The organism is Aliiruegeria haliotis, assembly GCF_003003255.1.
Classification (GTDB): domain Bacteria; phylum Pseudomonadota; class Alphaproteobacteria; order Rhodobacterales; family Rhodobacteraceae; genus Tropicimonas; species Tropicimonas haliotis.
The window spans coordinates 281936-339606 of the sequence record NZ_PVTD01000003.1 but is presented as its reverse complement, the minus strand read 5'-3'; the positions used below and the strand labels follow the sequence as shown (position 1 = coordinate 339606).

At 63.4% G+C, this 57671-nt stretch carries 51 protein-coding genes (1 of these 51 cut by a window edge); 27 read left to right on the top strand and 24 right to left on the bottom strand.

The features are described 5' to 3' along the window. The 10 genes from CLV78_RS10850 to CLV78_RS10805 form a co-directional block, all read right to left on the bottom strand. Positions 1 to 329: the beginning of an amidohydrolase family protein gene (locus tag CLV78_RS10850; protein WP_106204819.1), read on the bottom strand. The gene continues 943 nt to the left of window position 1, outside the view; only the first 329 of its 1272 coding nucleotides appear in the window; its start codon is at positions 327 to 329; the stop codon falls past the left edge of the window. A gap of 71 nt (positions 330 to 400) precedes the next feature. Next, positions 401 to 1342, bottom strand: coding sequence for an ABC transporter permease (locus CLV78_RS10845; RefSeq protein WP_106204912.1), 942 nt, complete (start codon positions 1340 to 1342; stop codon positions 401 to 403). Further along, positions 1342 to 2409, bottom strand: coding sequence for an ABC transporter permease (locus CLV78_RS10840; protein WP_425427942.1), 1068 nt, complete (start codon positions 2407 to 2409; stop codon positions 1342 to 1344). The genes CLV78_RS10845 and CLV78_RS10840 overlap by 1 nt, the downstream gene beginning before the upstream one ends. Beyond that, the gene (locus tag CLV78_RS10835) at positions 2409 to 3929 is read right to left on the bottom strand and encodes an ABC transporter ATP-binding protein (protein WP_106204817.1); all 1521 of its coding nucleotides are present in this window, start codon (positions 3927 to 3929) and stop codon (positions 2409 to 2411) included. Before CLV78_RS10835 ends, CLV78_RS10840 begins: the two co-directional genes overlap by 1 nt. Before the next feature lie 211 nt (positions 3930 to 4140). Next, positions 4141 to 5139: a BMP family protein gene (locus CLV78_RS10830; RefSeq protein WP_106204816.1), complete on the bottom strand. Its 999-nt coding sequence runs from the start codon at positions 5137 to 5139 to the stop codon at positions 4141 to 4143. 223 nt (positions 5140 to 5362) lie between these two features. Continuing rightward, positions 5363 to 6121, bottom strand: a complete 759-nt coding sequence (locus CLV78_RS10825; protein WP_106204815.1) for a LamB/YcsF family protein — start codon at positions 6119 to 6121, stop codon at positions 5363 to 5365. Next, on the bottom strand, positions 6118 to 7152 hold the full coding sequence (locus CLV78_RS10820) for a 5-oxoprolinase subunit C family protein (protein ID WP_106204814.1): 1035 nt from the start codon (positions 7150 to 7152) through the stop codon (positions 6118 to 6120). The genes CLV78_RS10825 and CLV78_RS10820 overlap by 4 nt, the downstream gene beginning before the upstream one ends. After that, positions 7149 to 7898, bottom strand: coding sequence for a 5-oxoprolinase subunit B family protein (locus CLV78_RS10815; RefSeq protein WP_245924958.1), 750 nt, complete (start codon positions 7896 to 7898; stop codon positions 7149 to 7151). The genes CLV78_RS10820 and CLV78_RS10815 overlap by 4 nt, the downstream gene beginning before the upstream one ends. 114 nt (positions 7899 to 8012) lie before the next feature. After that, positions 8013 to 8852 carry a type II toxin-antitoxin system RelE family toxin gene (locus tag CLV78_RS10810; protein WP_106204812.1) on the bottom strand — a complete coding sequence of 280 codons (840 nt, stop codon included), beginning with the start codon at positions 8850 to 8852 and terminating at the stop codon, positions 8013 to 8015. An 87-nt stretch (positions 8853 to 8939) separates the two neighbouring features. After that, complete coding sequence (locus CLV78_RS10805) at positions 8940 to 9659, bottom strand: GntR family transcriptional regulator (protein ID WP_106204811.1); 720 nt, start codon at positions 9657 to 9659, stop codon at positions 8940 to 8942. A gap of 109 nt (positions 9660 to 9768) precedes the next feature. Here CLV78_RS10805 and uxaC point away from each other — a divergent pair, with 109 nt between their 5' ends. The 4 genes from uxaC (at position 9769) to uxuA (ending at position 14863) form a co-directional block, all read left to right on the top strand. Further along, positions 9769 to 11175, top strand: coding sequence for a glucuronate isomerase (gene uxaC, locus CLV78_RS10800; protein ID WP_106204911.1), 1407 nt, complete (start codon positions 9769 to 9771; stop codon positions 11173 to 11175). A gap of 234 nt (positions 11176 to 11409) precedes the next feature. Further along, positions 11410 to 12234, top strand: a complete 825-nt coding sequence (gene kduI / locus CLV78_RS10795; RefSeq protein ID WP_106204810.1) for a 5-dehydro-4-deoxy-D-glucuronate isomerase — start codon at positions 11410 to 11412, stop codon at positions 12232 to 12234. A gap of 41 nt (positions 12235 to 12275) precedes the next feature. Beyond that, the gene (locus CLV78_RS10790) at positions 12276 to 13697 is read left to right on the top strand and encodes a mannitol dehydrogenase family protein (protein WP_245924955.1); all 1422 of its coding nucleotides are present in this window, start codon (positions 12276 to 12278) and stop codon (positions 13695 to 13697) included. Next, positions 13697 to 14863, top strand: a complete 1167-nt coding sequence (uxuA, locus tag CLV78_RS10785) for a mannonate dehydratase (RefSeq protein WP_106204808.1) — start codon at positions 13697 to 13699, stop codon at positions 14861 to 14863. The genes CLV78_RS10790 and uxuA overlap by 1 nt, the downstream gene beginning before the upstream one ends. On the opposite strand, the gene CLV78_RS10780 is transcribed toward uxuA, so the two are convergent. The 4 genes from CLV78_RS10780 to rfbC form a co-directional block, all read right to left on the bottom strand. Then, the gene (locus CLV78_RS10780; RefSeq protein WP_106204807.1) at positions 14864 to 15979 is read right to left on the bottom strand and encodes an NAD(P)/FAD-dependent oxidoreductase; all 1116 of its coding nucleotides are present in this window, start codon (positions 15977 to 15979) and stop codon (positions 14864 to 14866) included. It abuts the gene before it with no gap. Between the two features lie 18 nt (positions 15980 to 15997). Further along, positions 15998 to 16873: a dTDP-4-dehydrorhamnose reductase gene (rfbD, locus tag CLV78_RS10775; protein WP_106204806.1), complete on the bottom strand. Its 876-nt coding sequence runs from the start codon at positions 16871 to 16873 to the stop codon at positions 15998 to 16000. Then, on the bottom strand, positions 16870 to 17913 hold the full coding sequence (locus CLV78_RS10770) for an NAD-dependent epimerase/dehydratase family protein (protein WP_245924953.1): 1044 nt from the start codon (positions 17911 to 17913) through the stop codon (positions 16870 to 16872). Before CLV78_RS10770 ends, rfbD begins: the two co-directional genes overlap by 4 nt. A 302-nt stretch (positions 17914 to 18215) precedes the next feature. Beyond that, positions 18216 to 18782: a dTDP-4-dehydrorhamnose 3,5-epimerase gene (gene rfbC, locus CLV78_RS10765; RefSeq protein WP_106204909.1), complete on the bottom strand. Its 567-nt coding sequence runs from the start codon at positions 18780 to 18782 to the stop codon at positions 18216 to 18218. 222 nt (positions 18783 to 19004) lie between these two features. Here rfbC and CLV78_RS10760 point away from each other — a divergent pair, with 222 nt between their 5' ends. After that, positions 19005 to 20216 carry a glycosyltransferase gene (locus CLV78_RS10760; protein WP_106204908.1) on the top strand — a complete coding sequence of 404 codons (1212 nt, stop codon included), beginning with the start codon at positions 19005 to 19007 and terminating at the stop codon, positions 20214 to 20216. Here CLV78_RS10760 and CLV78_RS10755 read toward each other — a convergent pair. From CLV78_RS10755 to CLV78_RS10745, 3 genes are all read right to left on the bottom strand, one after another. After that, positions 20213 to 21046 carry a glycosyltransferase family 2 protein gene (locus tag CLV78_RS10755; protein WP_106204805.1) on the bottom strand — a complete coding sequence of 278 codons (834 nt, stop codon included), beginning with the start codon at positions 21044 to 21046 and terminating at the stop codon, positions 20213 to 20215. The two genes, CLV78_RS10760 and CLV78_RS10755, sit on opposite strands and share 4 nt — an antisense overlap. A 135-nt stretch (positions 21047 to 21181) precedes the next feature. Continuing rightward, positions 21182 to 22891, bottom strand: coding sequence for a sulfatase-like hydrolase/transferase (locus tag CLV78_RS10750; protein ID WP_106204804.1), 1710 nt, complete (start codon positions 22889 to 22891; stop codon positions 21182 to 21184). A 73-nt stretch (positions 22892 to 22964) separates the two neighbouring features. Beyond that, positions 22965 to 24221 (bottom strand): DUF3179 domain-containing (seleno)protein, encoded by a 1257-nt coding sequence (locus CLV78_RS10745; protein ID WP_106204803.1) that lies wholly within the window; start codon positions 24219 to 24221, stop codon positions 22965 to 22967. Positions 24222 to 24653: 432 nt separating this feature from the next. Here CLV78_RS10745 and CLV78_RS10740 point away from each other — a divergent pair, with 432 nt between their 5' ends. The 7 genes from CLV78_RS10740 (at position 24654) to CLV78_RS10710 (ending at position 30907) form a co-directional block, all read left to right on the top strand. Further along, positions 24654 to 26042 carry a tetratricopeptide repeat protein gene (locus CLV78_RS10740; RefSeq protein WP_146136676.1) on the top strand — a complete coding sequence of 463 codons (1389 nt, stop codon included), beginning with the start codon at positions 24654 to 24656 and terminating at the stop codon, positions 26040 to 26042. Positions 26043 to 26270: 228 nt separating this feature from the next. Further along, positions 26271 to 26561 (top strand): ribbon-helix-helix domain-containing protein, encoded by a 291-nt coding sequence (locus CLV78_RS10735; protein ID WP_106204801.1) that lies wholly within the window; start codon positions 26271 to 26273, stop codon positions 26559 to 26561. A gap of 89 nt (positions 26562 to 26650) precedes the next feature. Further along, entirely contained in the window at positions 26651 to 27046 is a 396-nt protein-coding gene (locus CLV78_RS10730) for a VOC family protein (RefSeq protein WP_106204800.1), read from the top strand. Between the two features lie 28 nt (positions 27047 to 27074). Next, the gene (locus tag CLV78_RS10725) at positions 27075 to 27593 is read left to right on the top strand and encodes a twin-arginine translocation signal domain-containing protein (RefSeq protein ID WP_106204799.1); all 519 of its coding nucleotides are present in this window, start codon (positions 27075 to 27077) and stop codon (positions 27591 to 27593) included. Between the two features lie 14 nt (positions 27594 to 27607). Then, entirely contained in the window at positions 27608 to 29179 is a 1572-nt protein-coding gene (locus tag CLV78_RS10720; RefSeq protein ID WP_106204798.1) for a GMC family oxidoreductase, read from the top strand. Between the two features lie 83 nt (positions 29180 to 29262). Then, on the top strand, positions 29263 to 30504 hold the full coding sequence (locus CLV78_RS10715) for a PQQ-dependent sugar dehydrogenase (RefSeq protein ID WP_106204797.1): 1242 nt from the start codon (positions 29263 to 29265) through the stop codon (positions 30502 to 30504). 73 nt (positions 30505 to 30577) lie between these two features. Next, positions 30578 to 30907: a c-type cytochrome gene (locus CLV78_RS10710; protein ID WP_158263505.1), complete on the top strand. Its 330-nt coding sequence runs from the start codon at positions 30578 to 30580 to the stop codon at positions 30905 to 30907. Between the two features lie 12 nt (positions 30908 to 30919). On the opposite strand, the gene CLV78_RS10705 is transcribed toward CLV78_RS10710, so the two are convergent. From CLV78_RS10705 to betI, 3 genes are all read right to left on the bottom strand, one after another. Next, positions 30920 to 31336 (bottom strand): universal stress protein, encoded by a 417-nt coding sequence (locus CLV78_RS10705; RefSeq protein WP_106204795.1) that lies wholly within the window; start codon positions 31334 to 31336, stop codon positions 30920 to 30922. A 427-nt stretch (positions 31337 to 31763) separates the two neighbouring features. After that, positions 31764 to 33422, bottom strand: a complete 1659-nt coding sequence (gene betA, locus CLV78_RS10700; RefSeq protein ID WP_106204794.1) for a choline dehydrogenase — start codon at positions 33420 to 33422, stop codon at positions 31764 to 31766. Continuing rightward, positions 33419 to 34036, bottom strand: coding sequence for a choline-binding transcriptional repressor BetI (betI, locus tag CLV78_RS10695; RefSeq protein WP_425427939.1), 618 nt, complete (start codon positions 34034 to 34036; stop codon positions 33419 to 33421). The genes betA and betI overlap by 4 nt, the downstream gene beginning before the upstream one ends. A 122-nt stretch (positions 34037 to 34158) precedes the next feature. On the opposite strand from betI, the gene CLV78_RS10690 reads away from it, so the two are divergent. The 7 genes from CLV78_RS10690 to CLV78_RS10660 all read left to right on the top strand — a co-directional run bounded on the left by CLV78_RS10690 (position 34159) and on the right by CLV78_RS10660 (position 41105). Then, the gene (locus CLV78_RS10690) at positions 34159 to 35082 is read left to right on the top strand and encodes a choline ABC transporter substrate-binding protein (RefSeq protein ID WP_106204792.1); all 924 of its coding nucleotides are present in this window, start codon (positions 34159 to 34161) and stop codon (positions 35080 to 35082) included. 137 nt (positions 35083 to 35219) lie between these two features. Next, complete coding sequence (gene choW, locus CLV78_RS10685; RefSeq protein ID WP_106204791.1) at positions 35220 to 36056, top strand: choline ABC transporter permease subunit; 837 nt, start codon at positions 35220 to 35222, stop codon at positions 36054 to 36056. Then, on the top strand, positions 36053 to 37087 hold the full coding sequence (gene choV, locus CLV78_RS10680) for a choline ABC transporter ATP-binding protein (RefSeq protein WP_106204790.1): 1035 nt from the start codon (positions 36053 to 36055) through the stop codon (positions 37085 to 37087). The genes choW and choV overlap by 4 nt, the downstream gene beginning before the upstream one ends. Before the next feature lie 197 nt (positions 37088 to 37284). Continuing rightward, positions 37285 to 38148: an FAD binding domain-containing protein gene (locus CLV78_RS10675; RefSeq protein ID WP_106204789.1), complete on the top strand. Its 864-nt coding sequence runs from the start codon at positions 37285 to 37287 to the stop codon at positions 38146 to 38148. Next, positions 38145 to 38627 carry a (2Fe-2S)-binding protein gene (locus CLV78_RS10670; protein ID WP_106204788.1) on the top strand — a complete coding sequence of 161 codons (483 nt, stop codon included), beginning with the start codon at positions 38145 to 38147 and terminating at the stop codon, positions 38625 to 38627. Before CLV78_RS10675 ends, CLV78_RS10670 begins: the two co-directional genes overlap by 4 nt. Continuing rightward, positions 38627 to 40867, top strand: coding sequence for a xanthine dehydrogenase family protein molybdopterin-binding subunit (locus tag CLV78_RS10665; protein WP_106204907.1), 2241 nt, complete (start codon positions 38627 to 38629; stop codon positions 40865 to 40867). The genes CLV78_RS10670 and CLV78_RS10665 overlap by 1 nt, the downstream gene beginning before the upstream one ends. Continuing rightward, positions 40860 to 41105 carry a MoaD/ThiS family protein gene (locus CLV78_RS10660; RefSeq protein ID WP_106204787.1) on the top strand — a complete coding sequence of 82 codons (246 nt, stop codon included), beginning with the start codon at positions 40860 to 40862 and terminating at the stop codon, positions 41103 to 41105. The genes CLV78_RS10665 and CLV78_RS10660 overlap by 8 nt, the downstream gene beginning before the upstream one ends. A 203-nt stretch (positions 41106 to 41308) precedes the next feature. On the opposite strand, the gene CLV78_RS23875 is transcribed toward CLV78_RS10660, so the two are convergent. After that, complete coding sequence (locus tag CLV78_RS23875) at positions 41309 to 45709, bottom strand: cadherin domain-containing protein (protein WP_211300978.1); 4401 nt, start codon at positions 45707 to 45709, stop codon at positions 41309 to 41311. 339 nt (positions 45710 to 46048) lie between these two features. Beyond that, complete coding sequence (locus CLV78_RS10650; protein WP_106204786.1) at positions 46049 to 46249, bottom strand: hypothetical protein; 201 nt, start codon at positions 46247 to 46249, stop codon at positions 46049 to 46051. Between the two features lie 616 nt (positions 46250 to 46865). On the opposite strand from CLV78_RS10650, the gene CLV78_RS10645 reads away from it, so the two are divergent. The 5 genes from CLV78_RS10645 (at position 46866) to fliP (ending at position 52378) form a co-directional block, all read left to right on the top strand. Beyond that, on the top strand, positions 46866 to 48836 hold the full coding sequence (locus CLV78_RS10645) for a DEAD/DEAH box helicase (protein ID WP_106204785.1): 1971 nt from the start codon (positions 46866 to 46868) through the stop codon (positions 48834 to 48836). Between the two features lie 355 nt (positions 48837 to 49191). Beyond that, entirely contained in the window at positions 49192 to 50748 is a 1557-nt protein-coding gene (gene fliF / locus CLV78_RS10640; RefSeq protein ID WP_245924979.1) for a flagellar basal-body MS-ring/collar protein FliF, read from the top strand. 1 nt (position 50749) lies between these two features. Further along, a complete protein-coding gene (locus tag CLV78_RS10635) occupies positions 50750 to 51358 on the top strand; it encodes a FliH/SctL family protein (protein ID WP_106204783.1) in 609 nt (202 codons plus the stop codon). Then, a complete protein-coding gene (locus CLV78_RS10630) occupies positions 51351 to 51626 on the top strand; it encodes a FliM/FliN family flagellar motor switch protein (protein WP_106204782.1) in 276 nt (91 codons plus the stop codon). Before CLV78_RS10635 ends, CLV78_RS10630 begins: the two co-directional genes overlap by 8 nt. Further along, positions 51626 to 52378: a flagellar type III secretion system pore protein FliP gene (gene fliP / locus CLV78_RS10625; RefSeq protein ID WP_106204781.1), complete on the top strand. Its 753-nt coding sequence runs from the start codon at positions 51626 to 51628 to the stop codon at positions 52376 to 52378. The genes CLV78_RS10630 and fliP overlap by 1 nt, the downstream gene beginning before the upstream one ends. 30 nt (positions 52379 to 52408) lie before the next feature. On the opposite strand, the gene CLV78_RS10620 is transcribed toward fliP, so the two are convergent. Together CLV78_RS10620 and CLV78_RS10615 are read right to left on the bottom strand one after the other, a co-directional pair. Further along, positions 52409 to 53269, bottom strand: a complete 861-nt coding sequence (locus CLV78_RS10620) for an SDR family oxidoreductase (RefSeq protein ID WP_106204780.1) — start codon at positions 53267 to 53269, stop codon at positions 52409 to 52411. Next, positions 53266 to 53748, bottom strand: a complete 483-nt coding sequence (locus CLV78_RS10615) for a DUF1810 domain-containing protein (protein WP_106204779.1) — start codon at positions 53746 to 53748, stop codon at positions 53266 to 53268. Before CLV78_RS10615 ends, CLV78_RS10620 begins: the two co-directional genes overlap by 4 nt. A gap of 218 nt (positions 53749 to 53966) precedes the next feature. Here CLV78_RS10615 and ade point away from each other — a divergent pair, with 218 nt between their 5' ends. From ade to CLV78_RS10600, 3 genes are all read left to right on the top strand, one after another. Further along, entirely contained in the window at positions 53967 to 55772 is a 1806-nt protein-coding gene (ade, locus tag CLV78_RS10610) for an adenine deaminase (protein ID WP_106204778.1), read from the top strand. A gap of 5 nt (positions 55773 to 55777) precedes the next feature. Then, positions 55778 to 57244 carry an AMP nucleosidase gene (locus CLV78_RS10605; protein WP_106204906.1) on the top strand — a complete coding sequence of 489 codons (1467 nt, stop codon included), beginning with the start codon at positions 55778 to 55780 and terminating at the stop codon, positions 57242 to 57244. 129 nt (positions 57245 to 57373) lie between these two features. Further along, positions 57374 to 57664, top strand: a complete 291-nt coding sequence (locus CLV78_RS10600; RefSeq protein WP_106204777.1) for an HU family DNA-binding protein — start codon at positions 57374 to 57376, stop codon at positions 57662 to 57664. Positions 57665 to 57671: the final 7 nt, after the last annotated feature.

Sequence of the window (57671 nt, the reverse complement as noted above, 5' to 3'; positions counted from 1 at the left end):
ATGGAGACCGCGATATCGCAGTAGCGCAGGGCGCGGTCGACGATCTCTTCGATGGTCTGGATGTTCTTGAGCTCTCCCCAGAGCGCAATACCCTCGAGCAAGGTGCCGGAGACATTCATCCGGGGACGCCCGAGGGAGAGTGTCGCATCCATATGGAAGTGCGGATCGACGAAGGGAGGCGCCACGAGCCGCCCTGACGCGTCGATTTCCTGCGTCGCCGCGGCGGTGATGCCGGTCTCGATCGCCGTTATCCGACCGCCGGAGCAGGCGATATCCACGCCGGTGGTGCCGTCGGAAAGCGTTGCGTTCTTGACGAGGAGGTCGAGCATCGGGGGCTCCTTCAGTTGAGCGGTGGGGCCAGCGGCTGTGCCGAACGGTGGCTGATCGAACCCGGCCCCATCTAGCGTTGTCCCTTGAACCAGGGTTGCAGCAGCGCCCGCGGGTAGTCTGCCTTCCGGGCGGCAATGATCAACGCCACAATGGAGAGCACATAGGGCACCATCAGGAAGACCTGCCCGGGGATCAGCGCCCCTGCCTCGGTCTGTAGCCGCACCTGGAGCGCGTCGAACATGCCGAAGAGCAGCGCACCCAGCAGCGCCTTGCCCGGCTGCCAACTGGCAAAGATCACCAGCGCGATGCAAATCCAGCCACGTCCGTTCACCATCCCGAAGAAGAACGCGTCGAATGCCGACATGGTCAGAAACGCGCCGCCAAGGGCCATCAGCGCCGAGCCGGCAACCACCGCGCCCATGCGCAACCGGATCACGGACAAGCCCTGCGCGTTGACAGCGTCCGGGTTGTCGCCCACGGCCTTGATGGCCACGCCAAGCGCGGTTCGGTCCATGATCCACCAAAGGAGGGCGACCAGAAGCAAGGCCAGCCACGTCATCGCCGTTTGCTGGAACAGCACCGGGCCGAGGAAGGGCAGATCGGACAGGAGGGGCACATCGAGAGCGCGAAAGGGTTCGATCCGCGGCGGGGTGGAGACCTGTGGGAAGATCGTCCGGTAGGAGAACGACATAAGCGCTGTCGCGAACATCGTGATCCCGAGCCCGGAGACGTGTTGCGAGAGGCCAAGCGGCACCGTCAGCACCGCGTGAAAGAGGCCAAATAGCCCTCCCGACAGTGCAGCGAAGATCACTCCAAGCCAGAGGCTGCCGGTCAGGTAGGCGGTCAGCCAGCCCATCATGGCGCCGACGACGAAGATCCCCTCGATTCCGAGGTTCAGCACGCCCGAACGTTCGCAAAGCAGCGCCCCGAGGACACCGAAGATCAGCGGGGTCGCGATCCTCAGGGATGCGGCCCAGAAACTGTCACTCAGGAAGATCTGCAGGATGTCCATCATGCTGCCTCTCCCGCTTTCAGGCGTCGTATGCGGAACCGGGCGAAGAACCCGCCAAGCAGCACACAGATCAGCGACATGGAGACCGTCAGGTCCGCCAGGAAGGAGGAGACCCCGATGGCGCGGCTCATGGAATCTGTCCCCACGAAGACTGATGCAATGAAGATCGCCGAGGCCACCACGCCGAGTGGCGACAACCCGGCGAGCATCGCGACGACGATGCCGGTGTAGCCGAAACCGGGGGAGAGGTCGGCGGTCAGGTAGCCCTTCAGCCCCGCCACCTCCGAAACCCCCGCCAGCCCGGCCAGCGCGCCGGAGGCGAAGGCCACGGCAAGAAACACCCGTGTCACCGGAATGCCCGCGTGTTTCGCGGCGGCCGGGTTCTCGCCAACCGCGCGGATCTTCAGCCCCCAGACGGTCATCGCCATGATCACGTGGGCGATCACCGCCGTGCCAATGGCGAGGAGGAACCCGGCGTGCAGGCGCATCTTCTCCATCAATTGCGGCAGTACCGCCGCGTCCACGATCGGCTCAGACTGCGGCCAGCCAAGGCTCATCGGGTCTTTCAGCGGACCTTCGAGCATCATCTGCACGAAGATCAGGATGATGAAGTTCAGCAGCAACGAGGTGACAACCTCGTCGGCGCCGAACCGGGTCTTGAGCACCGCCGGGCCGAGCATGCCAAGCCCGCCCGCGATGGCACCCGCCAGCAGCACCAGCGGCACCATCAGGATTGGCGGTCCGTCGATCATGCCTGTGCCGACCCAGACGGCGGCCATGGCGCCAAGATAGAGCTGCCCTTCGCCGCCGATGTTCCACAGCCGCGCCTTGAAGGCGACGGCGGCGGCGAGGCCGGTGAAGATCAGGGGCGTGGCCCGGGTCAGCATTTCGGTGAAGGCGAAGGCGGAACCGAAGACGCCGGTGACCATCTGGCCATAGGCGTCGAGGATCGGCGCCCCCGCAAACGCAAGGGGAATGGCCGCGAGGACCAGCGACAGAACGGCGGCCAGTACAGGCACGCCGGCTGTCAGCAGGCGGGACGGGTTCTCTCTCGGAGTGATCTCGATCATGCGGCGTGCCCTGCCATCAATTGGCCGATGGCCGAACGGTCCCGGCTGGCTGTTTCGGTGAGTTCGCCCGCATGCATCACCAGAATGCGGTCGGCAAGCGACAAGACCTCGTCGAGGTCCTCGGAAATGAGGATGACGCCTGCCCCCCGGTCGCGCGCGGCGATCAGGCGGCGGCTGACTTCGGCCGCAGCGCGGAAATCGAGCCCGCGCGTCGGCTGGTTGGCAAGGATCACGCCGGGGTGGGTCTCCAGCACCCGGGCGAGGATCAGTTTCTGGATATTACCACCGGACAGAAGGGCCGCGCGGGCATGGATGCCGGGTCCGCGCACATCGTAGGCGGCGCTGAGGTCCTCGGCATGCTTCGCCATGGCGCTGCGTTTCAAAAAGCCGGCCCGGCTCACCTCGGGGTCGTCCAGGCGCTCGATCACGAGGTTTTCCGCCACCGATAGTGCGGCGACGATGCCGTCGTGGTGCCGGTCTTCCGGAATGCGGCCGATGCCCTGCGCGAGTGCGGTGCGAGGGGTCAGGGCGGTTTGCGATGCGGTTGCGGTTTCGATACTCCCCGAAGACGGCGCAACCAGGCCGGAAATCACCCTTGCCAGCGCGCTCTGTCCATTGCCGGAGACGCCCGCGATGCCGACGATTTCTCCGGCTTTCAGGTCGAGCGAGACGTCCAGCAATCCACCCGTGTCGCGTCCCGGCGCAACGTTGATCCCGGATAGGCGGAGCGCGGTTTCGCCCGTCTTTCCCGGCGAACGCTCGGGGGCGTCGTGTTCCTCGCCGATCATCATGCGGATGATCGAATGGGTGTCGGCTTCAGCGGTGGCCATTTCGCCGACCTTCGCGCCATGGCGCAGCACGGCAATCCGGTCCGAGAAACTCAGAACCTCCCGCAGCTTGTGGGAGATGAAGATCACGGACAACCCCTGTGCCACCATCGACCGCATCGAGACAAAAAGGCCGTCGGCCTCCTGCGGGGTCAGCACGGCGGTGGGCTCGTCGAGCACAAGGATGCGGACATCGCGGTAGAGCGCCTTGAGGATCTCCACCCGCTGCCGTTCGCCGACCGAGAGGTCGCGGATGCGGGCATCGAGGGGCGCGTGCAACCCGGAATGGGTCATCAACGCCTCCAGCTTTGCCCGGGCGGCGCGGCGATTGCGATTGAGGTGGAACAGCCGTTCGGTGCCGAGCAGGATGTTGTCGACGACGGAGAGGTTCTCGGCCAGCGTGAAATGCTGGTGCACCATGCCGATCCGCGCCTCGATGGCGGCATGCGGTTGGCCAGGGGGAAGGAGGCGTTCGGTGCCGCTCTCGTCCCAGACGTGAACGCTGCCGCTGTCGGGCGTGTATTGCCCGAACAGCATGTTCATCAGGGTGGTCTTGCCGGCGCCGTTCTCTCCCAGGAGGGCAAGAACCTCTCCCCGGGACAGATCGAGGTCGATGGCATCAGCGGCAGTTACGGTGCCGAAGCGCTTGGTCATTCCGCGAAGGGAAAGGACGGGCTGGGATGTGGTCATGCGATGTCGGGTGTCCTGAGTGCAGCGGGACGCGCCCACCTCAGGGAGGGCTTGCGGAACATGTGGCCCGGTCGTGGTATTGCCGGGGTCTCGAACGCGGTATCGGGTCTGGCGGTTTGAAGGTGCCCTCCCCGCGGAGGGGGCGGGCGTGGTCCGGCCTGACGGCCGGACCAATGGTCAGAGCGGAACGCCAGGCGCCCCGCTCATCTGCCTACTTGTCGGACACCGGCGCTTCGTCGTTGACCTCGACCTTGAAGGCGCCCGAGAGGATGTCGGCTTCCTTGGCCTTCACCTTCTCCAGAACGTCGGCCGGGACCAGTCCCTCGTCGACGGTGATGGAGCCGCCACCGTATTCCATGTAGGAATAGACACCGTAGTCCGCGGCCTCGAACGTGCCCGCGGCCACCGCTTCGACCGCCTTGTCGATGGTTGCTTCCATGTGCCAGATCGCCGAGGCCAGGATCGTGTCCGGGTAATCCGCGGAGGTGTCGATCACATTGCCGATGGCTTTCACGCCACGTTCGACGGCGGCATCGGACACGCCGAAGCGCTCCGCATACATGACGTCGGCGCCCGCATCCATCATCGCGAAGGCGCTTTCCTTGGCCTTGGGCGGATCGTACCAGCTGTCGATGAAGTTCACGAGGAACCGCACTTCCGGGTTCACTTCGCGCGCGCCTTCCATGAAGGCATGCATGAGCCGGTTCACCTCCGGAATGGCGTATCCGCCGACCATGCCGATCACGTTGCTCTCGGTTGCCTCCCCGGCGATCATGCCGGTCAGGTAGCTGGGCTCGTGGATGTAGTTGTCAAAGACGGAGAAATTCGGCTTCTGCGGCTGGAAGGACGAGCCCATCAGGAATCCGGTCTCCGGATAGTCGGCGGCCACCTTGCGGGCGGCACGCTCAAGCCCGAAGACCTCGCCCACCACCAGTTGATGCCCCGCCTCGGCGTATTCGCGCATCACCCGTTCATAGTCGGTGTTGGAGACGTTCTCGGAAAAGACATACTCGATGTCGCCGCGTTCGGCGGCGGTGTTCAGGGCCTTGTGGATGCGGCTGATCCACTGCTGCTCCACCGGAAGCGTGAAGATGGCGGCGACCTTGACCTTGTCTGCGGCAAGCGCGGCACCGGAACTGGCGATCAGGGTCAGCGCGGTGGCGGATGCCAGCAGGGCGCGCCTCCCGATCCTTGACGAGATTGCGGGCATGAGATCCTCCTGTTGGACTTGGGACGTAGGGTTTTTCTGCGGGGATCTGATCCCCTGCGGCCGCCCTTGGCAATCGGGATCGGTCGCGTGTGGATCACTGCCCCCCGGCAGAGTCCCCACTTGGTGTCGATGCCTTGTCTATCGGCAACTCTGCCGAATTTCTAGGCATTTTCGAAGGCGTGGCATTCTGAGGCAGGCAAAGAGCGCCCGGAATCCGTGGATATCAGAGTGGCGAAACCCGGTGGCCGTCAGCCTCCAGCCGCGCCCTGACCGCCTTCGCGATCGCGATGCTCTGCGGTGTGTCGCCATGCACGCAGATCGTGTCGACGCGGCACGGGAGCCGTTTGCCGGATGCGCAGATGATTGCCTGTTCCCGAACCATCCCGGCCATGTTCGCCGCGGCGTCGTCCGGGTCCTGAATCATTGCGCCGGGCAAGGCGCGATCCACCAGTGTCGCGTCCTCGTTGTAGGCCCGGTCGGCAAAGACCTCGCCCGCCCAGGTGCATCCCAGGTCCAGCACCACTTCCTCCATCGCTGTCTGCGGAAGGACAAGGATCACGAGATTTGGATTCACGTCGAGCGCCGTCTCATAGCAAATCCGCGCCAGTGCGGCGTCTTCGCTGGCCATGTTGGACAACGCGCCGTGCAGCTTGAAATGCCGCAAGAGGCCCCCCGCGCCGCGCGCCATCGCCTCTGCTGCGCCTGTCTGGTACCGGATCATGTTGCGCAGCGACGTCTCCGGCAGGGACATGCGTCGGCGCCCGAACCCTTGCAGGTCGGGAAAGCCGGGGTGCGCCCCGAGGCCGACGCCGCGTTCAAGCGCCCGCGCCATTGTTGTGGCCATCACGTCCGGGTCCCCCGCGTGAAGCCCGCATGCGATGTTGGCTGAGGTGATCACCTCCAGCAGCGCATCGTCGTTTCCGATGGTCCAGCGGCCAAAACCTTCGCCCATGTCGGCGTTGAGATCGATGTGGCGGCTCATGCTCGGGGTTCCTCCTCGTCGAGATCGCGGCCGGCGGTCACGCCGCTGATGAAGTTGTAGGACAGCAGGTCGACAATGTCGTGGGGATTGCGCACGAGTGGCGTGATGCGGCGGCGAAATCCCGGCACGAGGTTTTTCGGCGTGCTGTAGTCGGACAGGGCCTCTTCCAACGTGACGAGGTCGAAGCGCAATGGCGCGCCCGACGTGGCCTGCATGACGCGCGGCAGATCCTGCGGCAGGACCGTGCCGATGCGGGGGTAGCCGCCGATGGTCTGGCATTCCGGGCCGAGCACATAGGGTGTGCCGTCGCCGGTGATCTGGATGTCGCCGGGGCTGATGACTTCAGACAGAAGGTTGAGCCCGTCCTGCGGGCGGAATCCGTCGCCGTCCTGTCCCAGCTTCACGCCTTGCCGATTGCCCCAGGCGGTTCGGGTAAACTCCGTCGCGAGGAAGCGTGCGAGTACGTCGTCGGGGAAGAGCCGTGTCTGCGGCCCCTCAAGAAACCGAATCCGGCCACCGTCGAAACGTGGATCATCCGGCAGGCGGGACGGGTTTCGGTCGGGCAAGGGATCCTTGCCGACCGGAAGGGTCGCGCCATCCTCAAGCGCCGCTCCGATCCCGGAGGCAAGATGGGTGCCGCGCCCGCCGACAACCATCGGCACATCGATCCCGCCCGCGACATGCAGATAGGCGTAATGCCCGGACTCCATCGGCCCAAGCCGGAGCCGCTCGCCCGGGGGCAAGCAGTGGGACGCGTTCCAGATCAGCCGTTTGTCGGCCAGATGCGCACGCATCGGCGCTCCGGTGAGCGCGATCCAGGTGGCTCGCGTGGCGGAAACCTCCATGCCCGCGCCTGCGATTTCGAGCGCCGCGAGGCTCGGCGCCTGATTCAGCAGAGCCGCCCCCTGCGCAAGGGCAGACGGGTCGGCGGCGCCCCCACGCGACAACCCATGCGCCAGGCAACCTTCGCGGCCGAGATCCTGAACCGTGATCCCCGGGCCCGCACGATGAACGATGAGGTCGCCGGTCATTCCAGAACCTCGGATGTCGCACCACCATCGGGGTTCTCTTCGTGCTCCGCGAGTTGGGACTCGTCGACGGCCGGGAACACCATCTCGTCGCCCGGTTGCAGTGCAAAGGCCGGGCTGCCATTGGGGCGATAACAGCGGAAGGCCGTTTGGGCGATGTGATACCAACCGGTCTGTGTCTCTGGCACGAAAAGGACAAACTGGCGGACAGCAAGCCCGATCGCGCCGGGCGGCACACGGGTCTGCAGGTCGGTCTGACGGGGCAGGTCCCACTGCTCTGGCAATTGCCCGAGATAGGGTTGCCCCGGCGCGAAGCCGAGCGCGATCACCCGGAGGCGAGCCGTGGAAAGCTGCGCCACGGCCTCGGCCTTGTCCATCTTCACAAGCGAGAGGACGCGATCCAGCTGCGGAGCCCTTGCGCCGCCGTAGACCGCCGGCACGTGCCAGAGGCGCCGGGGGGAGGGCAGGGGGGCGGCGTACCAGTCGCGATCAGCAAGCAGGCGCGACAGTTCGGCTTCAAGTGTGTCATGGGGCAGGGCAAGAGGATCGAACAGGACAAGCGCGCCGGCCAGCGAACTGGTGGTCTCTCGGATCCCGGCGTGATCCAGCCCGGCCATCGCACCGCGAAATGCCAGCGCCGCCCTGTTCGCGGGTTCGGAGAGAGTATCGGCGAAACGAACCAGCAGGCCGTCCAGCCCGACCCGTTCGATACGGGGAAACCCCTCTGTCCGCATTGTTCCTTTCGTCACGACAATCCTTGTCCTTCGGTTGCCCGCTTCATTCTGGTCGCGTCACACTTGAGGTATCCGGGAAGGGCAATCCGCTCCCCTGCTCGAAGTGCAGAACCGGCCGCCGCGTCCCGGCTATTGTGGCGAGCCATCGGGGCCTTTCTTCCAGCGACGAAAGGCGAGATCCGGCCGCTCCGCCAGATCGCGATCGCGCATCTGGCGGGTGTTTTCCGCGTCGCTGTGCGGGTGCCGAAAGTAGCTGGAGAAGAGGTCGCGTTGCGACTTGTCGACAGAGACCTTCAGCTTCGCTTGCCGCGCTCGCATCGCGCGGCGCAGTTCTTCGCCCTGTTGCAGGGTCCAGAACCGGCGCTGGGCATCCGGATGGGCGAAGGGATCGCTGGTGTCCGGTTTCTCCGGAGGTGCCGGGCGTATGCCAACGGCGAGGTTCAGTACCGCTTCCGAAGCTTCCTCAGGCAGGAACCGGCAGATGTCGAGCAGCGTATCCTCTGTCGCCGTGCGGACGTCCCCGATCCAGTCCTCAGGAACTCCGCAATCGAGCAGCGTGTCGTCACTCTCGCCGGCAAAGAGCGGCGGTTTGGGGGGCGCTGTCTCTTCCACGACCCGGCGAACGACAACCTCCTCAACCCGTTCGCGAAGCTCCACGATCTGGGCCGCGCCAGTGCGTGGATGGACCTCCAACCGCCGCTTTTCAGCCCATTTGTAGGCGTCGTCATGATGATCGACATAGGCCAGTAGCACGGATTCGCCACGCTTGTGCACGATGATGCGGATGTCGCGGTTCACCCGGACCGACCAGAAATACTTGTCCTTCGACTTGTCGATCCGATGGAAGGAAAGGCCGGGGTTCTCCGGGTTGACCTGCATGTCGAAAGCGGTCTGTTTCACGGCGGCCTGTTCCTTGCCGGTGAGCTTGTCGAGGCTGTCGGAGAAGGAGTCCGCGATGATCAGTGGCACGGGGTCGGCCGCCCTTTCTTGTTCCTGTGACGGCTTTTGACCACAGGTCGGGAAAGCCTGTCCAGTGCGGTCGGCCGGGTCGGACGCTCAGGCGGGGTCGGATCGCGCGCCGGAAACGGGCGCGAAGTAGTCCGGGTTTTCCGCGCGCAGGCGGTCGATCTCGACGATCAGGCGCGACAGATGGAGCCGCATCCGCTCCACGGCGGCATCTGAGTCCCGCGCGGCCAGTGCCCCCAGGATCTCCCTGTGTTCAACCAGTGTTCGGGGCTGGTTGAACGCCAGCGACAACAGGCGCACGCGATCGAGGTGCGACTTGTTCTCCCGGATGATGGTCCATGCGAACGGATGGCCGGAAATATCACAGATTTCCCGATGGAAATCGTCGTCGAGCCGGTGAAAAGACACGCGATCATCGGCCGCCACAGCGGCGTCCTGCGCGGCCACGTTTGCCCGCAATCGTGCGATCCCGGCATCATCCATCCGGGCGCAGGCGGCGCGGACAACCTCGGTCTCCAGAGCCGTGCGCACGAAACGCGCCTCCATCACCTTCTCTTCCGAGATGAGGCTGACGGTTGTTGCCCGTTGTGGACGGATCACGAGAAAACCAAGCCGCGACAGGCGGAAGAAGGCGTCGCGGACGGGCTGCCGCGACACACCGAGCGCACGGGCAACCTCGAGTTCCGACATCCGGGTCCCGGGCGGCAGGTCCAGAGACACGATGCGGTCGTGCAGGGAATCGAACACCTGGTCGGTCACCGACGGGCGGGTGATCGGGTCGAGCGGCAGCTTGTTGACGGTGTCGGACACTGGCGATCCCGGGACGGTTCACGGATTGACTACCCTTCTCGGCTAGCATATCAGTTGACCGGATTGCAATGGTGCTTGATCCGCAACCCCTCTTGGAGGCGATCGAATGATGGCTGGTCTGGACGACTCCCGGCTTTTTCCTATGGAACCCTCGGCGCGGGAGTTGGCTGCCGCGCTATATCAGACGGTGAAGGACCTCCCCATCGTCAGCCCGCACGGCCATACCGATCCGCGTTGGTACGCGGAGAACGAGGCTTTTCCCGATCCCGCGCAGTTGATCGTGACCCCGGACCACTACGTCTTCCGCATGCTGTATTCGCAGGGAATCCCGCTGGAGAAACTGGGTGTGCCCTCCGTTGACGGGCGCGCGGTCGAAACGGATGGCCGTACGATCTGGCGGCTCTTCGCCAGCAATTACCACCTGTTTCGGGCCACACCGTCGCGGATGTGGCTGGACCATTCCTTCCAGCATGTGTTCGGCCTGACCAAACGCCTCTCTGCGGAGACGGCGGACAAGTTCTATGACCACATTGCGGATTGTCTGCAGAAACCGGAGTTCCGGCCACGCGCCCTGTTCGAGCGCTTCGGGATCGAAGTGATTGCCACAACCGAAAGCCCCCTCGACGATCTGCGACACCACCGAGCAGTGCGCGACGGCGAATGGAGCGGTCGTGTCGTTACCGCCTACCGGCCCGACAACGTGGTGGACCCCGAGTTCGAAGGTTTCGTGGAGAATGTCGCGAAGCTGGGAGAACTGGCCGGAACGGATACGTCCACCTGGGACGGCTATCTGGAAGCCCACCGCGTTCGCCGTGCCTACTTCAAGGAATTTGGCTGCACATCCTCGGACCATGGACATCCGACGGCACGGACCGAGAACCTCGATCAGTCGGAGGCGGCCGCCCTTTTCGACAAGGCGCTGCGCGGTGCCTGCTCCCCGGAGGAAGCGGATGCGTTCCGTGGTCACATGCTGACCGAGATGGCGCGGATGTCGATCGAGGACGGTCTGGTCATGCAGATCCACCCGGGGTCGTTCCGCAACCATTCGGGCGGGATCATGGCCGGGTTTGGCCGCGACAAGGGGTTCGATATCCCGTCCCGCACCGACTACGTTCGCGCGTTGAAGCCGCTGCTGGATGCCGTCGGGCTGGAGCCGGGCCTCTCCATCATCCTCTTCACCCTCGACGAGACCGCCTATGGCCGCGAACTTGCGCCGCTGGCCGGTGTCTACCCCTCGCTGAAGCTGGGCCCGGCATGGTGGTTCTTCGACAGTGCCGAGGGTATGCGCCGCTATCGTGAACTGACGACGGAGACGGCGGGCTTCTACAATACCGTGGGGTTCAACGACGACACCCGCGCCTTCTGTTCGATTCCCGCGCGTCACGACGTGGCACGGCGTGTGGATTGCGCCTTCCTTGCCACGCAGGTGCGGACCGGAAGGCTCGATGAGGACGAGGCTTTCGAAGTCGCCCACGACCTGACCTACGGGTTGGTCAAGAAGGCTTACAATCTCTGACCGTAGCTGCGGCAGAGGCACGACATCGTGGCGGCGCCGCTGACTGGCCGCGCCCCACCCGGAGAGGGCCGCACCGGGCGGTGCCTTTCCCCAAGGGCAGGTCCGTTCGCCGGCCCCAGACACAAAAGGAGACGAAGGTGACACCCAAACCTGCCCAAGTTGCGCCAGGCCGGTTTGCGGAGCGCCGCCCGTCTCGAAGTACCGAAATCCCAAACGATCCCGAAAGGCCCTGACATGCTGACCGTGACATCCCGATATGCCATCGATCCGGAAACCGCAAAGGCGATGGACACCGACGCCCTGCGCGAGAACTTCCATGTCGGCGGGCTCTTTGCCGATGGCGAAATCCGCCTGGTCTACACCCACTACGATCGCATGATCGTCGGCGGTGCTGTACCGGCAGGCGGCTCGCTGGTTCTCGACAAGGTGGCCGAGGCCGGTACGCCATCCATCCTCGATCGCCGGGAAATGGGTATCCTGAACATCGGCGGCGACGGCACAGTTTCGGCCGCCGGTCAGGATTTTGCCATCAAGAAGGGCGAAATCCTCTACCTGCCGATGGGCGCAGGGGCCGTGACCTTCTCCGGCGACGGCCGGTTCTACATCACGTCAAGCCCGGCGCACCGGGCGACCGAGGCGAAGCTGGTGACGGCGGACATGGCCAATCGGCTGGAGCTTGGGGCTCAGGAAACCATCAACAGCCGCACCCTGATGCAGTTCATTCACCCCGACGTGGTTGACAGCTGCCAACTGGTTATGGGCTACACGGTCGTACACGAGGGCTCCGCCTGGAACACCATGCCCGCACACACCCATGACCGCAGGATGGAAGCCTACCTCTACTTCGACATCGCCGAGGGACAGAAGGTTTTCCACTTCATGGGCCAGCCTCAGCAAACCCGCCATATCGTGATGGGCGAGCAGGAGGCGGTGATTTCCCCGCCGTGGTCGATCCACTGCGGGGCAGGCACCGGTCAATACACGTTCTGCTGGGTCATGGCCGGGGACAACGTGGACTTCACCGACATGGACATGATCGCAATGGACGATCTGCGCTAAGCTGCCCCCGTGGCGCCGATGCATAGCAAACGGAGACAGATGTGAGTGTTGAACTGTTGAAACCACAAGGCACTCCGAGACCGGGAGTGGGGATCGTCCACCTTGGGCTGGGGGCCTTTTTCCGGGCCTTCGGCATCCCATGGATCGCTGAGGCGATGGAGACCTCGGGCGGTGACTGGGGTGTCGTGGGCGTTTCGCTTCGCTCTCCTACCGTGCGCAACGCGTTGGCGCCACAGGGCTTCGCCTACACGGCGGCGGAACTGGCGCCCTCCGGCGGTACGCTGCGGGTAATCGAGACGGTGCAGGACGTGCTGGTCGCGCCGGAGGATCCGCTCGCGCTCCTCGACCGCATGTCCGATCCGATGGTCAAGCTGGTGACGCTGACGATCACCGAAAAGGGCTACTGCCACAACCCGGCCACCGGCACGCTGAACCCGGACCACCCGGACATCCGCGCCGATCTTGCGGGGGAGCTGCCGAAATCAGCCGTGGGATTCATCGTGCGTGCCCTTCAAAGGCGCAAGGCCGCAGGGCGTGCACCCTTCACTGTCCTGTCCTGCGACAACCTCCCGGAAAATGGCCGGGTGACACGCGGCGTGGTGCTTGAACTCGCCGAGAAGATCGACCCCGAACTTGCCGCCTGGATCGCCGAAGAAGGGCGGTTCCCCTGTTCCATGGTCGACCGGATCGTCCCGGCCACGACCGATGACGACATCGCCCGGCTGGAAGCCGAGACCGGGCGCCATGATGCGGGTCCGGTTATGCACGAACCCTTCCGGCAGTGGGTGATCGAGGACGATTTCGTGAACGGCGAGCGGCCCGATTTCGGCGCCGTCGGCGTACAGATGGTCTCTGACGTGGTGCCGTTCGAACACATGAAGCTTCGGATGCTGAACGCGGCGCATTCCTCCATGGCCTACCTAGGGTATCTGGCCGGGCACGAGACCATTTCCGCCGTGGCCTGCGACCCGGTCTTTTCGCGCTTTGTCGAAGGGCTTTGGAAGCGTGAGATCATTCCGGCGCTGGCGGCTCCGGAGGGGGTCGATCTGGAGGAATATGCCGCGCAATTGCTGGAACGCTTCCGCAATCCGGCCATCCGCCACCGCACCTGGCAGATCGCCATGGACGGCAGCCAGAAACTGCCACAGCGGATCCTGGCGACGCTTGAAGAAAACCACGCCAATGGTCGGCCGTCTCCAGGGCTCGAACTCGCTGTCGCGGGCTGGATGCGCTACGTCGGCGGTGTCGACGAGAAGGGGGAGGCGATCGATGTCCAGGACCCGCTCGCCGAACGACTGCGGGCGTTGTCCGATGGCGCGAGTGACGAGAACAGGGTGCAGGCGCTTCTCAGCGTGCGGGAGGTCTTCTCCTCCGCGCAGGCTGTCGCGCTGGAGCCGGGTGTGGCGGCGGCCTATGACCGTCTGCTCGAAGTCGGGGCACGCAACGCAGTGGGAGAAATCTGATGCTTGAAAGCTGGCGCTGGTACGGCCCGTACGACAATATCGCGCTCTCGGAGGTTAGGCATACCGGTGCGTCCGGGATCGTCACCGCCTTGCACGAGGTCCCCTACGGCGATGTCTGGACACGCGACGCGATTGCCGACCGACGGCAGGAAATCGAACGCGCCGGGCTGAAATGGGTGATGGTGGAGAGCCTGCCCATACACGAGCGCATCAAGCGCGATGATGGCGACCTGTCGCAGCTTTTCGCGAATTACCGGCAGTCGATGGCGAACCTGGCGGAGCAGGGTGTCAATGCGATCTGCTACAACTTCATGCCGCTGCTGGACTGGACACGTACCGATCTGACGGCGCCGACGCGATATGGTGGCACCTGCCTGCGGTTCGAGGCCACCCGCATGGCAGCCTTCGAGATCCACATGCTGGAGCGGGAAGAGGCGGCCGAGGACTACCCCGCCGATGTTCTGGAAGGGGCCAAGGCCTGGTTCGAGGCCTCGGGTGAGGAGGAGCGCAACACGCTTCTGGCCTCCATCATGTCCGGCCTTCCGGGCGCCTTCGACCGCTACGACATTGCGGGGCTGCGCAAGGCACTCGCGCTCTATGACGGCATTGGCCGGGAGCAACTGCGCGTTCACTACAAGCGGTTCCTCGAAGAAGTGGTGCCTGCGGCGGAGGACCTCGGTGTGCGTCTTTGTGTGCATCCCGACGACCCGCCCCGCGATATTCTCGGCCTGCCACGCATCGTTTCGAACGCCGATGACATCGCCTGGATCATGGGCGCTGTCGACAGCCGGGCCAATGGCCTGACATTGTGTTCCGGCTCGCTCGGGGCGAACCCGGCAAACGACGTACCTGCCATCGCGCGGCAGTTCGGCGACCGTATCCACTTTGCCCACCTGCGCAATGTGGCGAAGGACGCGGACGGCTCCTTCGAGGAAGCAGAGCATCTCGATGGCGACACCGACATGGTGGACCTCGTCCGCGCCCTTCTGGAAGAGGAAGCGCGGCGCAAGCAAGAGGGGCGCGCCGACAGCAATATTGTCTTCCGCCCCGACCATGGGCACGAGATGCTGATGGATGCGGAACGCCAGAACCCGCCCGGCTATCCTTTGATCGGCCGGATGAAAGGCCTGGCAGAGTTGCGCGGGGTGATCCGGGCGCTTGCCTGATCAGTGCAGTATCCGGGCCACCTCGTCGCCGATGGCAAGCGAGGAGGTCAGCCCGGGGCTCTCTATTCCAAAGAGATTGACCAGGCCGGGGAGGCCATGCACCTCTGGCCCGTCGATGCGAAAGTCGGCGGTGCCGCCCGGCCCGGTCAGCTTTGGCCGAATGCCGGAGTAATCTGGGCTGAGCGCACCCTCGGGCAGACCAGGCCAATAGCGGCGAATGGCGGCATAGAAGCTGTCGCCGCGTGCGGGTGCGACCGCGTAGTCGAGGTCCTCCGGCCTGATGCCCTCGGGGATCCATTCCACGTCCGGGCCGAAACGCAGGTTGCCGGCAAGGTCGATCGTGGCATGCACGCCCAGCCCGCCATCGACCGGCGCCGGATAGACCAGCCGGCGGAATGGCGCCCTGCCGGACAGGCGGAAGTAATTGCCCTTGGCAAATCGATGCTCCGGGACCCACTCCATCGCCACGCCTTCGATCTTCCGCGCGACATCCGGTGCCGACAACCCGGCGCTGTTGACCAGCCGCGTTGCGCTGAGCTGCATTGGCTCCGCACCACCGGTAGCGAGCGTAAAGGCGCCCCTGCCCGGCGTCGCGCCTGCCAAAGGCGTGCGCAGGGCGACATGCCCGCCGGCGCCCTCGATGATCGCGATCAGGGCGAACATGTATTGATGGCTGTCGAAAATGCCGGTTTCGGGTGACGACAGGCCGGCGGTTGCCTGAACCTCCGGTTCAAGACCGGCAACCTCGGATGCGGAAAGAAGGCGAAGCCCCTCGACACCGTTGGTCTGCCCCTGCACCAGCAGGGCCTCGATTTTCTCCTGCTCGGCTTCGGAGGTGGCGACGACAACCTTCCCGCACTTCGCGCAGGCAATCCCTCGCGCTTCCAGAAAGCCGTAGAGCTGCCGACGCCCGGAAACACACATTCGGTGTTTCAGGGAACCCGTGGGATAGTAGAGGCCGGCGTGGATCACCTCGCTGTTGCGGGCAGAGATGCCTTCGCCGGGGTGGGCGGCGGCTTCCAGCACAAGGACGGATTGCCCGCGTTGGGAAAGCTTCGCCGCACAGGCAAGCCCGACAGCGCCGGCGCCGATCACCGCCGCGTCGAAATCAGCCATGGCAGTTGCTCGGGTCGGTCACAGGTGCCCCTTCGCCGCGAGGTAGCGGCCAAGCGCATCCCGCCAATCCGGCATCGGCGCGATCAGTTTCGCGGCCCTTGAATTGTCCAGCACCGAGTATCGCGGCCGCGCGGCACGGGTCGGGAACTCTGCCGACGAACAGGGGGTCACCGTGGCCTCGATCCCCGTCATGCGGATGATCTCCGACGCGAACTCGTGCCAGCTTGCCTGTCCGCTGCCTGCCACGTGGTAGATGCCCGGCGGGCTCTCGCGCGCGATCAGAGCGAGGATCGCGTTGGCGACATCGGCGGTGGCGGTGGGCGACATGACCTGATCTGCGACCACCTTCAACGCACCACGCTCAATGCCGAAACGGATCATCGTTTCCACGAAGTTCCCGCCCTTGCCGGAGGCGCCTGCCACGCCAAAGAGCGATGCGACCCGCAGGATGACCGTGTCTTCATGCGCCAGCCGGGCCAGCGTTTCACCCAACGCCTTGGAGGCACCATAGACATTCACCGGCGCGGGGGCATCGTCCTCGACAAGCGGCACCTGCCGGGTGTGATCGCCACCAAAGACATAATCCGTGCTGATATGCACAAAGCGCGCGCCCTTGTCCGCGCAGGCGCGCGCCATTGCCTCCACCGCATGGGTGTTCACGGCAAAGGCCAGTGCGGCATTGTCCTCGACCTCGTCGGTCCTGTGATAGCTCGTACAGTTGATCAGCAGGTCGAAATCGCTGGCGGCAAGGGCCGGGCCGATGCTGTCGACCTGCGACACATCCAGTCGGTCACGTCCCAGCGGAACGAGATCGAACGGTTCCCCCGCAGCCCTGTGTGCGGCGCGGATGTCGGTGCCGAGCTGGCCGTTCGGCCCAAGCAGCAGGACCTTCACGACCCAAGGTCCACCAGGCCACCGTGCATTTCCATGCCCCGGAGGAGCGAATGCCACTTCATCAACTCCTGATACCAGGCGAGTGTGATGGTGCGGGTGGTCTTCGCCGTGGTTCCGGCCTCCAGCGCGGCACAGATCTCCGCAGTGCCATCGGCGGCTGTCTTCGTTGCCGTCCAGCCAAGCGCCTCGATCTTGTCGAACGCAACGCGGTAGGACCGGTGATCGGGGTCGCCATACCATTCGATTTCCACGTCACGAGGGACCGCGTGCGCCACGATCTCGGCCAGCGGACCGAGCTGGTAGTTGTTCTGGTCTGACCCAACGTTAAAGATCTGTCCGCTGACCTTGTCGCGTGGGGCGGTCAGCATGAAGATCTGGGCGCGGGCCGTGTCGGTGACATGCACCATCGGTCGCCATTGCGAACCATCGCGCATCAGCGGCAGCTTGCCCGTCTTCCAGGCACCTTCCGACATGCCGTTGATCGCCAGGTCGAACCGCATCCTGGGGCTGAGCCCGTAGACCGTCGCCTGCCGCAACACGATCACGCAAAAGTCGTCATCCGCCAGCGGAAGAACGCCCAGCTCGGCCATCTCGTTGGCCTTGGCATATGTGGTGAGCGGGTTGGTCGGCGCGGTTTCGGGAACGACCACGCCGGGGTCCTGGAAGCCGTAGATAGAACAGGAGGACGGCAGGATATACCGTTTCGCGCCAGCGGCCTTGGCAAGCCTGGCGCAGCGGATGCGGCTGTCGCGGTTGATCTGGTAGGTGGCGTCCTGAAAAAGCTCCCCGGAGGGATCGTTCGACAGTGCCACGAGGTCGATCACCGCATCGACATTGTCGAGATGCGCGGGCGTCAGGTGCCGGCTGTCCTCCACGATCACATCGAGGTTGGCGTGATCCGCCAGCAACTCCCGCCCGAAGAAGAACCGGTCCAGCGCCCGCACCTTGTACCCCTGCTCCAGCAACATCGGCACCAGCGTGGTCCCGATGTATCCACCGGCGCCGGTGACCAGGATCGTTTCGATCTCACTGCTCGTCATTCTTCGGTCCTATCGTCTGCCCCGTGCAAGCTCGTTGCGCCCTGTGCGCTGTCCTGTCTGCTGCCGGGAGTTCGGTGCGCGCACCGTATCCCCGCGTGCCCGTAGGGTCGAGGGGATGGCCCGGCAAATCCGGACAGGGACCAAAACGTCGCGCGTGCGGATCGCAGGCAGGTACGCCGACCATCCCGGGCCCGGCGAGGGCCCGCCGATTGGCGATTGCACCAAGGGATAGGGAGTGGGCCAAATTGCCGGCAGATCCCGACGGGATGTGGCACGGGACGCCTGCACATGGCTCGGGTGGATCAGGACAGAGAGTCCCTGAAGGGGCTGTCCAGTTCGTTCAGGCGCGGCTGCACCTTGTCCTTGTCCGATAGCACCGCCTCCGCCAGCGGCCAGTCGATCCCCAGCGCGGGATCGTTCCAGAGCAGTCCCTTGTCATTCTCGGGCGCGTAGTAATTTGTCACCTTGTAGATAACTTCGGTGTCCGGGCGCGTTGTCATGAATCCATGGGCAAAACCGATGGGAACAAGGATCTGCGACCAGCTTTCCGCCGTGATCTCGGCGCTGATGTGTTGTCCGTAGGTGGGCGACCCAACGCGCAGGTCGACCGCAACGTCGAAGATCGCCCCCCGGATCACGCGCACCAATTTGTCCTGCGCGAACGGTGGCGTCTGGAAGTGCAAACCACGGAGGGTCCCGGCATCGGCCGAGAGCGAGTGATTGTCCTGCACGAATTCGAGGTCCATGCCTGCGTCGGCAAATGCCCTGCGGTTGTAGGTCTCGGAGAAGAAGCCGCGATGATCACCAAACTTGCGCGGCGTGATGATCTTCACGTCAGGAATGGCGAGGGATACAACGTCAAGGGTCATGAAATTCACGTTCCGGATGTGGCTGTCGGGCGGCCGGGCAGCATCGGCGACGGCTGCAAGTGGCAAGAGATCGCACGGGGTGTCAACCGGTTTCCCACGCCCACTTGGCGCGTCCATGAGCAGGCTTGATATCAGGGACAGGCTGCCGTCTAAAGACGACATGTGCCACCTGTGCCGAACCCTTTTCGCCCCGCAAAGGACACCGCCGTGACCACCCGGGCGATCGAGACACCCCGAATTGCCTACCTGACCGGTGCATATCCGACGGTATCGCACACGTTCATCCTTCGAGAGGTTGCCGCGCTACGGGCGCTCGGGTTCGACGTTCGGACCTGCTCCATCCGGCGCACGGATCCTGACGTGCACCATCGCGGCCCAGAAGAGAGGGAGGCAGCGGCGAGCACATTTTATGTACTGGCCGAAGCGCGTCGGCCGATGGCCTTCCTGGCGGCGCAACTGGCGGCAATGGGGCAACCCCGCCGTTGGCTGCGCGCAGTGAAGCTCGCCTGGCGGACGCGACCTGCAGGCGCTCGGGCATTGCTCTATCAGGGGTTTTACCTCGCCGAGGCAGCGGTGCTTTGCCGGCACTTGCTGCGGGAAGGCGCTACACACCTGCACAATCACTTCGCGGATTCCAGCTGCTCGGTGGCGATGCTGGCCAGCGAGATGTCGGGTATTCCCTTCAGCTTCACCATGCACGGCCCGCTGGAGCTTTACGACGCTCCGCGCTGGCGCTTCGACGTGAAGGTTGCGCGGGCCCGCTTCGTGGCGTGCATCAGCAACTACTGCCGCAGCCAGATGATGCTGTTTTCGGATCCCGAACACTGGGGCAAGCTTTCCATCGTGCACTGCGGGGTGGATCCCGCCCGATATGATCGTCCGCGTGGCGAACCGGGACAGCATGTGGTGTTCGTCGGTCGACTTGCAGCGATGAAAGGGGTGCCGTTGCTGATCGACGCCTTCGCACAGGTTCTGGTGTGTCATCCGGGGGCGCGGTTGACACTCGTCGGAGACGGGCCCGAGCGACCGTTGATCGAGGCCCGCGCGGAGGCGTTGGGGATCGGTGCAAACCTCACGTTTGCCGGGTTTCGCAATCAGGAAGAGGTTGCCGAACTGCTTGCGGAGGCGGATGTATTCGCGTTGCCGTCCTTTGCGGAGGGAGTCCCGGTTGTGCTGATGGAGGCCATGGCCAGCCGGCGACCGGTTGTGGCGACCCGCGTGGCCGGGGTTGGCGAGCTTGTGGAGGACGGCGTGTCGGGCACGACAGTGCCGCCCGGCGACGCGTGCCCGCTGGCGGAGGCCATTGCCGCCCTGCTGGACAATCCGGAGCGGGCGAGGGCAATGGGCGATGCCGGGCGGCAAAGGGTGTGCTCGGAGTACGATTCCGCACGTGAGGCGGCGCGCCTCGGCGCCCTGCTGCAACCGGCCGGTTAGCCGCGTCCTCTGGCCCAGTGGTCCGGATCGTATCGCCTTGCATGTGCTGCAATCGAAACGGCCACATAGACAAGGTACCCGGCCGGTCCTGCAAGAAAGAGCTGCAGGTGGTCCTTCATGCGGACCGGCGGCGTGTCCTCGTTTCGGAACAGCTCCGGATAGCGAACCGCCAGTTGCCGGTTGCCGGCATCCCAACGGCGACGGACCCTGACGAGGGGGCCAAACCCCTCTGCCAGAATCCAGGAATAGGGCGCGGGCACAGCGACGCGTTCGCGTGGCGCGAACTGCAGCCGGACAAAGATGTCGTCAGCAATAATGTCGGGAAAGATGCCCCATCGCGCCCGCCCGGCGGCATTAACCGCAAAAAGCCCCGCGCTCGGTGTTCCCGCCGACATGAAGGGCACGCGCATCCAGGTGCGGGCGTAGGCACGACTGACCGCACTCTCCGGAGGCTTGATCTGGAACCTTCCCGTGGCATGGAGCGGCTGCGCAGGCGCGAGGGCCTGCATGAGTTGTCCCAACAAGGCGGGATTGCAGACCACGTCCGCATCCAGAAAAATCCGCGGTCCCGGTTGCGCGATCGCCTCTGCCGCGTTGATCGCCGCGGTCTTTCGCCCTTCCGGGATCTCCACCACCGAAAGGTGCCAGCCCCGTTCGGTGAACACCTCGATCCGGCTCCGGGCGATCTCGGCCGTCTTGTCCCGACAACCGTTCGCCGCGACGATGACATGAACCGCGCCTGGTGCGTTTGTGTCCTGCGCGCGGAGAGCGTCCAGCGTCCGACCGATATAGGCGGCCTCGTCATGTGCCGGGATGATGACTGTGAACACTGGCGCGGAGATCTCCGAGTTTGGGCCGTGCGCCAAGTCCTAGCCTCTGCCTCCCCGCGTGGCCAGAGGCCTTCGAGCGACAGCGCCCTCCCCACACCGCGCGCGGTGCGGGGGGGGCGATTTTGTCCGGCCCGCCTACTCCTGCCTGTCCGTGCCGCCGGCATCTGGTCCGTCCGGGGTCGCGGCAACGACAGCTTCCTGCTTGACGAGGAAGGCATCGACAGCGGCCTGGCTTTCCGGGCGCAGGTTCTCGATCCCTTCATAGGGGACTCCGAAGGCCGGAGGCGTGTCGGGGAAGGCTTCCTTGCGCTTCATGTGCCTGCCAAGGATGCGGACGAATTCCTGGCCGCCCCACGCACCGACCTCCGTCGAGATGGCATACTCCTCGCGGGTGTCGCGGAGCAGATCGAAGAACTCTGCCACGATCGGGTTTTCGCCGGGGCCGGGCATTTTCAGCTTCAGCTTGTCCTTGACGATCGCTTCGGGCTTGTTGATCGAATAGAGGATCACGTGGTCCCGACGTGCCTTGGATTCGTCGGAGAACAGGAACGCGGCGGATTGGTCGACACCGTCAACCAGCCGGTCGCGTGGAATGTACCCTTCTGCCCCGGCGAAGCGCGACAACGTCGTATACAGATCCGAGACGTGGACAATACTGTTGAGCAGCCCGTCCGCCTCGATCATCCCGGGCCAGCGGATGAAGGCATCGACCCGCACGCCACCTTCGGTCGTGTCGCCCTTGCCGCCCTTGTAGATCATGGGTGTAAAGCCCGATTGCGGCGCGTATTTCGTGAAATGCCCGTTGTCCCCCATCACGACCACTATGGTGTTGTCCGCCACGCCAAGCGTGTCCATCTGCTCGAAGAGCTCGCCGAGCCAACGGTCGAGCATCTGCATCTTGTCGACATAAAGCCCGCCGTTGACGCTTTCGGGCCCATCGCGACCTGCGCGCGTGTTGTCGAGTGGGACCATCGGCCAGTATTGCAGGAAGAATGGATCGCCGCCGCCCACCAGTCGTTCCAGCTCCTCCAGCGTCTTGTCCTGGAAGGCCTGGTTCATCTCGTCGTACTTGGCAGCGGTCCAACGTTCACCCGTTTCCATTCGGATCTCGCGGATCGGGCCGCCAGCCTCGCCCTCGATGACGGTCATCATCGCCGAGGAGTCCGGGCGGAACCAATTGTCGACCGTGTAGCTGCCGTCGAAATCCATGATTGCGACTGACACCTGTTCCCGGATCGCGTCATCGTTGAAGATCGTCAGCTGACCCTGCTGGTGGATGGCGTGCTGGGCATAGTCGAACCCCTGGTTCATTGCCCAGCTTTCTGCGATGTCGCCCATGTGCCACTTGCCGACATGGGACGTGGCATAGCCTGCCTCCTTCAGCACTTCCGCGAGTGTCACTTCTCCGCCCGGAAGGCCAAATCCGGAAATGTCCACGCTCGTGTCGCCCATCCCCATCCGCACCGGCAGGCGGCCCGTCATCTGGGCAACGCGTGTCGGGGTGCAGGACGGCTCGGTATACATGCGCACCATTCGCAACGCCTCGTCCGAGAAGGCGTTGATGTTGGGCGTCTCGTAGCCTCGGACCGCATTCAGCTCCGGAATCCCGAGATCGCCAAAGCCGATATCGTCGATCAGGACGCTTACGATGTTGGGAGGCTTGCCACCATTGGATTCGCGGAACCTATCGAGCCGTTGATTGACTTGCAGATCATCCTCGGCCCATGCCTCCGCATGCTGCGCCTGAAGAATATAGTACTCCGCGTCGTGGATGATCGGGGCGTCCTCGGCTTGCGCTGCCGCGGCGGATACCAGGACAGTTGCAATCACTGTTATTGGTTTCATTGGGTTCTCCTGTCTGTAAGCCATTCGGCAAGTGGGCTGACGGTTTCGCACGTGGTGTTTCGGACGACTGCCTTCATGCGGCGGCCATAGCCGCAGGCTTGCCCTCCGGAGCACCAAGCCGGTTGATGTCCGTTTCCGGGAAGAACTCTGCCCAGACATGCCAGAATACACCGGCGCGAAGTGTCTCGACGCGCTCCAACCTGCCGCGGTCGCTCTCGCCCCAGAAATCGCATCGCGTCACCGGCTGTCCGCTGTCATTGTACCAGACGCCGAGGCTTTCGAACTTCGGGTCATAGCTGACGACAAGGTCGCGCCCGCCGACAGTGGCGTTGACCAGGAAATCGTGCTCCACGACGAAATCATCGGTCCAGCAAACAGCATCCTGGCCGATGGTAACGCCCCAGACATAGGCCTTGTTTGGAAGCCGGTCGTCGAAACGGCTCATGTTGTCCATGACCGGCGCCGCCTCCTGATGTTGGCGGCCGATGCCCCAGCCAAAGGTGATTTCCGTCAGCATGTCGAAAAGCCGGAGGAAGGGGTTCGACGAAGGCTTGTTCAGGAACACCTCACCCTCCGGGTAGGCTTTCTGGAAGGCGCGGAATGTCATGCGAAAGGTGGGCCATGGGCGCATCGCGAGGCTGGGCTTCAACGGGCAGACCATCCCCTCCGCATCAGGATCGATGTCCGCTTCGCGGATTCCGTAGATGTGCTGGATTGGCTCGCCTGTCGTGTTGTCGCGCAGGATCAGGTTGTTGCCGTGTTGGGCCAGGACCTCCAAGTCCAACCGCTTGCCCTCGACACTTGGCGCGTAGCCGATGCCGAGATTGGCCATCGCGCAATACGTCATGACGATGTCCTTGCCACCGAGTCCGTTGTCATTGCCGGCGAGGTGGGGTCGCATGATCTGTGAATCCGGATGGGCGCGGGCATGTCCATTGTTCTCGATCACGACCACCGGTGCGCTCGGGCCTACCCATTCCTTCGCCTCCTCGATGGAGTAGTAGCGCGCCGTGTCCTGCTGGTTGCGAAGCCCGACGTGGACCCAGACCCAGGGAAAGACATAGAGGAAGATGATCAGCAATGTTACCGCCGGTACGCCCAGAACATAAAGCCAGCCGGGCCCACCGCCCATCCAGTGGCCGACCAGCATCATCGCCAGAGCGATCATACCCGCAGTGATGTACTTCTTCTCATTCTTGATGAAGCGGACCATGTTCTTCCGTTCCACTTTGAGAACCATCTGCGAGACGTCCCCGAGGTCGCGGAAATACATGAACCCGATGGTCAGAGAGACCGCCAAGCCGAGGTAGAAGAGGGTGTTTCCAAGCATTGTCGAACGCTCTCCGTTGGATGCTTTATCGAGGTCCAGTGCGATTGCACGAGGCCGGTGGTTGCAGGTAGGACCAGAGCTCAAGTTCCAATCCGGCGAGGCTGTCTTGCACATCCGCCAGACACGGATCGTCAGCATCGAGAGGCAATAAAGCCATCAGTGTCTCGTAGTCCCGGCAAATCTCCGCAAACACCGCATCGCGTCTGCGAAGGTCCCGGATCAGCTCCGAGTGATCGGAGAATGCGCTTCCAAGTCGTTCCACTGTGCCTGAGCGCTCCCTGATGTGCTTGGCCAGACCCGGCGGGCGCAAGCTCTTGTTCAAGTCAAAAGTCGCACAGCTATCGGTTGATCTGTAGGTTTCTTGGGGTATCGTGTTACGTAACGGATCATGGATTTCAGGGGGTTACCCGCGGAAATCAGTTGGAGCACGCTGTGGGAATACCCGGTGAATCAGGGACTTCGAAGGCGGAAGGCGACGCGTCTGTCCCGGGTTCCTCCGGGATCATTTCTGCGCTCGAAGCGATTCTGGACAGTCCGGAGTTCGAGGGGGCGGAACGCGTACAGGCATTTCTCGGCTATGTCGTCAACGAGACCCTGCAGGGGCGCGGGGAGAGTATTCGTGGCAAGACAATCGTCGAGGATGTTTATGGACGCTCTCCCGTCGAAGGGCGCGATCCAATGGCCGTCGTCAGGGTCGATGCCGGGCGCCTTCGCCGTCGGCTGGAGACCTACTACGCCGGTTCGGGCGCGAATGACGAGGTCCGGATACGGCTTACTCCCGGAAGCTACGAACCTTCCTTTGAGCGGAAGCCGTTGGATGGTCCGGCGCCCGAAACTCGGGAGGTGGATCTAACGCCGGTTCCGGCACCAAGACGCCCATGGCTTCTGCCGGCCGCGCTAGGCGGGCTGCTCCTGTCCGGAGGCATTCTCCTTCTGGGTGTAGTGGGCTCCGGATTCTGGGGCGACACGGAACGCAGGACCGCAAAGGCAACATCCGACCGCACCGAGGAGACCGCCAGAGCCGTCCGCGAGGCGCTTTTTTCGGCCTCACCCGCACGGCTTCAGGCCGCCAACCTGTCGGCTGAAGCAAGGAGGCTGATATTTCCGGCCCTTGAGCCCCGCTGGCTGGCGATCGTGCTTCAGATGTTCCGGCTGACGATTGAAATGGATCCGGGCTTCCATGGTGGATATGCCGGTGCGGCTCAGGTCGAGGCGCTCTTGGCGGTCTCCCTGCCGCCCGGGCCGGAAAGAGACGGACGCATTGCCAGCGCGTCGGCGTCCGCGCAGCGGGCGATGTCGCTCGCGATCGGCGAAAGCTGGAGCCACTCCTCCGCGGCGCTCGTCGCCTTTGCCCAGCGGGATTACGCCGCTGCATTGCGCAGTTCCTCCCGCGCTCTCCAACTAGGGCCCGATGACGTTCATGCGTTGACCGTGGACGCGCTCGTCGCCTTGTTCGCCGGCGAATTCGAACACGCAATCGCGGCTGCGGACCGGGTCGAGGAGATGCGCGGGCCAACGGACAGGTTTCCGCTCCTTGGCATCCGTGGCACGGCCAACTTCCATCTCGGCAAGTACGAAGCTGCGCTGGAACTGTTCAGCGAAAGCGCCCTCAAGGGTGATCCGATCAGTCCGATTTCGTTGGGATATCTCATCGCCACGAATGCGCGGCTCGGAAACATGGACCAAGCCCGAGAGATGAACGACCTCCTGCAATCCGCATGGCAGGGGTATCCCCTTGATGCGCTATACAGGACGCTGTTCCGGGATGGGGCGCATGCCCAGGACGTTATCGACGGCTTGATCGACGCAGGTTGGCATTGATCCTCACTCGCCGTTGATCCGGGCGAGGAAAGGTGCGCGCCGCCCGGAAAGCGTTCGCAATCATATCATCTTTCGGCAGGTCCCCGTCGCATCGACTGGCGGCCCGGTTCGTTGCAAATGGAACGTTGACACAGGAGCCGCCATTTTCGACTGTGGTCGGACGAAGTCCCGTTTTCCGGTTCTACAGCGTTCACAACAACCAAGAAGCCAACCAGCGGAGCGCCAGCCATGTGCCAGATCTTTGCCGGCCAGGAACCCGACGATTATCAGCCTGAAACGCGCCGGATGCGGCTCAACGGGCATGGAACCAGCATTCGACTGGAACGTTCTTTCTGGGAAATCGTCGATGAAATCGCGGCATCCGAAGGGCTGTCCACGCCTGCTTTCGTGTCTCGCCTTCATCTGGAAGTCCTTGAACTCAGGGGGGAAGTTGTCAACTTCACCTCGCTGCTGAGATGCGCCTGCCTGATCCACGCCGGGCGCATGCAGATGGATACGAGCGCCATCGCGGCCGAATAATCGCCCTGTAGTATAGACCTACTACCCGCACCCCGAATTGGTCCGCTAGCCTTACCAATGTGAGCCAGAGAGGCTCCAGGGGAGAGGCTATGGCCAAAGCAATTCACTCAATGATTCGCGTTCTCGACGAGAGCCGCTCGGTTGAGTTTTATGAAGCCGCATTCGGACTGACATCGATCGAGAGGATCGATTTCGACGGGTTCACGCTGATCTACATGAGCAACGGCGAGAGCTCCTTCGAGGTGGAGCTGACCGTCAACAAGGATCGCACCGAACCGTACGATCTCGGCGACGGCTACGGCCATATCGCCTTTTGCGTCGACGATCTCGACGCAGAGCATGCCCGACTTGAAGCCGCCGGATATGGCCCGAGAAAGATCGTGGAGTTCAACCGCGACGGGCATCCCTTCGCGCGCTTCTTCTTCGTTCAGGACCCCGACGGCTACCAGATCGAGGTTCTGCAGAGGTTGGGACGTTTCCACTAACACGCAATTCTTCGGGGAGGAGAGAAGAATGACGTCAAGGAATACCAAACTGACACGGCGGCAGCTATTGTCGCGCAGTGCCGCAGCGGGAGCGGCTTTCGTGGTCGGCGCCGGATATGTCGCCGGAAGCTCGGCGGCCTGGGCGATGAATGTCGAGCATGTCCAGCCAACGACCATGGCAACACTAATCCAGATGGCGCGGGACATCTATCCGCACGATCACGTCGCCGACGAGTTCTACGCCGCGGCCGTCAAGGGCTATGACAGCGCGGACGCCGCGCCGATGATCGAGGCGGGTATCGCCGCGCTGGACGCGGCCGCGCGTGGCAAGGGATATGCGAGCTATATCGAGGCGGGTTGGGAGCGGGACCGCGTCGACATTCTGCGCGGGCTCGAAAACAGCACCTTCTTTCAGACCATTCGCGGCGGGCTGGTGACCGGCCTCTACAACCAGAAGGCCGTCTGGCCGCTGTTCGGCTACGAGGGCGAGAGCTTCTCGAAGGGCGGGTACATCGACCGCGGCTTTGACGACATCAACTGGATCTGAGGGAGGGCGTAACAATGGCTGCACCATTTGAACTGAGCGACGACAGCGTTGTCGTCATCATCGGAACCGGCGCCGGCGGCGGCGTTTTGGCGAACGAACTGGCCCAGAAGGGCGTCAGCGTCGTTTCACTGGAAGCTGGCGGACGTTACCTGCCCGAGGACTATATCAACGACGAGTGGGAGAGCTTTGGTCAGCTGGCCTGGCTCGATGCGCGCACCACATCGGGTGACTGGCGGGTCGCGAACGACTTCTCCGGTCTGCCGGCATGGATCGTGAAGGCGGTTGGCGGCACCACCACGCACTGGGCCGGCGCGTCGCTGCGCTTCCAGGACCACGAGTGGAAAGCGGCGACGACCTATGGCCCCGTGCAGGGCGCGAACCTGCTCGACTGGCCGATCGATCCCCGCGAGATGGACGACTACTACACCAAGGCCGAAAACAAGCTAGGCGTCACCCGCACCGGGGACCGCGCCGGGCTGCCGGGCAACAACAACTACAAGGTGTTCGAAGCCGGGGCCAAGGCGCTTGGCTACGAAGAGGTCAGCACCGGCCGCATGGCGATCAACTCGGCCAGCAATGATGACCGTGCGGCCTGCCAGCAGACCGGGTTCTGCTTCCAGGGCTGCAAATGGGGTGCCAAGTGGTCGGCAGCCTATACGGACATTCCGCGCGGCGAGGCGACGGGGAATCTGGAAGTGCGCGAGCGGGCCCATGTGTTGAAGATCGAGCATGACGACAGCGGCAAGGTGACGGGCGTGCTCTATGCCGATGCCGACGGCAACCAGCATCTGCAAAAGGCGCGCATTGTCTGCGTGGCGGGGAACTCGATCGAAAGCCCGCGGCTGTTGCTGAACTCGGCCTCAAACATGTTCCCCGAAGGGCTGGCCAACAGCTCCGGACAGGTCGGGCGCAACTACATGCGGCACATGACCGGCTCGGTCTATGCGGTGTTCGACAAGCCGGTGAAGATGTGGCGCGGCACCACAATGGCGGGCATCATCCAGGACGAGGCGCGTCACGATCCCTCACGCGGTTTTGTCGGTGGTTACGAGTTGGAGACGCTGGCGCTTGGCCTGCCCTTCATGGCCGCCTTCCTCGATCCCGGTGGCTGGGGGCGCGAGTTCACAACCGCGCTCGACAGCTACGAGAACATGGCGGGAATGTGGATCGTCGGCGAGGACATGCCGCAGGAGACCAACCGCATCACGCTCAACCACGACGTGAAGGATCAATACGGCTTGCCGGCGCCCAACGTGCACTTCGACGACCACCCGAACGACGTCGCGATGCGCAACCACGCCTACAAACAGGGTATGGCCGTCTACGAAGCGGTTGGGGCGACCCGGGTCTTCCCGACGCCACCCTATCCGTCCACGCACAACCTCGGCACCAACCGGATGTCCGAAAACTCGCGTGACGGCGTGGTGAACAAGCACGGGCAGACGCATGACATTGCCAACCTGTTCATCTCGGACGGCAGCCAGTTCACCACCGGCGCGGCCGAGAACCCGACCCTGACCATCGTGGCACTTGCCATCCGTCAGGCCGACTTCATCGCCGCGGAGATGGGCAAGAACAACATCTGACAACCAAGGCGACAGGCAAAGCGGATCACGGGGCGTGAGGTTCTCGCGCCCCGCGATGAAACTCGATCAAATGGGAGGACACCATGAAGACACTTGCAACCGCAGCCACGGCCCTTACGCTTCTGGCCGGGCCGGGACTGGCCCAGAGCAACCTTGAGAAACTGGGGGCCTTCAAGGTCACTGGCACCAAGGAACACACCTTTATCGAACAGGAGGGGCCGCAGGCGGACTCCATCCGCGAGGTGCTGGAAGGCATCACGCTGCCCGAGGGCTTCAAGATCGAGCTGTATGCCCTGGTGCCGGATGCCCGGCACATGGCAATGGCACCGCAGGGGACCGTCCTTTTCGTGGGTACAAAAAAGTCCAAGGTCTGGGCCGTGATGGACCGCGACCGCAACCGCGTGGCCGACGAGGTCAAGGATTTCGCGCCGTCGCTGGAGTTGGACGTGCCCAACGGTGTGGCCTTCTCCAAGGACGGTTTTCTGTTCATCGCAGAGCGAAACCGCGTGATGATGTACCCTGCGGCGGAGTTCTTCCATGAGAGCCCCGACGTGGTCGCCGTTCCCATCGTTCCGCAGGGCGATCTGATCCCGGTGGACGAAGAGAGCTACAATCACACCGCCCGCGTCATCAAGGTCGGCCCGGATGACAAGCTCTACATTTCACTTGGACAGCCATTCAACGTGGCACCGGCCGAGAAACTGGACCTCTACAATGAGGTCGGGATCGGCGGCATGATCCGGATGAACCGCGACGGCACTGGGCGTGAGGTCTATACCTACGGCATCCGCAACTCGGTCGGCCACGATTTCCATCCCGAGACTGGCGAGCTTTGGTTCACCGACAACCAGGTCGACGGCATGGGGGACGATATCCCGCCGGGTGAAATCAACCGTCAGACCGAGGCCGGCCAGCACTTCGGCCACCCGTGGTTTGGTGGCGGAACCGTGCGGACCAACGAATATGCCGGCGAAGAGGTCCCGGTTGATGTCGTCCACCCGGTCTCCGAAACCATCGCCCATGCGGCGGACCTCGGCATGTCCTTCTACACTGGCAAGATGTTCCCGGAGAAGTACAAGAACGCGATCTTCTCGGCCCAGCACGGGTCCTGGAACCGTACCGAGCCGGTGGGCGCGCGGGTCATGGTCAGCTTCATCGACGCTGATGGCAACGTGACGACCGAGCCCTTTGCCGAGGGATGGATCGATGAAAACGGTGAATACGATGGTCGCCCGGTCGACGTGATCTCGATGAAGGATGGATCCCTTCTCGTTTCTGATGACTTCGCGAATGCGATCTATCGGATCAGCTACTCCGCCGAGTGACACCTCTCCCGGGCTGGCCGCCGCAATGCGGCCAGCCCTTTGCTTACCTCACACCTGGAAAACCTGGAAAATCATGGCACGTCCCCTGTTGACCGGCATCCTGATGTCGGCCCTCTCCCTCTCTGCCCTTCCCACCCTGGCAGCGGACCTTGAAAACGGTCAGAAACTGGCGCGGAAATGCTCCGCCTGTCATGGCAAGGATGGCTTGTCCAAGGTCCCGGACGTGCCCAACCTTGCCGGCCAACCGGCCCTGTATCTCGAAAAGAGCCTCAAGGGCTTTCGCGACGGAAAACGGGAGGATCGGCGGATGACGTTGATGGCAGAGCCGTTGACGGACGCGGAGATCAAGGACCTCGCGGGGTGGTACGCGTCATTCGAACTCACGGTGACGATGCTGGAGTAGTCGCCCCGCCGTTCAGCCCCGCACAACCATGACCGTCGCCTTGGCGAGCGAGGCTACAGTGCCAGCGTCCGAAGGCAGGACGTGATCCAGAACGTTGGGCATATGGCCTTCCATCACGATCAGGTCGGCTTGCAGGTCTTCGGACGCGCGCACAAGCTTTTCGTCAAGTTCGACCCGGGGATCATGGCTGACGATGGCGTGGTACCCGGTGGCGACACCCTGTCTCTCCTGTTGAGCGGCCGCGAAGTCGGCAAGGTGCTGCGTGAAGTCCGCCGGTGAATGCCCGGCCACGCCCGGCGCGGTGCCGGTGACACCTGCGTAGATCACCGGGATGCCGAAATGCCGTGCCAGTTCGGCGGCGCAATCGAGCGATCTGGTCAGCTTTTCCTGGTGGGCAAGGTCCACGGGCACCATGATTTTCGTGAACATTTCCTCCTCCTGTCAGTTGGCAGCCGGGCGGAGGCAAGCTCTCCGCCTCTGCGAGATCGGGTGCGTCGCTGAAAGCGGCTTGGGCGCCCGGCCACAATGGAGCGGGTTTGCGATCATCCGGCGTGGCGTGCCGGTAGCCCGGCGTGCTGCCGCCGCAACCGGGAGCGGTTGCTTCCAAGCCTCCCTCCCCGACTGCCCGACACCTATCAGGTTCGGCCAAAGCTGTCGTTGACCTGCGTCAGGCTCGACAAGCGGGCGGCTTTCCTGCGGGCACTCGGGGTCGCCGGCGACGTCGGCAGTTTTGCTACCGCAGGAGGGCCGGGCACAACGATATCGACGAAGGGAAGCCTCGGGTTCGCCCGCCGATGCCGAGCCGCTCAACCGACCGTACAGAGCGCAGGAATCGGAAGCCTTCGGAAAGGCGCGTTCAGCGTTGCGCGTTCTGCCAGCGCGGGCTGAACCACGGTGTCAGGTTCTCCGGTGCCAGGCTGCGATCGAGGATGTGGTCGGAAACCTTCTCGCCGACCATGATCGACGGTGCATTCAGGTTGCCGTTGGGGATCCGCGGAAAGATGGAACTGTCCGCCAGCCGCAGGCCCTCGACGCCAATCACCCTTGCTTGCGGGTCAACCACCGCCATCGGGTCGTCGGCACGCCCCATTCGGCATGTGCCGCAGGGGTGATAGGCGCTTTCGGCGTGGTCGCGGATGAAGCCGTCGATCTCCGCATCGCTCTGAACATGGTGGCCGGGCTGGATCTCCTTGCTGACAAACGGTTCGAATGCCGTCTGCGCGAAGATCTCGCGGGTCAGGCGGATGCAGGTCCTGAAATCCTCCCAGTCCTGTTCCGTCGACATGTAGTTGAAGAAGATCCGGGGCGCTTCCTTGGGGTCGGACGATCGCAGCGTGACCTCGCCGCGGGAAGGGGATCGCATCGGGCCCACATGAGCCTGGAAACCGTGCCCTTCGGCGGCGACCTTGCCGTCGTAGCGAACGGCGATCGGCAGGAAATGGTACTGGATGTCCGGGTAGGACACGCCCGCGCGACTTCGGATGAAGGCCGCGCTTTCGAACTGGTTGGACGCGCCGTGGCCTTTCCCGGTAAAGAGCCATTGCGCCCCGATGAGGGCTTTGCCCCAAAGGTTCCAGTACTTGTAGAGCGTTATCGGCTGGCTCGCGGCCATCTGGACATAGACCTCCAGGTGATCCTGAAGGTTCTGTCCGACGCCCGGACGGTCGGCAACGATCTCGATCCCGTGCTCGGCCAGATGGCGCGCAGGACCAATGCCGGAGAGCATCAGGAGTTTCGGAGAGTTGATCGACGAGGCGGCGACGATCACTTCCTTCTGCGCCCGCAGGACCTCGACCCTGCCGCCGCGTTCGACCTCGACACCGACCGCTCGGCCATTCTCGATGACGATCCGGCGGGCCAGCGCCCGTGTCAGGCTGCAGTTCTTCCGGGCCAGTGCAGGTTTGAGATAGGCATTTGCCGTCGACCAGCGCCGTCCCTTCCAGACGGTCTGCTCCATCGGACCGAAGCCTTCCTGCTGCTTGCCGTTATAGTCGTCGGTCACCTCGTAGCCGGCCTGCCGGCCCGCCTCCACGAAGGCCGTGTGCAGCGGGTTGGAACGTGGCCCGCGCGTGACGTGCAGTGGCCCGTTCAGGCCGCGCCAGTCGGGGTCGCCGCCGTGACCGGCGTCGTTCCACGCCTCCATTCGCCGAAAGTAGGGAAGCACATCCGCGAAGCTCCAGCCGGATGCACCGCTTTCGGCCCAGTGGTCGAAGTCGCCGGCGTGTCCCCTGACATAGACCATGCCGTTGATGGACGAGGACCCGCCGATGACCTTCCCCCTTGGCGTTGCAAGCCTGCGTCCGCCGAGGTGCGGTTCCGGTTCGGATTGAAACCCCCAGTCGTAGAGACCCATGTTCATCGGATAGCTCAGGGCCGCGGGCATCTGGATCAGCGGCCCGCGATCGGACCCCCCGTGCTCGACGACAAGGACGGTGCGATCGGCCTCCGCAAGCCGAAAGGCCATTGCGCATCCGGCCGATCCGGCGCCGACAATAATGTACTCAGGCGCAGTCATCGGGACGTCCTCACCTCCGCAACGGGCGCTGCCTGGGGCGAATTCGTGGCCCGCGCCGCCGCGATCTCTGTCTCGAGCGCAGCACGCACCTGCGCCTCTGCCTCGTCATTCGTGGTTCCGTCACTTCGCAGCGCATGGTGCAGGTAGAGCCCGTCGATCAGGCCGGCGATCCGGGCTGCGATGTCACGGGCGTCGGCGCCGACCAATGGCCGGAGGTCGTGCACAAGGTTTGACTTGAGGCGCCTCTGGTAGACCGTCAGCAGGCGCAGGGCCTCGTTGGAGGATTGTGCGAGGACATAGAAGTTCAGCCATGCCGCTATGACTTCCCGGCGGAAGTTCGTTGGCGTGAATCCCGCCCGCACGATTGCATCGAGCCGATTTCGATGCCCTTCGACAGAGGCCAGTCCCTTGCGGACCTCGGCTCCGTAGGCCGACAGGGTAAACCGCATGGCACCGAGGAAAATCTGCTCCTTGCCGCCAAAATAATGGTGCGCCAGTGCCGAGGACACACCCGCACGCTTCGCGATCTGACTGACGGTCACCTCGAGCGAACCCGTGTTGCCAATCTCAACAATTGCGGCCTCAACCAGTGCCGCCCGACGGATGGGCTCCATTCCGACCCTTGGCATCGCGACGCGCTTTCTCCAAACTTGGTGTTGCAAAAACGTAGGTAGATTGTTTTTAATTGACTCGTCAATCAACAAAAAACCGAACGCGACAACAGGGATCGATCGACATGAAAAAAGCCGCCATTGTCACCATGCTCATGCTGGGGACCGCCGGGTCCGCCCATGCGAACTGCGACACAATCCGCTTCTCCGATGTCGGCTGGACCGACATCACCGCGACCACTGCGGCCACGACGGTCGTTCTGGACGCTCTGGGCTATGACACCGATATCAAGGTCCTGTCTGTGCCCGTGACCTATACGTCCATGGCCGAGGGGGATATCGACGTCTTCCTGGGGAACTGGATGCCAACCATGGAGGCCGATATCGCCCCATACCGCGATGCCGGCACTGTCGACACCGTCCGCGAGAACCTGACCGGTGCGAAGTACACGCTGGCAGTGAACAAGGTTGCCACGGAGCTTGGCATTAAGGATTTCGGCGATATTGCGAAATTCGAGGACGAACTGGACGGCGAGATCTACGGCATCGAGCCGGGCAACGACGGCAACAGGTTGATCCAGTCGATGATCGATGCCGACGCCTTCGGCCTGAGTGGATTCAAGGTCAAGGAAAGCTCCGAACAGGGGATGCTGGCGCAGGTGGCGCGGGCGACGAAGAAGGGCGATCCGATCGTCTTCCTTGGCTGGGAACCGCACCCGATGAATGCCAATTTCGAAATGGGCTACCTGTCGGGCGGTGACGACTACTTCGGCCCCGATCTTGGGGGCGCAACCGTCTACACGAACACCCGCGCCGGATTTGTCGAGGAATGCCCCAACGTCGGCAAGCTCTTGCAGAACCTCGTTTTCTCGCTTGAGATGGAGAACGAGATCATGGGAGCGATCCTTGATGGCGGCGAGGACCCGGACAAGGCCGCAAGTGCCTGGCTCGCAGCCAACAGCGACGCCTGGATGGCATGGCTCGACGGCGTTACCACCAAGGATGGCGGTGATGCGGCCGAGGCGGTGAAGGCTTCGCTGGAAATGTGATCCTTCGCGGGTCAGACTGACCGCAGCCTGCGACCGCACCCGTTGTGGCGCAGGCTGTTTCTTCCGGCAAGGCGGCGGCCCATTCGGCGCGCCCCTATCGTCGGTCGATGGCACACTACCGTCCCCATGGAGAACCAATGGACTGGTTGACAGAATACAAGATCCCGGTCGGGTCGGCGGCCGAGGCGGTTTTCGACTGGCTCCAGACGCATGGCGAATGGTTCTTCGACGGGCTGTCGGACCTGCTGGAGGCGTTGATCGATGCCATCCTCTGGGGCCTTCAGGCGCCGCCGCCGCTTCTGACGGTCGCGGTCTTCGTGGCAATCACCTGGGGGTTGCAGCGCAGTTGGAAGACGTGCCTGTTCGTGGCGCTCGGGTTCCTGTTCATCATCAACCAGGGGTATTGGGAGGCCACCACGGAAAGCCTGACCCTGGTGTTGTCCGCCTGCGTCGTCTGCATGTCCGTGGGCGTGCCGGTGGGCATAGCAGCGGCCCATCGCCCAAGGCTCTACGCGGCAATGCGGCCCGTGCTGGACCTGATGCAGACCCTGCCGACGTTCGTCTACCTGATCCCGGCGATCGTGTTCTTCGGAATCGGCATGGTGCCGGGTTTGATCGCCACCGTCGTTTTCGTCCTCCCCGCCCCGATCCGCTTGACCTGGCTGGGCGTGTCCTCAACCCCCAAGCCTCTGCTTGAGGCCGCGCGGGCCTTCGGGGCGACGCCCTCGCAGGTGTTGACGAAGGTCGAGCTGCCCTATGCCTTTCCGCAGATCATGGCGGGGCTGAACCAGACCATCATGCTGTCCCTGTCGATGGTGGTGATCGCGGCGCTGGTCGGTGCCGACGGTCTGGGTGTGCCCGTCGTCCGGGCGCTCAACCAGGTCAATACGGCGCTCGGTTTCGAGTCCGGTTTCGTGATCGTCGTCGTCGCGATCATGCTGGACCGGATCCTGCACGTGGGGGCCAAGAAATGACCACCGCAGTCCGCTTCGACAAGGTCTCGATCGTCTTTGGCCGCCACCCGGAGCGTGCCCTGCCGCTCATGGACGCCGGAAAGAGCCGGTCGGAGATCCAGGCCGAGACCCGGCAAGTGCTCGGCGTGCACGATTGCTCGCTTGAAGTCGAGCATGGCGAGATCCTGGTGCTGATGGGGCTCTCGGGCTCCGGTAAGTCGACCCTTCTGCGTGCGGTCAACGGGCTGAACCCGGTGGCGCGTGGTTCCGTGCAGGTGAATGACGGTGGCGAGATGGTCGACATCTCGAACGCCGACACGGCGACGTTGCGCCGACTGCGCCTCTCGAAGGTCTCCATGGTATTCCAGCAGTTCGGGCTGTTGCCCTGGCGGACCGTGCGGGAGAACGTCGGGCTGGGGCTGGAGCTTGGTGGTATGCCGCGTGCAGAGAGGGCGGCCAAGGTCGACGAGCAGCTTGAACTGGTGAACCTGTCGGAATGGGGCGACCGAAAGGTTGCCGAGCTGTCCGGTGGCATGCAGCAGCGTGTGGGGTTGGCCCGCGCATTTGCGACCGACGCCCCGATCCTGTTGATGGACGAACCTTTCTCCGCGCTGGACCCGCTTATTCGCGCACGTCTTCAGGACGAGTTGCTTGAAGTGCAGGAGCGGTTGAAGAGGACGATCATCTTCGTGAGCCATGACCTTGATGAGGCGTTCAAGATCGGCAATCGGATCGCAATCCTGGAGGGGGGGCGCATCGTGCAATGCGGCACCCCGCGGGAGATCTTCTCCAGTCCCACGAACGAGTACGTCGAGGACTTTGTCGCGCATATGAACCCGCTTGGCGTGTTGCGTGCCTCCGACGTGATGGAAGATCTTACTGTTCCCGCGCCGGGCCGCACCATGGGCGCCGATACGCCGGTCGAGGACGTGATGCGGATCCTGCTGCACGACAATGCCGCAGTTGGCGTCCACAGGGGCGGCAAGCTCGTGGGGCAGGTGACCCGGGCGACGGTGATGCGCAGGTTGCTCGACCCGCGGGCAGATTTGTAAGGTGAAACGGGCGATAGACAGGGGATCGGCCCCGGCCATACCGGCTATTGCCGGGCTTCGAGAGGCACGGCGTCTGTCGGGACCGTGACCGTGTTGCCCTTCGGGCAGATGCGCCATGGTGTTGACCGATGCGGTCAGACATGTCCAATGGCACCGAACGGACGAACGTGCAGACCAGACAATCGACGAGGTGAGGCATGCGATATCACACACCATCCAGTTTTGAGGAAGCCTCGGAAATCGCCGCGGCGGCGCCCGGGATCACCCGCATTCTTGCCGGGGGGACCGACGTTCTTGTGCAATTGCGCGCCGACATCGTCGAACCGGACGATCTGATCGACATAAAGCGCATTTCTGGTACCGGCGATATCACCCGCTCCGATGACGGCGGCTGGGTGATCGGTGCAGCCGTGCCCGGCGTCAGCCTGAGCGAGCATGCCGCCTTGTGCGCGGACTGGCCCGGCGTTGTCGAAGGCATGGCACTGGTGGGTTCGACTCAGGTGCAGGGCAGGGCGACGCTGACCGGAAACCTCTGCAACGGATCGCCTGCGGCGGACTCCGTGCCAGGAATGATCGCCGCCGGCGCCGAGGTGTCGGTTGTTGGACCGCAAGGCCCCCGCCGGATTGCCATCGAGTCCGTTCCGGTCGGCCCGGGCAAGATCAGTCTGGCGAAGGGCGAGATCGTGACCGCGATCCACTTGCCGTCGCGTGGCGCGCAGGGCGGCGACGCCTACGAACGCTTCATCCCGCGCACGGAGATGGATATTGCCGTGGTTGGCGTCGCAGTGAACCTGCGACGTGACGGAGCAACGATCACCGAGGCCAGGGTGGCCATTGGTGCGGTTGCCCCGACTCCGCTTCTGGTGCCCGAAGCTGGCGCGGCTCTTGTCGGGTCCACGCTGGACGATGCATCGCTGGCAGCCCTGTCTGAGGCTGTATCGGCAGCCTGCAATCCGATCGACGACAAACGCGGAACCATCGAGTTCAGAACCCATGTGGCCGGCGTTCTGGCAAAGCGTGTTGCCAGAACTGCCTACGACCGTGCCGGAGACGCAAAATGAGCATGATGCATGTGAACACGACAGTGAACGGCGACGAGGTCGAGTTCCTGTGCGACAGCCGGGAAACGCTTCTCGACGCCCTCAGGGACCGCCTTGGGCAGATGGGCGCGAAGGAGGGGTGCGGAACCGGTGATTGCGGTGCCTGTTCGGTGACACTCGACGGTCGTCTCGTTTGCTCGTGCCTTGTATTGGCCGCCGAAGCCGAAGGCAGGCAGGTCGGTACCGTGGAAGGCATGGCCGAGGACGGCGGGACGCTGCATCCGCTGCAACGCAAGTTCATCGAACACGCGGCATTGCAATGTGGGATCTGCACACCGGGCATTCTGGTGGCGGCGAAGGCGTTGCTGGAGCAAAACCCGGACCCGAGCGAAACCGAGATCCGATATTGGCTGGCAGGGAACCTCTGCCGCTGTACCGGGTATGACAAGATCGTGCGCGCTGTGCTCGATGCGGCCGCCGAGATGCGGGAGGACGCATGATGGCACTGGACGATCGCAAGACGAACTTCAAGTACATTGGCACACGGCCAGACCGGCCCGATGGGCTGGACAAGGTGACCGGACGGGCGCGGTATGGCGCGGATATCCAGGCTCCCGGGATGTTGCACGGCGCCATCGTGCGCTCGCCTCATGCACACGCACGGATCCTGAAGATCGACGCCAGCAAGGCGCTTGCTCTCAAGGGGGTGAAGGCCGTCGTGACCCGTGCGGACTTTCCGACCGGACTCACCGGCGAGGATTGGAACCTGCAGGAAAATGTCATGGCGGGCGAAAAGGCGCTGTACGACGGCCATGCCGTGGCCGCGGTTGCCGCCAGTTCCGCGCTGATTGCGCGGGACGCTGCCAAGCTGGTCGAGGTCGAGTATGAACCGCTGCCGCATGTGACGGACGTGGACGCAGCGATGCGGCCCGATGCACCGGTGATCCGAGAAGGTGCCGCGGATTACTCGGTGCCCGAAGGGATGCATCCCAATGTCGTGCGGCGAATTGAGTTCGGCCGTGGCGATATGGACGCGGCCTTTGCCGAAGCCGACGAGGTGCTGGAAGCGACCTACCGCACGGAAGCAACCCACCAGGGATACATCGAGCCGCACGCCTGCCTTGCGCAGCTTGGGGCTGACGGAAAGGGCGAGTTGTGGTGCTGCACGCAAGGCCATTGGTTCGTGCGGCGAATGTGTGCCTCGGTTCTGGGGCTGGACGCCAGCCAGCTTCGGGTCACGCCGTCGGAGATCGGCGGGGGCTTCGGTGGCAAGACGACCATTTTCATCGATCCGGTCGCGCTCGCGCTTTCGCGAAAGGCCGGTCGGCCGGTGAAAATCGTCATGTCGCGATCAGAGGTCCTGCGAGCGACGGGGCCAACGGCGTCGGCGTCGATGGACATCAAGCTGGGCATGAAGCGTGACGGTACGATCACTGCGGCGCAGGGCACGTTTCGCTTGCAGGGCGGTGCCTTTCCCGGGGCGCCGACAGCGGAGACCATGCAATGTGCCTTCGCGTGCTACGAGATCCCGGCAATTCTCGAAATCGGCTATGACGTCATCACAAACCGACCGAAACAGGCAGCCTACCGGGCACCCGGTGCGCCAATGGGGGCATTCGCGGCGGAAAGTGCCATCGACGAGCTGTGCCGTCGCATGGGGCTCGATCCGCTCGAAGTCCGCCTGAAGAACGCCGTCAAGGAGGGGAGCAAGTCCAGCTATGGGCCGACCTATCCCCGGATCGGGCTCGTCGAGACGCTGGAAGCCGCGAAGGCGCATCCTCACTACTCGGCGCCGCTTGGGCCCAACCAAGGCAGGGGCGTCGCCTCCGGCTATTGGTTCAACTGGGGCGGAGAGACCTCCGTGTCGATGGCGGTGTCCGAAGACGGCACAGTTCAGGTAAGCGTTGGCACGCCTGATATCGGCGGGTCCCGCGCATCGATGTCGCTCATGGCGGCGGAGGCGCTTGGGATCCCCTACGAAAACGTGCGCTGCAACGTGGTCGACACGGGCGCGCTCGGTGTCAACGAACCCACGCACGGAAGCCGGGCAACCTATGCCAGCGGGCTGGCGACCATCGAGGCAGCCCGGGAGATCGCGGGGAAGCTTTGTCAGCGCGCCGCCGACAAATGGGGGATCGATGCCGAAGCGGTGATCTGGGAGGATGGATGTGCCAAGCCTTCCGGGCCGAACGCGGGAGATTTCCCGCCAATGCCCATCGCCGAGATAGCCGCCGAGATGGGCCAGACAGGCGGTCCGATCTCGGGCCATTTCGAGGCAACGCCCAACGGCCATGGCGGGAGCTTCGGAACCCATATCGTCGATATCGAGGTCGACCCCGAAACCGGACGCACGACGGTGGTGCGCTACACGGTCGTGCAGGATGCCGGCAAGGCGATCCACCCGGCCTATGTCGAAGGGCAGTTCCAGGGTGGCGCCGCGCAGGGGATCGGCTGGGCGCTCAATGAAGAGTACATCTATGGAACCGATGGCAGATTGCAGAATCCCGTGTTCCTCGACTACCGCGTTCCCGTCGCCTCCGATCTGCCAATGATCGATACCGTGATCGTGGAGGTTCCCAATCCCGGCCATCCCTATGGCGTTCGCGGGGTCGGCGAGACCGGCATCACGCCGCCGCTTCCGGCCATCGCTAATGCCGTCGCAGGTGCGACGGGCGTACGGCTTCGCCAATTGCCGATGACGCCGCCGCGCATACTCGCCGCGATCCAGGCCAATGGTTGAGGTGAACCTCTGGTCCGGGCTGCGTCCTCTGGCCGATGGCAAGGACTGCGTCGAGGTGGAGGCCACAACGGTGCGGGACATGCTGTCGGCCCTTGTCGACGCCTACCCGGGCCTGAAGCCCGCGATCGATGCGGGCGTGTCGATCGCCATGGATGGTCGCATCGTCACCGGCGGATTGAACGAGACCCTGGATGGCGTGCAGGAAGTCTATCTCCTGCAACGCCTGAAAGGGGGCTAGGCGGCGGTTCGCTCCGTGTTGCAAGAGCTGCGTCGCGCCATTGATCTGCCCCGGGTCCACCGGCGCGGCGAGGCGGGCGCGATAGGGCCAATTGCGTGCGCGATCTGACGCTGGCCCCACCACGTCGCCACGTGGCTTGCTGCCAGCGCCGATCCGGATTGCCCGTGGTCGGCTCGTTGTCTCCTCTGGTGCCCGTAGGGCTGTCAGGCCAGCAGGGGATCGTCGAACAACAGCTCGAACTCGTACACCACGCCGTCGTTTTCGTCGGGCACGGAATCGTTGTCCTCGCCGCGGGCAACCATGTACAGGCTCCGCTGGCTTGCGTTCCCGCTGCTCGGCCCGAGGGTCAATCCGGCCGAGTTCTCTACATTGGCCGCCGAAGTGTCGAACGTCGCCAGAAGCTCCCCGGTGGTCGTGATCATGGCCACGGAATCGTCTGAGGCCGTCACGTAGAGCGCATCGAAAACCGGATCGTATGCGATGCCTTCGGGGTCCGAGATTCCAAGTGGTTCACTGTCGAAGCTGAACACGATATCGTCCCCGCCTTCGGAGGACACGCCATCGAAGACACCGTTCGTGCCGGGATCCAGCGTATAGATCCTGGAGCCGACCCCGTCCACGATATAGAGGACATCGCGCGAGGTATCGTAGGCCAACCCCTCCGGGTCGGTGCTGCCAAAGGCACCCGTCGAGAAGTACGTCACGCTGTCGTCGACAGTGTCGTAGTTGCCATCGGGCCCGGGATCGAGTTCGTAGATGCCGCGTGGCCCGGAATCGTCCGAAATGAAGAGGTGCCGGTTGGTCGGGTTGTATGTGATCCCGGCTGGTTCGTCGGAAAACCCTATGGTCGTGAGCGTTTCCTGAAGCGTGCCGTCAAGGTCGATCCGGAAAAGGTTGTCTCCGGTAAAGAGCGTTGGGATCTCGTTGACTTCGCCATCCGAAACAAGAAGCGATCCCAGGTGCTCGATGAAGACAATCCCGGATGTGTCCGGTGCAGGCGGCGACCACAGGGACGCATCGACAGAATTGACCAATCCGAGCCCGGTGGGCAGCAACTCACCCACGACGCTGAGCCCGAAAGTCTCGCTGGTGATGCTGCCGTCGGTGGATGTCGCGGTGACCGACAACGTGATGGATGGCTCGCTCAGGGCGTTCAGTGTCCCGGAGCCTGACCGTGTGATGACACCGGTCGTGGCGTCGATGGTGAAGCGGGCATCGTCGATGCTGTAGCTGACGGAATCGCCGGGATCTGGGTCGGACGCGGATGCGGTGATCCCGACCGAGGTTCCGGCGACAGCGGCCTCGGCGATCCTGTCGGCAGTTGGGTTCGAATCCGCGGGAGTGTCGAATGCGACCGGTTCCGGGTCGTCCTGCACAGCGAGAACGAAGGTTTCGACCGCGCTGCTGAAATCCGACGAATCTGCCCTCACGCTGAGCGTCACAAAGGGTTCGGTCACGGCATCGAGCGTACCCGTGCCCGACCGTGTGATGACCCCGGTCGTGGGATGAATGGTGAAACGCGGATCGTCGATGCTGAATGTGACCGTGTGTCCGGGGTCCGGGTCGTCGGCGTCTGCCGTGATCCCGACCGCTGCTCCGGCAGCGGCCAGTTCACCGATCTGGTTCATTCCCGGATCCGAGTCCGGCGGCGTATTGAATGATACCGGGTCCGTCACCGGCCCGGCGGGAACCCACTCGACATGCAGCAGCGCGGCGCCATCTTCGTCGCCGTCAAAGGCCTCTGCCGTCCGGGTTCCGGTGCCGCTGATCATGAACACCATGTCATTGAGCGACGACCAGCCGGACCGGTTGACGATCTCCTGAACTATCGCCGCGAGGTTCGGTGTCTGCTGATCCGGGCCGGCCTCTCCGACCACTGTCCAGTCTGCCGGAGTCCATTCCACCGAGGCGTCCGTGCGCACGCGCGAGAAAATGTTCTGCGCGGTGCTGGTAAAGGTCGCTGCGTCGTCGGTGTCCTCCCCCCGGATGGTGAGTGAAACGGGACCGGTATCCACTTCGTCGGCCTGGAACTGGATGTGGGCATCGGTGATGATCGCGCCTTTGGGAATGTCGATCCCGGTGAAGCGGAGGCCGACCGTCTGCTCCTTGGTGCGGTCATAGGACATTTCGAGGTCGGAGCTGGAAAGCGACATTCGGTCGGAGCTTCCACGCTCTTCCGCGTCGTCGCTGCTGGTCAAAATCCGGGATTCGAAGACAAATGGCGTTCTGTCGCCCACGGTTATCGTGACCGTCCCGATACCAAGGTCGCCATCGCTGTCAGCGGCCGTGTAGGTGAAGCTGTCAATCCCGATCAGCCCCGTGGGTGGCGTGTAGGTAAACGTGCCATCCCCGTTGTGGGCGACCGTGCCCCCTTCCACGCTCAGGGTGTCGAAAGTCGATATGCTGGCGGGGCCGTCGCCCGGATCGTCATTGGCCAGGACGTTGGCGGTGACGACAGCGGTGTCGACGGGGGTGGTCTCGTTGTCGTCGACCGGGTCGGGAGCGCGGTCGATGGAGACCGTGGTCTGTGCAGTGTTGGAGATCTGCACCCCGTCCTCGACCGTGACGTCGATTGTCCGGCTGACGTTGCCAGGCGTGTCGCTGGTGTTGCGGAACAGGACCTGCTGAAGCGCCGCTTCATAATCGGCCAGCGTGGCTGATCCGGTCAGGATGACCTGCGACGCGGTGGAGGCCGGATCGACCCCGATGCCAGCGGGCAGGCTGCCGGTGTTCACGTCCAGCGTGTCTCCCGGCTGGGGATTGCTCAAAGAGATGACAGCCCGCGTGAGGTGGGTGTCATCCTCGTCGGTTATGGTGACGCTGGCGGGAGCCACCGCGACGGCGGGAGCGTTTTCGAGATACGTCACCGCGTTGCCGGTTCCGGTCGACGGGCCTTTGAGGTCAAGCACCGGCGGCTCGCCCTGATCAATCACGGTAACAGTTATGTCCTGCACGTCGGTCAACCCGTCGGAATCGGTCACCGTCACCTGCACGAGATAGTCGTTGTCGCCGTTGGCATCGGTGGGAGTTTCGTAGCTCGGGGCACTGGTGAAGCTGAGAACGCCGTTCGACGGATCGATCGTGAACGCGCCTGAGTCGGCCCCACCGCTGATGCTGTAGGTCAGTCCCGCGCCTTCGCTGTCCTCGTTGTCATTCGCCTCGATGTCGAGCACGGCTGTCTGGTTCTCGGCAACGGAGACAGCGGCGGGTGTGGTGATCGTCGGCTCGGGCCCGCCGGACAGCCATTCGACATGCAGAAGCGGGGCGCCTTCGGCTTCGCCGTCGAAAGCCTCAGCAGTTCGGGAACCGCTGCCAGTGATGATGAACGCAAGGTCATTGAGCGCGGTCCAGCCGCCCCGGTTAACGATTTCCTGAATGATCGCTGCCAGATCAGGTGTCCGCTGGTCGGCACCGGCCTCGCCCTTCGTCAGCCAGTCGGCCGGAGTCCATGCCACTGCGGCGTCGGTGTTCGCGCGCGAGGAAATGTTCCAGTTGGTGTTGGTGAAAACCGCGGCGTCATCGCTGTCATCGCCTCTGATCGTGAGAGATACGGGGCCGGTATCCACTTCGTCGGTCTGAAACTGGATATAGGCACTGGTTATGATTGCCCCTTGGGGAATGTCTATGCCGGTGAAACGGATGCCGACGGTTTGTTCCTTGCTGCCGTCCTGCGTCATTTCAAGGTCGGAGCTGTCGAGGGTGACCCTGCCCTTACTCTGGCGCTCCTCTGCGTCGTCGCTGCTGCTTGCCACACGGGTTTCGAATACCGTCGGCGTGGCCCCGGTCGCGTTGGCCGCTTTGGCCGCAGGGGGAGCGTCAGGGATGGCTGCGGTGGGGGTAATTGCGAAGCTCGCCGGGCCGTCTTGCGTCGAACCGGTAGCGTCCGCCGTGTCACCGTCGGTTTGACTGTCAGCGTCCGGGGGCGTCGGTGCGCCACCATCTCCATCCGGGGCGGCCTCGCGGAATGACGCTGTGCTGCTGGTGCCACCCACCGTGTGGGGCGGGATCGGTTCGGGGGGCGTGTCGCCGCCAGGGCTTGACCCCTGCAAAAGGCTTGTGAGGCTGAACGTTCCATAGGCCGAATTGCCGGCGAGGTCCGTGGCGACCACCGTATAGTTCACGGCATCGCCCCCAACCACGAAGCTCCAGTGCCCTTCATGCGCCATTGTGGTTCCGATCGGCGCGCGGTCATCGAAGATTCCAATACGGGTCCCAGCCTCGGCGGTGCCGACAAGTTCCAGCCCACCGTCGGGCACCTCATCGGCGGAAGTGATCTCGGGCACCGACGTGCCGGTATCGATCTCGACCTCGAATGGGTCCGATGTGCGTCGGTCAGCGCCTTGTCCGGTCTCGGCCCTGAAACCATAGAGACCGTCCGGAAGCGCGGAGGTCGTGAACGTCCAGTTCCCAGCCTCGTCCGACCTCGTGACGCCCAGCAAGACGCTCCCGGAAAGGATGCGCACTTCGACACTGGGGGCGCTGGTGCCGCTGAGCGTGGGTGTGGTGTCGTTGGTCAGGTTGTCGTTTGTCGTGCCCGAATTGTCGCTGAATTCGAGAATGGCGGGAACGGCGATTCCCTCTCTGGCCCGTCGCGGCGCTGGCATTGCGAAATCTCCTTCACGCCCGGATCCGGGCAATTGTCCCGACGCTCTGCATCGCTCTGCGATACTCGCCAGGTTGGCAAATTCCTTTTTTCGCTTTTGGCGGGGTGTCGGGCCGGACAGCACGCATATCGTGATCGCAAATGCGTTCGGGGGACGTCCACAGAAGGCGCTCCCCGCGACAGACGGGCTCGCCATATCCAACTGACGGAAATACCGCTTGAGCCCCGCAGTACGATGGTACCCCCGGGAGGTTTTCTGGCCAGTTCAATTCCGGGTTACCCCCGATGGGGCGATTGCGGGATCAATTCGCGCAGAAACGGGTGCGGTTGGGGCGTCGGGCTAGTGTAGGACCGGCTCCCGACCAACCCGCCAGGCCGGTCCGTAGAGGTCATCCAGACGTTGCATGACGTCCGAAAGCTGGTCGCGTTCCACCCGCGTGCGCACTCCACTCATCATCAGGCGGGCATAGAGACCGCGCAACTGCCAGAAGTCCAGCTTGGCGAGATCCTCCGGCGGCAGCTTTGGCAGATTCTGTTTCATGGGCAAGCAGATATCCCCATTCGAGCATGGATGGAAATGGCGCAGGCGCGTGACAGATCGTTCACCGGGAGTGCGCGGGGCGGTGCGCTTTCTGACAAGGCTTGCTTTGCCCGCAATCCGCTCCACCGGGCAAGGGCGATGGTGGAAACCGGCGAGACATTCATTCGATTTGCGATCCTGCCCGACTTTGCCCGTCGGTGTTGCGCCCGATTTTCGCTCCCGGCCATGCGGCCCTCGCCGATTCGTGAACGCGGGTGACACAGAGTTCTCGAGAAAACCTGCAACTGCCGTTCACCGGTCATGTACTCTCCTGAATGCCAGCTTGCTGTCTTCCATTTGCCCACAGGCGACATAGTGGGGCCGGACGGGCAAACATGGACAGCGGCGCTGTTGCCACAGCGCGCGCGTATGTGCCGTGCGCAATTTGATTGAAAAGGGCGTCCGGAATGGATAGGTCCCGCATCTTGGGCGCAAATCAGTACAGCGATCATGGGTGGCAAAGACGCGGACAGCGCTTCGCCAAAAACCGCTGAAGACGTTTCCGTGCCTTGCAGAACACTCTTTGCCCGTGGCGCAGCTTCGCGTTGGGCAACCAATTCAAGACGAAAGAAGTCACGTGAAACAAGCCCTCGCCGACGCGCTCCAGGAGCGCGGCTATACGAAATTAACCCCCGTTCAGGAGGCAGTGTCCAAGCCGGAACTCGAAGGCGCTGACCTGCTGGTCTCCGCACAGACCGGTTCTGGCAAGACGCTTGGCTTCGGTCTGGCAATCGCGCCCACCCTGTTGCGCAACGACGAGGCATTCGGCGCAGCGGGTGCACCGCTGGCATTGGTCATTGCGCCGACGCGGGAGCTTGCCCTGCAAGTGCGCCGGGAACTCAGTTGGCTTTATGCCAAGGCGGGTGCTCAAGTGGCCTCCTGCGTTGGTGGCATGGACATGCGGGACGAGCGCCGGGCGCTGGCACGCGGGGCCCATGTCGTGGTTGCAACGCCCGGACGTCTTCGCGACCACATCATGCGCGGGTCGATTGATTTGGGCGCGGTGCGATCCGTCGTTCTGGACGAGGCGGACGAGATGCTCGATCTCGGGTTTCGCGAAGATCTGGAATTCATCCTCGATGAAGCTCCCGAAAGTCGTCAGACCTTGCTTTTCTCGGCTACAGTCCCGGCCCAGATCGAGCACCTCGCGCGCAGCTACCAGAAGGACGCGGTTCGCATTGTCACACGGTCCGAGACAGCGCAGCATGCGGATATCGAGTATCGCGCCATGCTGGTGGCTGACCGCGACGCCGAGGCAGGCGTGATCAACACCCTTCGGTTCCACGAAGCGCCGAATGCCATCGTGTTCTGCAACACGCGGGAGATGGTGAACCGTCTGACCACACGGCTGTCGAACCGGGGCTTCCAGGTCGTCGCCCTGTCTGGCGAGTTGTCCCAAACCGAACGGTCCCATGCATTGCAGGCGATGCGGGACGGACGGGCGCGGGTTTGCGTCGCGACCGATGTCGCCGCGCGTGGCATCGATCTGCCGAACCTCGACCTGGTGGTTCATGCGCAATTGCCCTCGAACCACGAGACGCTGTTGCATCGCTCGGGACGGACCGGGCGGGCGGGGCGCAAGGGCGTCAGCGCGCTGGTGGTGCAGCCCAAGTTCCGCAAGAAGGCCGAACGCCTTCTGGGCGCGGCGAAGATCAAGGCAGAGTGGGGGGGGGCTCCCTCTGCGGATGCCGTGAAGGCCCGCGACGAGGAGCGATTGCTGGCCGATCCGATCTGGACCGACCGGGTCGATTCCTCCGAGCCGGACGTGGTCGGAAAGCTGGTGGAGCGTTTCTCCGCAGAGCAGATTGCACATGCATTCCTCGACCTCTACCGCGCGCAGCACTCTGCACCGGAGGAGATCGCCGAAGTGGACACCGCCCCGAAACCGCGGCGGGAGTTTGGCCCGAGCGTCTGGTTTTCGCTGTCGCTCGGTCGGACACAAGGTGCCGATCCGCGGCGCATCCTGCCGATGCTGTGCAAGGCGGGCGGGATCACAAAGGGAGAGATCGGCGCGATCCGTATCCAGCCCGATCAGACCTTTGTCGAGATCGCCGAGGCAAGCGCAGGCCCGTTCGTCGAGGCTTTGGGTCCCGAAATGACCGCTGAAACAGGGGTCCAGGTCAGCCAACTCGATGCCGCGCCCGCCTTCGCCAAGCCAACGGGCCCCGGCAAGCCGAAGGGGCCACGCGGGCCCAAGCCGCGTTCTCCGAAGCGGCCCGGAGTTGGAAAACCCGACTACGACGCAAGGCGCGGATCGGAAGAGAAGGCGCCAACGTCGAAGCGATATGGTGACCGGGACGAGATATCGGAGCGCAAGCCAAGGCACAAAGCGTCACGTGCAGGGGCGGGGGGCAAGGCACAGCCGCCAAATGCGACTTCCGACTCCGGCGCGGCATCGCCCGGAGTTTCGCGCAAGAAACCGAAAGGGCCACCGCCGCCTGTTGGCAAGCCTTCCAGCAAGAAAAACAAGGCCCGCGCCCAAATGACCTCTGGCAAGGGCGGCAAGGCCGGGCAGGGCGGACATGCCGCGCCCCGGCGGAAGAAGTAGCGCGTAGAAGCGCCTTCGTTCCTTGAAATGGGCCGGTGCTCTGGCGGCGATGCTTCTAGCCGCCGCAGGCGTTCAGGAGCAGAGGTGCGCAGTCGATTTGCTGACGCGCGGGTGAATACCGCGCGCAACGGGCATGTTCGCACCGGTGTTCTCTGCCCTAACCCAGACATGTTGCGTGTAATTTGACGGCCTGCCCGGTGTGTCCCATGCAAGCCGTCAAGAAGATCGTTTTCGGCTAACCGGTTGTTAAGCGAGATCGATCAAGGATGCACCGTGGCCAGAAGGCGCGACACGGAGGTTGCGGGTGCAGAACGCTCTAGAGAAATGGCAGGCATTGGACGCCAAGAGGCGGGCGATGTTGCTGGCGGGCCTCGTCGGGATGCTGGCGGCCCTTGTGATTCTATCGCAGGTCGCAACATCGAAGAGCATGACGCTTCTGTATTCCGGCCTTGAAAGAGGCGCCGCCGGAGATGTCGTTGCCGCGCTAGAGCAGAGTGGCGTGCAGTATGATGTTCGCGGCGATTCCATCTATGTCGAGTCTTCCGCCCGCGACGAACTCCGAATGGTGCTGGCAGGGCAGGGTCTGCCGGCGAACGGCAACGCCGGATACGAACTTCTGGACGGGTTGTCCGGGTTCGGCACGACATCGCAGATGTTCGATGCAGCCTATTGGCGCGCCAAGGAAGGCGAGCTGGCCCGAACCATCATGACCAGCCCCCAGATTCGTTCGGCTCGCGTACATATCTCCAACCAGACGACGCGCGGGTTCCGGCGTGGAACCACTCCAACTGCATCCGTGCTTCTGTCGTCCGCTGCTGGCGATGTGACCGCAGCCCAGGGCCGCGCCATTCGTTTTCTGGTTGCGTCCGCGGTATCCGGACTCAAACCATCCGAGGTCTCCGTAATTGATGGCGATACGGGACTGGTCCTTGGCTCGGTTGACACGGCTCCCGGCGTCGGAAGAAACCAGGCCGCGGAACTCAAGAGCAATATCATTCGACTGCTGGAGGCACATGTCGGTCCGGGCAATGCCGTTGTCGAGTTGAGTCTGGAAACCGTGACCGAAAGGGAGTCGATTGTTGAACGCCGGTACGATCCCGACAGTCGCGTCGCGATCAGCTCCGATACCACAACGACGTCCAGCAGCAGCAACGGAAGCCAGTCAGGTGCCGTCACGGTGGCCAGCAACCTTCCCGATGGCGACGCCGCGGGCGACGGAAGCAGCAACTCGACCAAGTCCTCGGAGAATCGGGAGCGCATCAATTATGAGGTTTCCGAAACGACGCGCGAGGTCCTGAAGTCGCCCGGAGCGATCAAGCGACTGACCGTTGCCGTGCTCGTGAACGGGGCAGAGGAGATTGGCGCGGATGGGGAAACGACAATTGTTCCCCGATCCGAGGAGGAACTTGGCGCATTGCAGGAACTCGTTGGGGCGGCAATCGGGCTCGACGAGACGCGAGGCGATCAAATCACGATCAAATCCATGGAGTTTCGCGCTTTCGAAACGTCGGCGTCTATCCCTGTATCCTCCATCGCCAACCGTCTCGATCCAATGGCGATCATCCAGGTCGGGATCCTGGCCGTCGTGGTCCTCATCCTCGGCCTGTTCGTCGTGCGACCGATCCTGAACCGCCCGAAACCTCAGAACGTCCTTGAGATATCTCCCCCGGAAACCGGAGCCGAAACCTCGCCCGGCCCCACCGGTGATGTTGCTGAGCCGGGTGCCCTTCCACCGCTCAACGTTGCCGGGGACATGTCTGGCGGCATGGCGAAGGATCTCGACCTTCTGCCGAGCCTGCCCATGCAGTCCGATGATCCCGTCGCCCGACTGAGGCAGATGATCGAAGAGCGCCAGTCGGAAACCGTGGAGGTCCTGCGAAGCTGGATGGAAGACGACAAGGAGAAGGCGTGACATGGGGCGTCCGATCAAACTCGAGTGCTTTGACAACGCCTTCCGGGAAGAAGCGGTCCCTACCCGGGTGGACGTCGATATTGAGGATGAAAAGCTGAAGTCGTTTGATTCCGGATACAGGGCGGGATGGGAAGATGCTGCAAACGCCCACTCTGAGGAACAGGCGCGAATATCTTCGGAACTCGCAGGAAACCTCCAGGCGCTGTCCTTCACGTATCACGAGGCGCGATCCGCAATACTGTCGGAACTGGAAGGTTTGCTGCGCGGCGTCGTGGACAGTGTGCTGCCCGGTAGCATTCGCGACATGCTGGGAGAAACGGTCCTGTCGCAAATCGCGAGCAATGCCGAAGGTCTGTCCGACGTCACGCTGGAGATCGTCGTGTCGCCGGACAACATCGAAGTTATCGAAGCCCTCATACAGGATCGTACCGACCTGCCGGCTACCATCGCGGCGGAGGCCTCTCTTGGGGCGGGGCAGGCATTCCTCCGGATCGGAGAGTCGGAACGAAAGATCGACCTGGATTCGACCTTGGAAGAACTGTCCGCGTCGATGACAGCCTTCTTTGAGCAATCCCGAGAACCCACAGCAGGGGAGATGCAACATGCCTGACACCGATGCGCCCAAGGACACGCCGTTTTCGCAGGTTCCGGTGGAGGTCATCGTCTCCGTCGGGCGGGCGCGCCCACGGATTGGCGAATTGCTCCGGATGGAGCAACACGCGGTGCTCCAACTCGACAGGAAGGTCGAGGATCCAGTGGAGCTGTTTGTCGGGGACCGCCTGATTGCTCGTGGCGAACTGGTGGAACAGGATGCCGGAGGCGGTCAATTGGCTGTCCGCATCCTCGAAATCGCTGACCCTGGACGGGAATTGACCTGATGTGGGCGGTGGCGCGGCGCCAGTGCCCGCTACTCCTGGCGGCGGCGTTTGTCGTGCTGGCCAGTGTCGGGCCGGGTGTGGCGCAGGATATTGAACTGAGCTTCGGAGAGTCCGGCTCACTGACGGCCAACAGCCTTCAGATCTTCTTCCTGGTGGGATTGATCGGTTTCGCTCCAGGCCTCCTGATCATGGCCACCAGCTTTCCATTCATCGTGACCGTCCTGTCCATTCTGAGGCAGGCAATCGGCTTGCAGCAGTCTCCGCCCAATATGCTGATCATCTCGGTGGCACTGGTGCTGACCTACTACGTCATGGACCCGGTTTTCCTTCAGGCCTGGAATGACGGGCTGGGACCGGCAGTCGAAGGGACCGTCGAAATCGACGAAGCTCTTCGCGGGATCATGGGGCCATTCCGGGAGTTCATGATGGCTCGCGTGGATCCAGAGACGCTTGGCGACATGTTTCAGCTACGACTGGACACGGCCGCACGGGAAATCGACGTTTCCGAACCACCGAACTCAGTCCTGATCCCCGCCTTCCTGCTTGGCGAGATCTCACGGGCGTTTGAAATCGGGTTCCTCGTCTTCATCCCGTTCCTGATCATCGACCTTGTTGTGGCCGCGATCCTCATGTCGATGGGAATGATGATGGTTCCCCCGGCTATGGTTTCGCTGCCGTTCAAGCTTGCCTTCTTCGCGATAGCGGACGGTTGGTTGCTGATCTCGCGCGCACTGGTCGAAGGTTACTTCTGAGGCCGGCTTTTTTGCCTGCGTCGCCACCTCCTACTTCGCGTGTGCCCTGGCCACCAGGTCGGCCAGTCCGCTCCTGTAGTCGGGGAAGCGAAGCCTGACGCCAAGTTCCTGTTTGATCCGGTCGTTCCGCACACGTTTGCTTTCGGCATAGAAGCTTCTTGCCATCGGGGTCATGTCGGCAGCCTCAAAGGCTTCGGCGTCTGGAACGGGCATACCAAGCAGGTTTGCCGCGTGCGCTATGACATCCTCCGGCGGGGCGGCCAGATCATCACAGACATTGTAGACGCCCCCCGGCGACGGGTGTCGTATTGACGCGGCGAGTATCTGGGCGATGTCTTCGACATGGATCCGGGAGAAGACCTGCCCGGGCTTGATGATCCTGCGCGCTGTTCCCGCTCGAACCTTGGCGAACGGACCCCGGCCGGGTCCGTAGATTCCCGCCAGACGAAAAACATGGAGCGGAATGCCATGCTGGTCGGAGAATGCCCTCCACTGGCTTTCCGCCAGCACACGTTGCTTTCCCCTGCGTGTGGTCGGCGTCAACGGGGTCGCTTCATCGACCCAGCCGCCGTCGTGGTCACCATAGACTCCGGTGGTCGAGAGATAGCCCAGCCAGTCAGGCCTAGCGCGAGACAAAGTGTCGGATAGCTCGGCCAGAAACGGGTCGCCGGAATCGCTCGGGGCGGCGGATATCAGGATATGGCTGGCGGACAATATCGCGTCCGTCAGGTCTGATCCCGGCCAGATGCGCAGGTCTACGCCGTCCTGCCCCGCGCCGGCTTCCCGCACCGCACGGGTGGTCCCGATGAAGTGCCAGTCGCCAGAGCGAAGATGCTCGACCAGGGCCCTTGCGGAGTAGCCGTGACCAAGCGTGAGAAGGGTGTTTGTCATGGGACCGGTATGTCCCCTGCTGGTCCGGCGGGCAAGCCGTTGTCCATGTCGGGGGATCGCTCCAATCTTCTGAGTGTTTCCCGGCATCGCGCGCCGTCGAAGAAACCGTCCAGCACCGCGTCAAATGGGGCGGGGTTCGTTGCAACCGTGGAAAATAGGGTCGCACTGGACTGGAGTTTGCAGGCGTCCACGTCCCCGAAGATTTTCTGGGGCGCGCGTCCGACATGGGGCAACAGGCGTCCGAAGGCATCGTTCAGCCGCGCCCCGAGCAATTCGTGCGCAAGGTAGCGACTGGCCTCCTCCGCATCCGCGATCCCGAAGTAAGTGGCCCGATGAGAGTATCCAAGGCCCCGCAACTGTGGATAGATGAACCACATCCAGTGGCTCTGCTTCATACCCGCGTCGATCTCGGCCATGGCATCCGCCCAGATCCCGTCCTGCGCTTCGGTGAAACGGTCGAGACTGGTTTCATACAACATGGGACCCTCCGCAGTGCGTCTTGAGACCTGCCTAGGGTAGTTAACGTGTTCCCAAGCATCCGGCCACCGCGGGGTGCATTCTGTACCGTGCGATCTGGCACGACACGCGAGTGGTCTTGGCTCACTTCGACTTGCATCTTCCTCTGCTCATGCTGCCCGGCGCGATTGCGGGTCCATCGCCATCTTGCGTCGGCCCGAAATACGGAGAATTGTGGCCCATGGAAAAGAAGAAGCTAAAAACCTGGGCGCAGGCTGCGCCCAAACTGGTGGCGGTTGCCGCCGGTCGAGAAGCTGCCGACCTCGTTGTCCGCGATGGCATCTGGGTCAATGTCCACAGCCGCGAACTGCTGCCGAAGCACGACATTGCCGTGGCCGACGGGCGGATCGCCTATGTCGGGCCGGATGCCAGCCACTGCATTGGCGCCGATACGCGTGTGATCGAGGCAAACGGGCGCTACATGATCCCGGGGCTTTGCGACGGGCACATGCATATAGAGTCCGGCATGTTGACGCCTGCGGAGTTTGCCCGCGCCGTCATTCCGCATGGAACCACCACCATGTTTACCGATCCACATGAGATCGCGAACGTGCTGGGGTTGGAGGGCGTCCGCCTCATGCACGACGAGGCAATGATGCAGCCGGTCAACATCTTTACCCAGATGCCGTCCTGTGCGCCTTCGGCCCCCGGGCTGGAGACCACCGGATACGAGATCACTCCGGATGACGTTGCAGAGGCAATGTCCTGGCCGGGGATCGTTGGGCTTGGAGAGATGATGAACTTTCCGGGGGTCATCAATGGCGACGCCAAAATGCTCGCCGAAATCGCCGCGACCCAGGCGGCCGGCAAGACCGTGGGCGGGCACTATGCTTCCCCCGACCTGGGGCCCGATTTTCATGCTTATGCGGCCGGCGGGCCCGCCGACGACCACGAAGGCACACGCGATGCCGACGCAATCGCGAGGGTCCGGCAAGGCATGCGGGCAATGCTGCGTCTGGGAAGTGCATGGTATGACGTTGAAAAGCAGATCACGGCGGTGACGGAACAGGGGCTGGACCCACGGAACTTCATTCTTTGCACGGATGATTGCCACTCCGGGACCCTTGTGAACGATGGCCATATGAACCGCGTGGTTCGCCATGCCATCGAGTGTGGTTGCGATCCATTGGTGGCGTTGCAGATGGCGACGGTGAACACGGCAAGCCATTTCGGGCTGGAAAGGGAACTTGGCTCGATCGCCCCGGGGCGGCGAGCGGATATCATCCTGTCGTCCGACCTGACGGCCCTGCCGATCGAATTGGTGATTGCCCGTGGCGAGGTCGTGGCCGAGGCCGGACGAATTCAGGTCGACTGCCCGCACCTTGGCTGGCCTGCCCATGCCCGAAGCACGGTTCACCTCGGGGCGTCTCTGTCGGCTGAGAGTTTCGAGGTCGCCGCGCCATCGGGCGCCAACGGCGTTCGCGTGAAGGTAATCGGTGTCGTGGAAAACCAGGCGCCGACCAAGGCTTTGTCGGCGGATCTGCCGGTGCAGGAAGGTGTGGTCGAGGGCACGGGAGAGGTCTGCCAGATCGCGCTTGTCGAACGACACCGTGGCACCGGCGGGGTCACAAACGCCTTTGTGCAGGGGTTTGGCTATTCCGGGCAGATGGCGATGGCCTCGACGGTTGCACATGACAGCCACCACATGATCGTTGTCGGCACCTCGCGAGAGGACATGGCGCGCGCAGCCAACAGACTTGGTGAGGTCGGCGGCGGTGTCGTCCTGTTCCGCGACGGCGAGGAGAAAGCCTTGGTTGAACTTCCCATCGCGGGATTGATGTCGGATGATCACGCGGAAACCGTGGCGGCCAAGGCGGAGGCGCTCGGGCGGGCGATGGAGGCCAGTGGCTGTCGGTTGAACAATGCCTACATGCAGCATTCCTTGCTGGCGCTGGTCGTGATTCCGGAATTGCGGATTTCCGACAAGGGTCTTGTGGATGTGACCAGGTTCGAGGTGACCGATCTGATCGAAGGGGTTCTTGAATGAACGGAATGAACCATGTCGTGACACCGGATCAACCGGATCGCGCACTCTACAACGACGCCGTGAAAGCCGTGGATCGGTTGATCGAACTCTACGACAGTTCGACCCGCTTCCTGACAGAGAAGTTCGCCGAAGCGCTTCAAGGCGACATACCGGTAAACCGCTACCGCGCCTTTTATCCAGAGATCCGGCTGGTTTCGACGAGCTACGCCCAGGCCGACAGCCGCCTGGCGTTTGGTCACGTGGCGGAGCCCGGAGTCTATTCGACGACCGTGACCCGGCCGGACCTGTTCCGGAACTACCTCATCCAACAAATCAACCTGGTGCTGAAAAACCATGGCCAGCCGGTGATGATCGGCCCGTCCGAAGTGCCAATCCCGGTTCACTTTGCGGTCGTCAACGATGCCAGCCTTTCTGTTCCGCAGGAAGGCGCCCTAAAGTTCCAGTTGCGCGACGTGTTCGACGTACCGGATCTGGCGACAACCAACGACGATATCATCAACCGCTTCGGATTTGAGCATCCGGATGGCTCGGGGGCCTTGGCGCCTTTCACGGCGCAGAGGGTGGATTACTCGCTGGCGCGGCTCAGTCACTACACCGCGACAGGCCCACACCATTTTCAGAACCATGTTCTCTTCACCAACTACCAGTTCTATGTCGAGGAGTTCGAGGCCTACGCCCGCGCCGCCCTCGACGATCCGGAGAGCGGCTACACCTCCTTCGTCGCGCCGGGGAATGTCGAGATCACGGAGGGAACCGCGCGCCTTGATCCGCCTGCGAAGTTGCCACAGATGCCGACCTACCACCTCAAGCGGGAGAACGGCGAGGGGATTACTCTTGTCAACATCGGCGTCGGCCCGTCGAATGCAAAGACCGCGACGGATCATATCGCGGTGCTTCGTCCGCATGCCTGGCTGATGGTCGGCCATTGTGCCGGGCTCCGCAACAGCCAGGCGCTCGGTGATTTTGTGCTCGCACATGCCTACCTGCGCGAAGACAAGGTGCTGGACGACGACCTGCCGGTCTGGGTGCCGATCCCAGCTTTGGCGGAGGTCCAGGTGGCGCTCGAGGACGCGGTGGAGCAGGTGACCCGGCTCGGCGGCTACGAACTGAAGCGGATCATGCGCACCGGGACGGTCGCGACGGTCGATAATCGGAACTGGGAGCTACGCGACCAATCCGGGCCGGTGCAGCGGCTCAGCCAGTCCCGCGCCATTGCGCTCGACATGGAAAGTGCCACGATTGCCGCCAACGGCTTCCGGTTCCGCGTTCCCTACGGCACGCTTCTGTGTGTGTCGGACAAACCGCTGCATGGTGAGTTGAAGCTTCCGGGAATGGCCAGCGCGTTCTACAAGACGCAGGTTGCGCGTCACCTGCTGATCGGGATACGTGCCATGGAACTGCTTCGGGGCATGCCTCTCGAGCGCCTTCATTCGCGGAAATTGCGCAGTTTCGAGGAAACAGCCTTCCTTTGACTGTGGAAAACGCACAAAACCCCTTGTTTTCCTGCGCACAAACCCACAAAAAGTTGTGGGCTGAGCCAACATGACGTAGAATCAGTCGAATAAGCCCCAATACAAAGGGCAACAACGAGGAGACCATACATGGCCACCAAACCGATGACCAAGACGCAGCTTGTTGCCGCCATCGCCGATGCGATGGAGACCGACAAGAAGACCGCCACTGCTGCGTTGGATGCCGTGACCGGCATTATCACCAACGAAGTAGCAAACGGCGGTGCCGTGACCTTACCCGGCGTTGGCAAGATCTTCTGCCGCGAGCGTCCGGCCCGTCAGGTCCGCAATCCTGCCACCGGCGAGATGATCGACAAGGATGCGGACAAGGTTGTCAAGATGACGATTGCCAAGGCTCTGAAGGATTCCGTGAACGCCTGATAGGCGT

Excerpts from the sequence above, each read along its gene's own strand:
- rfbC (WP_106204909.1), bottom strand. The coding sequence starts at position 18,782 with ATGACCCTTGACGTTGTATCCCTCGCCATTCCTGACGTGAAGATCATC.
- CLV78_RS10845 (WP_106204912.1), bottom strand. The coding sequence starts at position 1,342 with ATGGACATCCTGCAGATCTTCCTGAGTGACAGTTTCTGGGCCGCATCC.
- fliP (WP_106204781.1), top strand. The coding sequence starts at position 51,626 with ATGTGGGCGGTGGCGCGGCGCCAGTGCCCGCTACTCCTGGCGGCGGCG.
- CLV78_RS10675 (WP_106204789.1), top strand. The coding sequence starts at position 37,285 with ATGCGATATCACACACCATCCAGTTTTGAGGAAGCCTCGGAAATCGCC.
- betI (WP_425427939.1), bottom strand. The coding sequence starts at position 34,036 with ATGGAGCCCATCCGTCGGGCGGCACTGGTTGAGGCCGCAATTGTTGAG.
- kduI (WP_106204810.1), top strand. The coding sequence starts at position 11,410 with ATGCTGACCGTGACATCCCGATATGCCATCGATCCGGAAACCGCAAAG.
- CLV78_RS10745 (WP_106204803.1), bottom strand. The coding sequence starts at position 24,221 with ATGCTTGGAAACACCCTCTTCTACCTCGGCTTGGCGGTCTCTCTGACC.
- CLV78_RS10770 (WP_245924953.1), bottom strand. The coding sequence starts at position 17,913 with ATGACGAGCAGTGAGATCGAAACGATCCTGGTCACCGGCGCCGGTGGA.
- CLV78_RS10650 (WP_106204786.1), bottom strand. The coding sequence starts at position 46,249 with ATGAAACAGAATCTGCCAAAGCTGCCGCCGGAGGATCTCGCCAAGCTG.
- CLV78_RS23875 (WP_211300978.1), bottom strand. The coding sequence starts at position 45,709 with ATGCCAGCGCCGCGACGGGCCAGAGAGGGAATCGCCGTTCCCGCCATT.
- choW (WP_106204791.1), top strand. The coding sequence starts at position 35,220 with ATGGACTGGTTGACAGAATACAAGATCCCGGTCGGGTCGGCGGCCGAG.
- CLV78_RS10725 (WP_106204799.1), top strand. The coding sequence starts at position 27,075 with ATGACGTCAAGGAATACCAAACTGACACGGCGGCAGCTATTGTCGCGC.
- fliF (WP_245924979.1), top strand. The coding sequence starts at position 49,192 with ATGTTGCTGGCGGGCCTCGTCGGGATGCTGGCGGCCCTTGTGATTCTA.
- CLV78_RS10635 (WP_106204783.1), top strand. The coding sequence starts at position 50,750 with ATGGGGCGTCCGATCAAACTCGAGTGCTTTGACAACGCCTTCCGGGAA.
- CLV78_RS10600 (WP_106204777.1), top strand. The coding sequence starts at position 57,374 with ATGGCCACCAAACCGATGACCAAGACGCAGCTTGTTGCCGCCATCGCC.
- ade (WP_106204778.1), top strand. The coding sequence starts at position 53,967 with ATGGAAAAGAAGAAGCTAAAAACCTGGGCGCAGGCTGCGCCCAAACTG.
- CLV78_RS10715 (WP_106204797.1), top strand. The coding sequence starts at position 29,263 with ATGAAGACACTTGCAACCGCAGCCACGGCCCTTACGCTTCTGGCCGGG.
- CLV78_RS10720 (WP_106204798.1), top strand. The coding sequence starts at position 27,608 with ATGGCTGCACCATTTGAACTGAGCGACGACAGCGTTGTCGTCATCATC.
- CLV78_RS10735 (WP_106204801.1), top strand. The coding sequence starts at position 26,271 with ATGTGCCAGATCTTTGCCGGCCAGGAACCCGACGATTATCAGCCTGAA.
- CLV78_RS10750 (WP_106204804.1), bottom strand. The coding sequence starts at position 22,891 with ATGAAACCAATAACAGTGATTGCAACTGTCCTGGTATCCGCCGCGGCA.
- CLV78_RS10665 (WP_106204907.1), top strand. The coding sequence starts at position 38,627 with ATGGCACTGGACGATCGCAAGACGAACTTCAAGTACATTGGCACACGG.
- CLV78_RS10660 (WP_106204787.1), top strand. The coding sequence starts at position 40,860 with ATGGTTGAGGTGAACCTCTGGTCCGGGCTGCGTCCTCTGGCCGATGGC.
- uxuA (WP_106204808.1), top strand. The coding sequence starts at position 13,697 with ATGCTTGAAAGCTGGCGCTGGTACGGCCCGTACGACAATATCGCGCTC.
- CLV78_RS10730 (WP_106204800.1), top strand. The coding sequence starts at position 26,651 with ATGGCCAAAGCAATTCACTCAATGATTCGCGTTCTCGACGAGAGCCGC.
- CLV78_RS10615 (WP_106204779.1), bottom strand. The coding sequence starts at position 53,748 with ATGTTGTATGAAACCAGTCTCGACCGTTTCACCGAAGCGCAGGACGGG.
- betA (WP_106204794.1), bottom strand. The coding sequence starts at position 33,422 with ATGACTGCGCCTGAGTACATTATTGTCGGCGCCGGATCGGCCGGATGC.
- CLV78_RS10835 (WP_106204817.1), bottom strand. The coding sequence starts at position 3,929 with ATGACCACATCCCAGCCCGTCCTTTCCCTTCGCGGAATGACCAAGCGC.
- choV (WP_106204790.1), top strand. The coding sequence starts at position 36,053 with ATGACCACCGCAGTCCGCTTCGACAAGGTCTCGATCGTCTTTGGCCGC.
- CLV78_RS10780 (WP_106204807.1), bottom strand. The coding sequence starts at position 15,979 with ATGGCTGATTTCGACGCGGCGGTGATCGGCGCCGGCGCTGTCGGGCTT.
- CLV78_RS10670 (WP_106204788.1), top strand. The coding sequence starts at position 38,145 with ATGAGCATGATGCATGTGAACACGACAGTGAACGGCGACGAGGTCGAG.
- CLV78_RS10825 (WP_106204815.1), bottom strand. The coding sequence starts at position 6,121 with ATGAGCCGCCACATCGATCTCAACGCCGACATGGGCGAAGGTTTTGGC.
- CLV78_RS10820 (WP_106204814.1), bottom strand. The coding sequence starts at position 7,152 with ATGACCGGCGACCTCATCGTTCATCGTGCGGGCCCGGGGATCACGGTT.
- CLV78_RS10630 (WP_106204782.1), top strand. The coding sequence starts at position 51,351 with ATGCCTGACACCGATGCGCCCAAGGACACGCCGTTTTCGCAGGTTCCG.
- CLV78_RS10690 (WP_106204792.1), top strand. The coding sequence starts at position 34,159 with ATGAAAAAAGCCGCCATTGTCACCATGCTCATGCTGGGGACCGCCGGG.
- CLV78_RS10605 (WP_106204906.1), top strand. The coding sequence starts at position 55,778 with ATGAACCATGTCGTGACACCGGATCAACCGGATCGCGCACTCTACAAC.
- CLV78_RS10830 (WP_106204816.1), bottom strand. The coding sequence starts at position 5,139 with ATGCCCGCAATCTCGTCAAGGATCGGGAGGCGCGCCCTGCTGGCATCC.
- CLV78_RS10620 (WP_106204780.1), bottom strand. The coding sequence starts at position 53,269 with ATGACAAACACCCTTCTCACGCTTGGTCACGGCTACTCCGCAAGGGCC.
- CLV78_RS10710 (WP_158263505.1), top strand. The coding sequence starts at position 30,578 with ATGGCACGTCCCCTGTTGACCGGCATCCTGATGTCGGCCCTCTCCCTC.
- uxaC (WP_106204911.1), top strand. The coding sequence starts at position 9,769 with ATGGCTGGTCTGGACGACTCCCGGCTTTTTCCTATGGAACCCTCGGCG.
- CLV78_RS10705 (WP_106204795.1), bottom strand. The coding sequence starts at position 31,336 with ATGTTCACGAAAATCATGGTGCCCGTGGACCTTGCCCACCAGGAAAAG.